Source organism: Serratia sp. CY33525 (assembly GCF_052169115.1).
In the GTDB taxonomy this organism is placed as follows: Bacteria; Pseudomonadota; Gammaproteobacteria; order Enterobacterales; family Enterobacteriaceae; genus Serratia; species Serratia sarumanii.
Window position 1 is genome coordinate 1 of sequence record NZ_JBJNLK010000014.1, and the last position, 57,671, is coordinate 57,671.

General features: G+C 62.3%; 41 protein-coding genes, 1 tRNA gene, 2 rRNA genes and 1 riboswitch (1 of these 45 running past the window's edge). Of the genes, 25 read left to right on the forward strand and 19 right to left on the reverse strand.

Annotated features, from left to right (window positions below):
• From rrf (ACJ8IM_RS23370) to aceK, 7 genes are all read left to right on the forward strand, one after another.
• Positions 1–112 (forward strand): 5S ribosomal RNA (gene rrf, locus ACJ8IM_RS23370); the annotation flags it as partial.
• A 14-nt stretch (positions 113–126) separates the two neighbouring features.
• Positions 127–202: transfer RNA gene (locus tag ACJ8IM_RS23375), tRNA-Thr, on the forward strand.
• A 45-nt stretch (positions 203–247) separates the two neighbouring features.
• Positions 248–363: ribosomal RNA gene (rrf, locus tag ACJ8IM_RS23380) — 5S ribosomal RNA — on the forward strand.
• A gap of 200 nt (positions 364–563) precedes the next feature.
• A complete protein-coding gene (metA, locus tag ACJ8IM_RS23385) occupies positions 564–1,493 on the forward strand; it encodes a homoserine O-acetyltransferase MetA (protein ID WP_033654730.1) in 930 nt (309 codons plus the stop codon).
• Positions 1,494–1,867: 374 nt separating this feature from the next.
• Positions 1,868–3,466 carry a malate synthase A gene (gene aceB, locus ACJ8IM_RS23390; RefSeq protein WP_101455697.1) on the forward strand — a complete coding sequence of 533 codons (1,599 nt, stop codon included), beginning with the start codon at positions 1,868–1,870 and terminating at the stop codon, positions 3,464–3,466.
• A 41-nt stretch (positions 3,467–3,507) separates the two neighbouring features.
• Positions 3,508–4,815, forward strand: coding sequence for an isocitrate lyase (aceA, locus tag ACJ8IM_RS23395; protein ID WP_004936630.1), 1,308 nt, complete (start codon positions 3,508–3,510; stop codon positions 4,813–4,815).
• A 69-nt stretch (positions 4,816–4,884) separates the two neighbouring features.
• Positions 4,885–6,639, forward strand: coding sequence for a bifunctional isocitrate dehydrogenase kinase/phosphatase (gene aceK / locus ACJ8IM_RS23400; RefSeq protein ID WP_033649688.1), 1,755 nt, complete (start codon positions 4,885–4,887; stop codon positions 6,637–6,639).
• 1 nt (position 6,640) lies between these two features.
• Here aceK and ACJ8IM_RS23405 read toward each other — a convergent pair whose 3' ends face one another.
• From ACJ8IM_RS23405 to iclR, 5 genes are all read right to left on the reverse strand, one after another.
• Positions 6,641–7,282, reverse strand: coding sequence for a bifunctional 4-hydroxy-2-oxoglutarate aldolase/2-dehydro-3-deoxy-phosphogluconate aldolase (locus tag ACJ8IM_RS23405; protein ID WP_033649689.1), 642 nt, complete (start codon positions 7,280–7,282; stop codon positions 6,641–6,643).
• A gap of 54 nt (positions 7,283–7,336) precedes the next feature.
• On the reverse strand, positions 7,337–9,151 hold the full coding sequence (gene edd / locus ACJ8IM_RS23410) for a phosphogluconate dehydratase (protein WP_041036924.1): 1,815 nt from the start codon (positions 9,149–9,151) through the stop codon (positions 7,337–7,339).
• 98 nt (positions 9,152–9,249) lie between these two features.
• Complete coding sequence (gene gntU, locus ACJ8IM_RS23415) at positions 9,250–10,587, reverse strand: gluconate transporter (protein ID WP_033649721.1); 1,338 nt, start codon at positions 10,585–10,587, stop codon at positions 9,250–9,252.
• Positions 10,584–11,123: a gluconokinase gene (gntK, locus tag ACJ8IM_RS23420; RefSeq protein WP_004936645.1), complete on the reverse strand. Its 540-nt coding sequence runs from the start codon at positions 11,121–11,123 to the stop codon at positions 10,584–10,586. The genes gntU and gntK overlap by 4 nt, the downstream gene beginning before the upstream one ends.
• Positions 11,124–11,376: 253 nt before the next feature.
• Positions 11,377–12,207, reverse strand: a complete 831-nt coding sequence (iclR, locus tag ACJ8IM_RS23425) for a glyoxylate bypass operon transcriptional repressor IclR (protein WP_004936648.1) — start codon at positions 12,205–12,207, stop codon at positions 11,377–11,379.
• Positions 12,208–12,403: 196 nt separating this feature from the next.
• Here iclR and metH point away from each other — a divergent pair, with 196 nt between their 5' ends.
• Positions 12,404–16,099 (forward strand): methionine synthase, encoded by a 3,696-nt coding sequence (gene metH, locus ACJ8IM_RS23430; RefSeq protein ID WP_101455696.1) that lies wholly within the window; start codon positions 12,404–12,406, stop codon positions 16,097–16,099.
• Between the two features lie 37 nt (positions 16,100–16,136).
• Here metH and ACJ8IM_RS23435 read toward each other — a convergent pair whose 3' ends face one another.
• Entirely contained in the window at positions 16,137–16,847 is a 711-nt protein-coding gene (locus ACJ8IM_RS23435; protein ID WP_060388477.1) for a UTRA domain-containing protein, read from the reverse strand.
• A gap of 193 nt (positions 16,848–17,040) precedes the next feature.
• Between ACJ8IM_RS23435 and ACJ8IM_RS23440 the strand changes: the two genes are divergently transcribed.
• From ACJ8IM_RS23440 to ACJ8IM_RS23465, 6 genes are all read left to right on the forward strand, one after another.
• Complete coding sequence (locus tag ACJ8IM_RS23440; protein ID WP_101455695.1) at positions 17,041–18,102, forward strand: ABC transporter substrate-binding protein; 1,062 nt, start codon at positions 17,041–17,043, stop codon at positions 18,100–18,102.
• Positions 18,103–18,113: 11 nt separating this feature from the next.
• Entirely contained in the window at positions 18,114–18,923 is an 810-nt protein-coding gene (locus tag ACJ8IM_RS23445) for an alkaline phosphatase family protein (protein WP_101455694.1), read from the forward strand.
• Positions 18,920–19,765 (forward strand): ABC transporter permease, encoded by an 846-nt coding sequence (locus tag ACJ8IM_RS23450; RefSeq protein ID WP_033649696.1) that lies wholly within the window; start codon positions 18,920–18,922, stop codon positions 19,763–19,765. Before ACJ8IM_RS23445 ends, ACJ8IM_RS23450 begins: the two co-directional genes overlap by 4 nt.
• 17 nt (positions 19,766–19,782) lie before the next feature.
• Complete coding sequence (locus ACJ8IM_RS23455) at positions 19,783–20,568, forward strand: ABC transporter permease (RefSeq protein WP_033636228.1); 786 nt, start codon at positions 19,783–19,785, stop codon at positions 20,566–20,568.
• 4 nt (positions 20,569–20,572) lie between these two features.
• A complete protein-coding gene (locus tag ACJ8IM_RS23460) occupies positions 20,573–21,565 on the forward strand; it encodes an ABC transporter ATP-binding protein (RefSeq protein ID WP_033649699.1) in 993 nt (330 codons plus the stop codon).
• A 240-nt stretch (positions 21,566–21,805) separates the two neighbouring features.
• Complete coding sequence (locus ACJ8IM_RS23465) at positions 21,806–23,455, forward strand: Na/Pi cotransporter family protein (protein WP_033636226.1); 1,650 nt, start codon at positions 21,806–21,808, stop codon at positions 23,453–23,455.
• 47 nt (positions 23,456–23,502) lie between these two features.
• Here the strand turns inward: ACJ8IM_RS23465 and ACJ8IM_RS23470 are convergent, their stop codons facing one another.
• The 5 genes from ACJ8IM_RS23470 to ACJ8IM_RS23490 form a co-directional block, all read right to left on the reverse strand.
• Positions 23,503–28,329 (reverse strand): hemagglutinin repeat-containing protein, encoded by a 4,827-nt coding sequence (locus tag ACJ8IM_RS23470; protein ID WP_033654725.1) that lies wholly within the window; start codon positions 28,327–28,329, stop codon positions 23,503–23,505.
• 45 nt (positions 28,330–28,374) lie between these two features.
• Positions 28,375–30,054 carry a ShlB/FhaC/HecB family hemolysin secretion/activation protein gene (locus tag ACJ8IM_RS23475; RefSeq protein WP_033654724.1) on the reverse strand — a complete coding sequence of 560 codons (1,680 nt, stop codon included), beginning with the start codon at positions 30,052–30,054 and terminating at the stop codon, positions 28,375–28,377.
• A gap of 385 nt (positions 30,055–30,439) precedes the next feature.
• Positions 30,440–31,357 (reverse strand): ketopantoate/pantoate/pantothenate transporter PanS, encoded by a 918-nt coding sequence (gene panS / locus ACJ8IM_RS23480; protein ID WP_025304471.1) that lies wholly within the window; start codon positions 31,355–31,357, stop codon positions 30,440–30,442.
• A gap of 142 nt (positions 31,358–31,499) precedes the next feature.
• On the reverse strand, positions 31,500–32,867 hold the full coding sequence (gene lysC, locus ACJ8IM_RS23485) for a lysine-sensitive aspartokinase 3 (protein WP_033649702.1): 1,368 nt from the start codon (positions 32,865–32,867) through the stop codon (positions 31,500–31,502).
• A gap of 109 nt (positions 32,868–32,976) precedes the next feature.
• A riboswitch (Lysine riboswitch) is annotated at positions 32,977–33,171 on the reverse strand.
• A gap of 52 nt (positions 33,172–33,223) precedes the next feature.
• Positions 33,224–35,032 carry a cation:proton antiporter gene (locus ACJ8IM_RS23490; RefSeq protein WP_033636220.1) on the reverse strand — a complete coding sequence of 603 codons (1,809 nt, stop codon included), beginning with the start codon at positions 35,030–35,032 and terminating at the stop codon, positions 33,224–33,226.
• Between the two features lie 228 nt (positions 35,033–35,260).
• On the opposite strand from ACJ8IM_RS23490, the gene pgi reads away from it, so the two are divergent.
• Entirely contained in the window at positions 35,261–36,907 is a 1,647-nt protein-coding gene (gene pgi, locus ACJ8IM_RS23495) for a glucose-6-phosphate isomerase (protein WP_033636219.1), read from the forward strand.
• 61 nt (positions 36,908–36,968) lie between these two features.
• Here the strand turns inward: pgi and ACJ8IM_RS23500 are convergent, their stop codons facing one another.
• Positions 36,969–38,402, reverse strand: a complete 1,434-nt coding sequence (locus tag ACJ8IM_RS23500; RefSeq protein ID WP_033654723.1) for a capsule assembly Wzi family protein — start codon at positions 38,400–38,402, stop codon at positions 36,969–36,971.
• Between the two features lie 225 nt (positions 38,403–38,627).
• Here ACJ8IM_RS23500 and psiE point away from each other — a divergent pair, with 225 nt between their 5' ends.
• The gene (psiE, locus tag ACJ8IM_RS23505; protein ID WP_033636217.1) at positions 38,628–39,035 is read left to right on the forward strand and encodes a phosphate-starvation-inducible protein PsiE; all 408 of its coding nucleotides are present in this window, start codon (positions 38,628–38,630) and stop codon (positions 39,033–39,035) included.
• Positions 39,036–39,187: 152 nt separating this feature from the next.
• Here the strand turns inward: psiE and malG are convergent, their stop codons facing one another.
• From malG to malE, 3 genes are read right to left on the reverse strand one after another with little or no spacing between them, the layout of a single operon-like run.
• The gene (gene malG / locus ACJ8IM_RS23510; RefSeq protein WP_004936696.1) at positions 39,188–40,078 is read right to left on the reverse strand and encodes a maltose ABC transporter permease MalG; all 891 of its coding nucleotides are present in this window, start codon (positions 40,076–40,078) and stop codon (positions 39,188–39,190) included.
• Between the two features lie 11 nt (positions 40,079–40,089).
• A complete protein-coding gene (malF, locus tag ACJ8IM_RS23515; protein WP_033654722.1) occupies positions 40,090–41,667 on the reverse strand; it encodes a maltose ABC transporter permease MalF in 1,578 nt (525 codons plus the stop codon).
• A 57-nt stretch (positions 41,668–41,724) separates the two neighbouring features.
• Complete coding sequence (gene malE, locus ACJ8IM_RS23520) at positions 41,725–42,918, reverse strand: maltose/maltodextrin ABC transporter substrate-binding protein MalE (RefSeq protein ID WP_033636215.1); 1,194 nt, start codon at positions 42,916–42,918, stop codon at positions 41,725–41,727.
• Positions 42,919–43,276: 358 nt separating this feature from the next.
• Here malE and ACJ8IM_RS23525 point away from each other — a divergent pair, with 358 nt between their 5' ends.
• From ACJ8IM_RS23525 to malM, 4 genes are all read left to right on the forward strand, one after another.
• Positions 43,277–44,248 carry an alpha-amylase family glycosyl hydrolase gene (locus ACJ8IM_RS23525; RefSeq protein ID WP_033638605.1) on the forward strand — a complete coding sequence of 324 codons (972 nt, stop codon included), beginning with the start codon at positions 43,277–43,279 and terminating at the stop codon, positions 44,246–44,248.
• Positions 44,241–45,350, forward strand: a complete 1,110-nt coding sequence (gene malK, locus ACJ8IM_RS23530) for a maltose/maltodextrin ABC transporter ATP-binding protein MalK (protein ID WP_033636214.1) — start codon at positions 44,241–44,243, stop codon at positions 45,348–45,350. Before ACJ8IM_RS23525 ends, malK begins: the two co-directional genes overlap by 8 nt.
• Before the next feature lie 29 nt (positions 45,351–45,379).
• Complete coding sequence (locus ACJ8IM_RS23535) at positions 45,380–46,672, forward strand: maltoporin (protein ID WP_133160409.1); 1,293 nt, start codon at positions 45,380–45,382, stop codon at positions 46,670–46,672.
• A gap of 100 nt (positions 46,673–46,772) precedes the next feature.
• The gene (gene malM, locus ACJ8IM_RS23540; RefSeq protein WP_033654720.1) at positions 46,773–47,678 is read left to right on the forward strand and encodes a maltose operon protein MalM; all 906 of its coding nucleotides are present in this window, start codon (positions 46,773–46,775) and stop codon (positions 47,676–47,678) included.
• A gap of 55 nt (positions 47,679–47,733) precedes the next feature.
• On the opposite strand, the gene ACJ8IM_RS23545 is transcribed toward malM, so the two are convergent.
• The 3 genes from ACJ8IM_RS23545 to ACJ8IM_RS23555 are packed head-to-tail and all read right to left on the reverse strand — an operon-like array spanning position 47,734 to position 51,147.
• Positions 47,734–48,717 carry a nucleoside hydrolase gene (locus ACJ8IM_RS23545; RefSeq protein ID WP_033654719.1) on the reverse strand — a complete coding sequence of 328 codons (984 nt, stop codon included), beginning with the start codon at positions 48,715–48,717 and terminating at the stop codon, positions 47,734–47,736.
• Between the two features lie 21 nt (positions 48,718–48,738).
• Positions 48,739–49,740, reverse strand: coding sequence for a LacI family DNA-binding transcriptional regulator (locus tag ACJ8IM_RS23550; RefSeq protein WP_033649706.1), 1,002 nt, complete (start codon positions 49,738–49,740; stop codon positions 48,739–48,741).
• A 24-nt stretch (positions 49,741–49,764) separates the two neighbouring features.
• Entirely contained in the window at positions 49,765–51,147 is a 1,383-nt protein-coding gene (locus ACJ8IM_RS23555; protein WP_033654718.1) for an MFS transporter, read from the reverse strand.
• 392 nt (positions 51,148–51,539) lie between these two features.
• Between ACJ8IM_RS23555 and ubiC the strand changes: the two genes are divergently transcribed.
• Positions 51,540–52,055, forward strand: coding sequence for a chorismate lyase (gene ubiC, locus ACJ8IM_RS23560; protein ID WP_033654717.1), 516 nt, complete (start codon positions 51,540–51,542; stop codon positions 52,053–52,055).
• Positions 52,056–52,072: 17 nt separating this feature from the next.
• Positions 52,073–52,945 carry a 4-hydroxybenzoate octaprenyltransferase gene (gene ubiA, locus ACJ8IM_RS23565; protein ID WP_033654716.1) on the forward strand — a complete coding sequence of 291 codons (873 nt, stop codon included), beginning with the start codon at positions 52,073–52,075 and terminating at the stop codon, positions 52,943–52,945.
• A gap of 65 nt (positions 52,946–53,010) precedes the next feature.
• Here ubiA and plsB read toward each other — a convergent pair whose 3' ends face one another.
• Positions 53,011–55,476 carry a glycerol-3-phosphate 1-O-acyltransferase PlsB gene (plsB, locus tag ACJ8IM_RS23570; protein ID WP_033649708.1) on the reverse strand — a complete coding sequence of 822 codons (2,466 nt, stop codon included), beginning with the start codon at positions 55,474–55,476 and terminating at the stop codon, positions 53,011–53,013.
• 148 nt (positions 55,477–55,624) lie between these two features.
• Here plsB and ACJ8IM_RS23575 point away from each other — a divergent pair, with 148 nt between their 5' ends.
• The 3 genes from ACJ8IM_RS23575 to dinF form a co-directional block, all read left to right on the forward strand.
• Positions 55,625–55,993 (forward strand): diacylglycerol kinase, encoded by a 369-nt coding sequence (locus tag ACJ8IM_RS23575; RefSeq protein WP_015379225.1) that lies wholly within the window; start codon positions 55,625–55,627, stop codon positions 55,991–55,993.
• Positions 55,994–56,095: 102 nt separating this feature from the next.
• Positions 56,096–56,704: a transcriptional repressor LexA gene (lexA, locus tag ACJ8IM_RS23580; RefSeq protein ID WP_004936736.1), complete on the forward strand. Its 609-nt coding sequence runs from the start codon at positions 56,096–56,098 to the stop codon at positions 56,702–56,704.
• Positions 56,705–56,805: 101 nt separating this feature from the next.
• Positions 56,806–57,671: the 5' portion of an MATE family efflux transporter DinF gene (gene dinF, locus ACJ8IM_RS23585; RefSeq protein ID WP_033636205.1), read on the forward strand. The gene runs 472 nt beyond the window's last position; 866 of the gene's 1,338 nt are visible here — the first part of the coding sequence; the start codon lies at positions 56,806–56,808; its stop codon lies off the right edge, out of view.

The following is a 57,671-nucleotide window of genomic DNA, read 5'->3' on the forward strand; positions in this document are numbered from 1 at the left end:
GCGGCAATAGCGCGGTGGTCCCACCTGACCCCATGCCGAACTCAGAAGTGAAACGCCGTAGCGCCGATGGTAGTGTGGGGTCTCCCCATGCGAGAGTAGGACACTGCCAGGCATCAAATTAAGCGTGCTGATATGGCTCAGTTGGTAGAGCGCACCCTTGGTAAGGGTGAGGTCCCCAGTTCGACTCTGGGTATCAGCACCACTTTATTTAAAGTGGGTATAGAAGTTCGGCAGAAAAAAGAATTTGCTTGGCGGCAATAGCGCGGTGGTCCCACCTGACCCCATGCCGAACTCAGAAGTGAAACGCCGTAGCGCCGATGGTAGTGTGGGGTCTCCCCATGCGAGAGTAGGACACTGCCAAGCATCAAATAAGCAAAAAGGCCATCCGAAAGGATGGCCTTTTTGCTTTTCAGTCCTTTTACTCTCTCTACTCATATCTTGGGGCAGATCGCGCAATGAAACATTTTCACCTTTCCGCTGAATGCTCGACAGCGACGGAAAAAAACGCTATCTTCGGGCATCTAGAAGTCTAAACGTATAAATGGATGTGTGAGGGTTAAGCAATGCCGATTCGTGTTCCTGATGAGTTACCTGCGGTCAATTTCTTGCGCGGTGAGAATGTCTTCGTGATGACATCCTCGCGGGCAAAAACACAGGAAATCAGGCCACTGAAAGTGCTGATCCTCAACCTGATGCCAAAGAAGATCGAAACGGAAAACCAGTTTCTGCGCCTGTTGTCCAACTCGCCGCTGCAGATTGATATCCAGTTGCTGCGTATCGACAGCCGCGAATCGAAGAACACGCCGGCCGAGCATCTGAATAACTTCTACTGCGACTTCGAGGATATCCAGAACGAGAACTTCGATGGTTTGATCGTCACCGGCGCGCCGCTGGGGCTGGTCGATTTCTGCGATGTTGCCTACTGGCCGCAGATCGAACGGGTGATCGACTGGGCCAAGCACCACGTTACCTCCACGCTGTTCGTGTGCTGGGCGGTACAGGCGGCGTTGAATATTCTGTATGGCATTCCCAAGATGACGCGCGAAGTGAAGCTCTCCGGCGTTTACCCGCACCAAACGCTACAGCAGCATGCGTTGCTGACGCGCGGCTTCGACGAAAGTTTCCTGGCGCCGCATTCACGCTATGCCGATTTCCCGACTGAGGTGATTCGCCAATATACCGACCTGGATATTCTGGCCGAATCCGAACAGGCGGGCGCCTACCTGTTCGCCAGCAGGGATAAGCGCCTGGCGTTCGTCACCGGCCATCCGGAGTATGATGCGCTGACCCTGGCGGGGGAGTATTGTCGCGACCACGAAGCTGGCCTCGATCCCGCCGTTCCGCTCAACTACTTCCCCGATGACAACCCCGCACTGACACCGAAAGCCACCTGGCGCAGCCATGGCCATCTGCTGTTTTCCAACTGGCTCAACTATTACGTCTACCAGATCACGCCGTACGATCTGCGTCATATGAATCCGACGCTCGACTGATCTTTTCTGCCTGCCGGCGGCTGAATCGAGGCCGCCGCTCCGTTGATCCTCTGCAAGATCCTCTTTTTATCCGTCACTTCTCCAGTAAATTCTTTGTTCAACAAGGCGTTAGTGCGTCTTCATCAATTTACTGGAAGCGATTTCCTTACCTGTCATTATTGTTATCTTATCTAACCAATTGATAATAAAGTGTTAATAAAATATTTAATAATAAAATGGAAATGGTTTTTGATTTTTATTTTTTGTTGAGTATTCTTAGAGCTATCGGGATGAGATCTGACCAGTTGAGGATCGTTTCATCCGCCCTGATCCACAGTGATTTCTGATGAAAATGCGCCGGTCGCGCGGGCGCAACGATGGGAAGGAGCAAGGTCATGACGCAACAGATAGCAGGCACGGAGTTAAGGTTTACGCAGGGTTTCGCCGCAGCGGAGCGCCAGGTGTTGACCGATGAAGCGGTTGAATTCCTGGCGGAACTGGTGGGGAAATTCACGCCGCGGCGCAACGAGCTGCTGGCGGCGCGTGTCCGCTGGCAGCAAAATATCGATCGCGGCGAACTGCCGGGGTTTATTTCGGAAACCACTTCCATTCGTGAAGGTGACTGGCAGATCCGCGGCATTCCGCAAGATCTGCGTGACCGCCGGGTCGAGATCACCGGGCCGGTTGAGCGCAAGATGGTGATCAATGCGCTTAATGCCAACGTAAAAGTGTTCATGGCGGACTTCGAAGACTCGCTGGCGCCAAGCTGGGACAAAGTCATCGACGGCCAAATCAACCTGCACGATGCGGTTAACGGCACCATTTCCTTCACCAATGAAGCCGGCAAGATCTACCAGCTGAAACCGAACCCGGCGGTGTTAATCGCCCGCGTGCGCGGCCTGCATTTGCCGGAAAAACACGTGCTGTGGCGTGATGAAGCCATTCCCGGCGGCCTGTTCGATTTCGCGCTGTACTTCTACCACAACTATCGTCAGCTGCTGGCCAAGGGCAGCGGCCCATATTTCTACCTGCCGAAAACCCAGTCCTGGGAAGAGGCGGCCTGGTGGAGCGATGTCTTCAGCTTTACCGAGGATCGTTTCGATCTGCCGCGCGGCACCATCAAAGCGACCGTGCTGATCGAAACCCTGCCGGCGGTGTTCCAGATGGACGAAATCCTCTACCACCTGCGCGATCACATCGTGGGTCTGAACTGCGGCCGCTGGGATTACATCTTCAGCTACATCAAAACGCTGAAGAATCACGGCGATCGCGTGCTGCCGGATCGTCAGTCGGTGACCATGGAGAAACCTTTCCTCAGCGCCTATTCGCGCCTGCTGATCAAAACCTGTCATAAGCGCGGCGCGTTCGCCATGGGCGGCATGGCGGCGTTTATCCCGAGCAAAGACGCCGAGAAAAACGCCTGGGTGCTGAACAAGGTGCGGGCGGACAAAGAGCTGGAGGCCAGCAACGGCCACGACGGCACCTGGGTGGCGCACCCGGGGCTGGCGGACACGGTGATGGAAGTGTTCGGCAAAGCGCTGGGCGATCGCCAAAACCAGCTGGAGGTGCTGCGTGAGCAAGACGCGCCGATCAGCGCCGCACAGCTGCTGGAACCGTGCGACGGCGAGCGTACCGAAGCGGGGATGCGCGCCAATATCCGCGTGGCGGTGCAGTACATCGAAGCCTGGATCTCCGGCAACGGCTGTGTGCCGATTTACGGTTTGATGGAAGATGCAGCCACGGCGGAAATCTCCCGTACGTCTATCTGGCAGTGGATCCACCACGAGAAGAGCCTGAGCGACGGGCGCCCGGTCACCAAGGCGCTGTTCCGCCAGATGCTGCAAGAAGAGATGTTGGTGGTGCGTGAAGAAGTGGGGGAAGCGCGCTTTAACGCCGGCCGGTACGAAGAGGCGGCGCGCCTGATGGAGCGCATCACCACGCAAGATGAGTTAATCGATTTCCTGACGCTGCCCGGCTATGAGCTGCTGGCCTGAATTTTCCCAATCAACCCTACATGACTGAAAGGATAAAAATTATGTCTACCTCTCGCTCTCAACAGATCCAGCAGCTGGAACAGGAATGGAAATCGGCCCGTTGGGAAGGCATCACCCGCCCTTACAGCGCCGAAGACGTGATCAACCTGCGCGGTTCGGTCAACCCGGAATGCACTCTGGCGCAAAACGGTGCCGCCAAACTGTGGGCGTTGCTGAACGGCAAGGCGCGCAAAGGCTACGTGAACTGCCTGGGCGCGCTCACCGGCGGCCAGGCGCTGCAACAGGCCAAGGCCGGCGTCGAGGCTATCTACCTGTCCGGTTGGCAGGTGGCGGCGGACGCCAACAGCGCAGCGGCCATGTACCCTGACCAGTCGCTGTATCCGGTGGACTCGGTGCCGAAGGTGGTCGAGCGCATCAACAATACCTTCCGCCGCGCCGATCAGATCCAATGGGCTAACCAGATTGAGCCGGGCAGCAAAGGCTACACCGATTATTTCCTGCCGATCGTCGCCGATGCGGAAGCCGGCTTCGGCGGCGTGCTGAACGCCTTCGAGCTGATGAAAGCGATGATCACCGCCGGTGCCGCCGGGGTGCACTTTGAAGATCAGCTGGCGGCGGTGAAGAAATGCGGCCATATGGGCGGCAAAGTGCTGGTGCCGACGCAGGAAGCGATTCAGAAGCTGGTCGCCGCGCGCCTGGCGGCCGACGTGCTCGGCGTGCCGACGCTGGTGATCGCCCGCACCGACGCCGATGCGGCCGACCTGCTGACCTCCGATTGCGATCCGTATGACAGCGCCTTCGTCACCGGCGAGCGCACGGCGGAAGGCTTCTTCCGCACCCATGCGGGCGTCGAGCAGGCGATCAGCCGCGGCCTAGCTTACGCCCCCTACGCAGATATGGTGTGGTGCGAAACCTCAACGCCGGATCTGGATGCCGCTCAGCGCTTCGCCGACGCCATCCACGCCAAATACCCGGGCAAGCTGCTGGCCTACAACTGCTCGCCGTCGTTCAACTGGAAAAAGAACCTCGACGACCAGACCATCGCCCGCTTCCAGCAGGCGCTGTCGGACATGGGCTACAAGTATCAGTTCATTACGCTGGCGGGCATCCACAGCATGTGGTTCAACATGTTCGACCTGGCGCACGCCTATGCGCAGGGCGAGGGCATGAAACACTACGTCGAGAAGGTGCAGCAGGCGGAGTTCGCCGCGGTGGATCGCGGTTACACCTTCGCGTCGCACCAGCAAGAGGTGGGCACCGGCTACTTCGACAAGGTCACCACCATTATTCAGGGCGGCGCCTCTTCGGTCACTGCGCTGACCGGTTCGACGGAAGAACAGCAGTTCTGATGCGGCAAGCTTGAAGACGTTTCATCCGGAGCCTGCATGCGCAGGCTTCTTTTTCTGGCGGGGGTAAGGATGGCGGCAAAACTGGAGTTGTTGATCGCACAGACGATCCTGCAAGGCTTCGATGCGCAGTACGGCCGCTTTCTGGAAGTGACCGCCGGCGCGCAGCAGCGCTTCGAGCAGGCGGACTGGCCGGCGGTGCAGCGGGCGATGAAAAAACGCATCCATCTGTATGACCATCACGTCGGCCTGGTGGTGGAGCAGCTCAAATGCATCACCGGGCAGAAATACTTCGACGCTGACTTCCCCAGCCGGGTCAAAGCGGTCTATATCGACCTGCTGCCGGACTACCCGCGCTTCGAGATCGCCGAAAGCTTCTTTAACTCGGTCTACTGTCGGCTGTTCAAGCACCGCGATCTGACGCCGGACAAGCTGTTCGTGTTCAGTTCGCAGCCGGAGCGGCGCTTTCGCGACATTCCGCGTCCGCTGGCGCGCGATTTCACCCCCAATGGCGATCTGCCGGCGATGCTGCGCAGCGTGCTGAGCGATCTGCCGCTGCGGCTGCCGTGGGAGGATTTGACGCGCGATATTCACTACATCACTCAGGCGCTGCAACGCGCCTTCAGCGCACAGCAGTTGGCGGGGGCAACCTTCCAGATCGCCAACGAACTGTTCTATCGCAACAAGGCCGCCTGGCTGGTCGGCAAGCTGCGTCTGGCCGACGGCGTTTATCCGTTCTTGCTGCCTATCCACCACAGCGAGTCGGGCGCGCTGTTTATCGACGCCTGCCTGACCGGTAAGGCCGAGGCCAGCATCGTCTTCGGCTTCGCCCGATCTTATTTCATGGTCTATGCGCCGCTGCCGGCGGCGATGGTGGAGTGGCTGCGCGAGATCCTGCCGGGCAAAACCACCGCCGAGCTGTACATGGCGATCGGCTGCCAGAAGCACGGCAAAACCGAATGCTATCGCGAATACCTGACCTTTATGGCGCAGTCGCAGGAGCAGTTCATTATCGCGCCGGGGGTGAAGGGCATGGTGATGCTGGTGTTCACCCTGCCATCCTTCGATCGGGTGTTTAAAGTGATTAAAGACGAATTCGCCCCGCAAAAAGAGGTGACGCAGGCGCAGGTGATGGCCTGCTATCAGCTGGTGAAAGAGCATGACCGCGTCGGGCGCATGGCGGATACCCAGGAGTACGAGAATTTCGTCGTCGACAAGGCGCGCCTCAGCCCGGCGCTGTTGGCGGAGCTGCAGCGCGAAGTGCCGGGCAAGCTGGAAGATCTCGGCGATCGCATCGTGATCAAACATCTGTATATGGAACGGCGCATGACGCCGCTGAACCTGTATCTGGAGCAGGCCAACGACCAGCAGATGCGCGATGCGATCGAAGAGTACGGCAATGCCATCAAGCAGCTGGCCGCCGCCAATATCTTCCCCGGCGACATGCTGTTCAAGAACTTCGGCGTGACGCGCCACGGGCGGGTGGTGTTCTACGACTACGACGAAATTTGCTACATGACCGAGGTCAACTTCCGCGACATTCCGCCGCCGCGCTATCCGGAGGACGAGCTGGCCAGCGAGCCGTGGTACAGCATCGCGCCCAACGACGTGTTCCCGGAGGAGTTCCGCCACTTCCTGTGCGGCGATCGGCGCATTCGGCAGGTGTTTGAAGAATTGCACAGCGATCTGTTTACCGCGGAGTATTGGCGCGGGTTACAGCAGCGCATCCGCGAGGGGCACGTGGAAGACGTGTTCGCTTACCGCAAGAAGCAGCGGTTCAGCCAGCGCAGCGGGGCGGCGCTGCCGGCCGCCACCGCTGCGATGTAAATCAGGCCTGGGCGCCCGCGACGGCGGCGCGCGCCAGTTCGGTGATGCGCGCGTAGTCGCCGCTTTCCAGCGCGTCCGCCGGCACCAGCCAGGAGCCGCCGATGCACAGCACGCTTTTCAGCGCCAGATAGCTGCGGTAGTTGTCCGGCGAGATGCCGCCGGTCGGGCAGAAGCGCACCTGCGGGAACGGGCCGCCGATCGCCTGCAGCGCTTTTACGCCGCCGTTGGCTTCCGCCGGGAAGAATTTAAACTCGCGCAGGCCGTAATCCATGCCCAGCATCAGTTCGGAAACGGTGCTGATGCCCGGAATAAGCGGAATGGACCCGGCGGTGGCCGCCTTGAGCAGCTCGTCGGTCAGCCCCGGGCTGATGGCGAACTGCGCGCCGGCCTCGGTCACTTCACGCAGCTGCTGCGGATTGATCACGGTACCGGCGCCGATGATCGCTTCCGGCACTTCTTGGGCGATGGCGCGAATGGCGTCCATGGCGCAGGCGGTGCGCAGCGTCACTTCCAACACCCGCACGCCGCCGGCGACCAGCGCTTTCGCCAACGGCACCGCATGTTCCAGCTTGTTGATCACGATCACCGGCACCACCGGCCCCGCCGTCAGGATCTGCTCGGCGCTTGTTTTCCACTTGTTCATGATGACGTTCTCCTTTGTGGCCGCCGCCAGGCGGCGATGCGGCCAGGCTATCGATTAAAATGTGATGCAGCAGGCGCCCTGCTCGGCGCCGGACAGCTGGCTGCGCAGTGCGCCGAACAGCTCGCGGCCGCAGCCGATGTGTTCTGCGCTCAGATCGGGTTGGCACGGCGTGCGCTGGGCCAGTTCGTCGGCGTCGACCAGCACCTGCAGCTCGCCGCTGCGGCCGTTGACGCGGATCGGATCGCCGTCGCGCACTTTCGCCAGCAGGCCGCCGGTATAGGCTTCCGGGGTGACGTGGATGGCGGAAGGCACCTTGCCGGAGGCGCCGGACAGGCGGCCGTCGGTAACCAGCGCCACTTTGAAGCCGCGATCCATCAGCACGCCCAGCGGCGGCATCAGTTTGTGCAGCTCCGGCATGCCGTTGGCCTGCGGCCCCTGGAAGCGCACCACCACCACGCAATCGCGATCCAGCTTGCCGGCTTCAAACGCCGGCACGATGTCGTGCTGGCTGTCGAACACCACCGCCGGCGCTTCGATGATCTGGTTGTCGGCGGGCACCGCCGAGGTTTTCATCACCGCACGGCCCAGATTGCCGGCCATCACTTTGGTGCCGCCGTGATGCTCAAACGGCTGAGCGACGCTGGCGATCACGCTGGCGTCGAGCGAGCCGGCCACGCCTTCGCGCCACACCAGCTGGCCGTTGTCCAGCCACGGTTCCTGGGTATAGCGGTGCAGGCCGAAACCGGCCACGGTGTGCACGTCTTCGTGCAGCAGCCCGTGTTGCAACAGCTCACGCACCACCAGCGGCACGCCGCCGGCGGCCTGGAACTGGTTGATGTCGGCCGGGCCGTTCGGGTAGATGCGACACAGCAGCGGCACCGCCTCCGACAGCTCCGAGAAATCGTCCCAGGTGATGATGATGCCCGCCGCCCGCGCCATCGCCACCAGATGCATGGTCAGGTTGGTGGAGCCGCCGGTGGCCAGCAGCGAGACGATGCCGTTCACCACCACTTTCTCGTCCACCAGGCGGCCGATCGGCAGGTAGTTGCCGGCGGTGTCGGTCAGTCGCGTCACCTGGCGCGCAGCGGCGTCGTTCAGCGCGTCGCGCAGCGGCGTATCCGGATGCACGAAAGAGGCGCCCGGCAGGTGCAGGCCCATCACTTCCATCACCATCTGGTTGGTGTTGGCGGTGCCGTAGAAGGTGCAGGTGCCGATGCCGTGATAGGAGGCGGCCTCGGCTTCCAGCAGCGCCAGACGATCGGCCTTGCCCTCGGCGTACAGCTGGCGCACGCGCACCTTTTCCTTGTTCGGCAGGCCGCTGCTCATCGGGCCGGCCGGCACGAACAGCGCGGGCAGGTGGCCGAAGGAGAGGGCGGCCATCACCAGCCCCGGCACGATCTTGTCGCAGATGCCGAGGAACAGCGCGCCGTCGAACATATTGTGCGACAGGCCGACGGCGGCCGACATGGCGATCACGTCGCGGCTCATCAGCGACAGCTCCATGCCGTCCTGCCCCTGCGTCACGCCGTCGCACATCGCCGGCACGCCGCCGGCCACCTGGCCCACGGCGCCCACCGCCTTCAGCGCCTGCTTCAGCCGCTGCGGGTAGTGTTCGTACGGCTGGTGGGCCGACAGCATGTCGTTGTAGGCGGTGATGATGGCGATATCGCTGCGCACCATGTTTTTCAGCGCCGTCTTGTCATCGGGCTGACAGGCGGCGAAGCCGTGGGCCAGGTTGCCGCAGGCCAGCTGCGCGCGGTGGACGGTTTGGGAACGGGCCGCCTCGATGCGCGCCAGATAGGCGGCGCGGCTGGCCTGGGAACGGTGGATGATGCGCTGCGTGACACGGGACAAGGTTGGGTTAATCATGCCTTCCTCACATTGCTGTTGTTATAGTCGCCGCCTGTGGCGGTGCCCCCGGGGATGATTTGCAGCCCTGGTGTGCAAGGCCGGGGGCGATTTAGGATTTAAAACATCGTGAATGCAATCATGCCGATAGCGCCGCCGACGCTGCCCAGAATCGTTTCCATCACCGTCCAGGTTTTCAGCGTTTGCAGTTCGTTGGCGCCGGTGAATTTGCCGAACAGCCAGAAACCGGCGTCGTTGACGTGGCTCAGCACGATGGAGCCGCCGGCGATGCAGATAGCCAGCGCGGCCAGCTGCCCGCCGTTCAGCCCGAGCTGGCTGGTGACCGGCAGCACCAGGCCGACGGTGGTCAGACAGGCGACGGTGGCCGAGCCCTGAATCACCCGCACCATGGCGGAGAGCGCAAAGGCGGCCACGGCGATCGGCAGGCCGGCGCCGATCATGGCGTCACCCAGCGCCGGCCCTACGCCGGAATCCACCAGGATCTGTTTGAACACCCCGCCGGCGCCGGTCATCAGCAGGATGATCCCGGCCGGTTGCACCGCGGCGGAGCAGATGGCCAGCGTCTGTTCGTTGCTCATGCCGCGCGGCTTCGCCAGGCCGTAAATCACGATCAGGCAGGCCAGCAGAATGGCGGTGAACGGGTGGCCGATAAACTCCAGCCACTGCTGCAGCTGCGAGCCGGGGGTGACCAGCCGCGCGCCGATGGTCTTCATGCCGACCAGCACCAGCGGGCACAGCACCAGCGCCAGGCTGAAGCCGAACGACGGCAAATTGCCCTTGGTCAACGTCGGCTCGTTCTCTTCCGGCGGCATCGGCCAGTTGACGAAGCGGCTGATAAAGCTGCCGTACAGCGGGCCGGCGATCAGCATGCCGATCACCGCCGCCACCAGGCCGATGGCGATCATCCAGCCGAAGTCGGCCTTCATCTGCGAAGCCAGCAGCATCGGCACCGGCCCCGGCAGCAGGAAGGAGGCGGCGGCGGCCACACCGGCGAACAGCGGAATGGCCAGCTTGACGATATTGCCGTCGGTGCGGCGCGCCACGGCGAACACGATGCCGATCAGCAGCACCACCGCCACGTCGAAGAACAGCGGCAGCGCGCAGATCAGGCCGGCGATGCCGAGCGCGTAGTGCGCCTTGCTTTGTCCGAATCGTTTCAGCAATTGCGCCGCAATTTGATCGAGCGCGCCGACCTCATGCAGGATCTTGCCGAACATCGCCCCGAGCGCCACCACGATCGCCAGGAAGCCCAGCGTGTCGCCCATGCCTTTTTGCATGGTGTCGGCAATATGGTCCAGCGGCATGCCGGAGAAGATGCCGGCGGCGATGGACACCAGCATCAGCGCGACGAAGGCGTGCATGCGCGCCTTCATCACCAGGAATAACAGCAGTAAAACCGAGCCGACTGCGGTACCGACCAGCGTTACGGTACTCACGCGCACACGTCCTGCGGCAGGAAGCTCTGGATATGGCGCACGGTATCGGCGATCACCGCGTCCAGCGGCTGGTTGATGTCGATCGCCATCACGTCGTTCTCGTCGGCGCCCGGCTGCTCCAGCGCGGCGAACTGGGTGACCAGCATCTGCGGTTTGAAGAAGTGGCCGTTACGCGCCGCCAGGCGGGATTCGATCACCGGGAACTCGCCGTGCAGATAGATGAACGACAGGTTGCCGTTGCCGGCGCGCAGGCGGTCGCGATACTGCTTTTTCAGCGCCGAGCAGACGATGATCGACACGTTGTTGGTGCGCTGCATGGCGAAGGCGGCGTCGTTGAGCGCGGCCAGCCACGGGGCGCGATCGTCGTCGTTCAACGCTTCGCCGGCGGCCATCTTCAGGATGTTGCTGCGCGGATGCAGGAAGTCGCCGTCGAGGAAGCCGGCGGAGAGTTGGCGGGCCGCGGCGGCGGCGACGGCGGACTTGCCGCTGCCGGAAACGCCCATAACGACGTAAATGCGATTTTGATTGTTGGTCATGGCTTGGCTCCAAAACACCGGGTGACGTTACCTTCGTTCAGCTTGTTTGTTACCGGTAACATGTTATCGGTAACATTGTCGAAGGAAGTTTGAGCGGTTGCAATGGGCTTTCGCCGTGAGGATCGTTAACTGTGATCGGCTTCAAGCTTTTTTCCCGTGCGCTACACAGGATGCCGATAGCCTGTTACATGCTGACAACAGAGCAAGGAATCAGGAGAGAGGGCGCACAGGGGCGCCCCTCGGAGGGGGTGGATCAGCGCACGCCGCCGTAGGCCAGGCTGATCTCTTTCGCCGCGTGGATCACCAGCGCCCCCAGCTCGATCACGCGATCGTCGGTGATGCGCGACACCGGGCCGGAGATGGAGATGGCGGCGAAGGCTTCGCGGTGCTCGTCGAAGATGCAGGCCGCCACGCAGCGCAGGCCGAGCGCGTGCTCTTCGTCGTCAAAGGAGAAGCCCTGTTTGCGGATCTGCGCCAGCCCCTCTTTCAGGTTGTGCGGCGTCAGGGTGTGCGGCGTGTAGGTGTGCATGCCTTTCTTGTGCAGCAGTTTGGTCACCTGATCGTCCGGCAGGGTGGCGAGGAACGCCTTGCCGGCGCCGGAGGCGTGCATCGGCAGTTTGCCGCCGATTGGCGCCGACATGCGCATCAGCGCCGTACACTGCACCTGATCGATGATGATCGCCTGGTACTCGCTGGTATCCAGCACCGCCAGGTTGACGGTTTCGCCGGACTCTTCCATCAGGCGGCGCAGCGTCGGGTGCACCATCGCCAGCAGGTTGCGGCTTTGCAGGAAGCTGCTGCCGACCACAAAGGCGTGCGAGCCGATGGTCCACAGGCCGAGATCGCCGACCTGGCGCACGAATCCCTGCTGCTGCATGGTGGTGAGCAGGCGGTGAGTGGTGGAGTTCGGCAGGCCGGCCTGCTGGGCCAGATCGGTCAGCGCCACGTTGCCCTGGGCTTCCGAAATGTACTCCAACAGCTTCAGGCCACGGGTCAATGATTGTACCTGACCGGTCGCCGCACTGGCGGCCGGGGCTGCTGCGCGGGGCTTCTTGCCGCGTTTGGCGGGAGCAGGGGTGGCCATGGGTGAGATTCCTTTTTCCGTATGATGGAATTCATTTTCGTTTTTTGTCGATGAATTGCAAGTCGCCGTCAGCTCATCGGAGGTGTTGGCGCACAACCTGAAAAACTCTCAATTGTCGTCTGCCCCTTTGTCCCTACAAGCTGTGCTAGGATGACTCGTTGGTTTTTGCGGCAGTTGAGCAATGGGCTGGATGGCAATGGAAGGGGTTACAGTGACGAATCGAGTAGAACAACTGCGCCGCCAGTTAGCGCAGCGCATTTTGGTGTTGGACGGCGGCATGGGCACCATGATCCAGAGCTATCGTCTGGATGAGCGCGATTTCCGCGGTGAGCGTTTCGCCGACTGGCGCAGCGATCTGAAAGGCAATAACGATCTGCTGGTGCTGACCAAGCCGGAAGTGATCGCCGCCATTCATTACGCCTATCTCGAGGCGGGCGCCGATATCCTTGAAACCAATACCTTCAACGCCACCTCCATCGCCATGGCCGACTACCACATGGAGTCGCTGTCCGCCGAGATTAACTATCAGGCCGCCTGCCTGGCGCGCACCTGCGCCGACGAATGGACGGCGCGCACGCCGGAAAAACCGCGCTACGTCGCCGGGGTGTTGGGGCCGACCAACCGCACCGCGTCCATCTCGCCGAACGTCAACGATCCGGCGTTCCGCAACATTTCGTTCGACGAGCTGGTGACGGCTTACCGTGAATCGACCCGTGCGCTGGTGGAGGGCGGCGTCGATCTGATCATGATCGAAACCATCTTCGACACCCTGAATGCCAAGGCCGCCGCCTTTGCGGTGGAAACCGAATTCGAAGCGCTGGGGGTGGAACTGCCGATCATGATTTCCGGCACCATCACCGACGCCTCCGGCCGCACTTTGTCCGGCCAGACCACCGAAGCGTTTTACAATTCGCTGCGCCACGTCAAGCCGCTGACCTTCGGCCTGAACTGCGCCCTGGGCCCGGATGAACTGCGTCAGTACGTCGCCGAGCTGGCGCGCATCTCGGAGACCTACGTCACCGCGCACCCGAATGCCGGTTTGCCGAACGCCTTCGGCGAGTACGATCTGGATGCGGCCGAGATGGCGCGCCAGGTCGGGGAATGGGCGCAGGCCGGCTTCCTCAATATCATCGGCGGCTGCTGCGGCACCACGCCGGAACATATCGCCGCGATGGCCAACGCGGTCGAGGGCGTGCCGCCGCGCCGGCTGCCGGAGATCCCGGTCGCCTGCCGCCTGGCGGGCCTGGAGCCGCTGACCATCGATGCCAACACCCTGTTCGTCAACGTCGGCGAGCGCACCAACGTCACCGGTTCGGCGCGATTCAAACGGCTGATCAAAGAAGAGAAATACAATGAGGCGCTCGACGTGGCGCGCCAGCAGGTCGAGAGCGGTGCGCAGATCATCGACATCAACATGGACGAGGGGATGCTCGACGCCGAAGCGGCGATGGTGCGCTTCCTTAACCTGATCGCCGGCGAGCCGGATATCGCCCGGGTGCCGATCATGATCGACTCCTCCAAGTGGTCCGTTATCGAGAAAGGCCTGAAATGCATCCAGGGCAAGGGCATCGTCAACTCGATCTCGATGAAGGAGGGCGAAGAGGCCTTTATCCACCACGCCAAACTGGTGCGCCGCTACGGCGCCGCGGTGGTGGTGATGGCGTTCGACGAAGTGGGGCAGGCTGATACCCGCGAGCGCAAGTTCGAGATCTGCCGCCGCGCCTATAACATTCTAACCGAGCGCGTCGGCTTCCCGCCGGAAGACATCATTTTCGACCCGAACATTTTCGCCGTCGCTACCGGTATCGAAGAGCACAACAACTACGCCGTCGACTTTATCGAAGCCTGCGCCGACATCAAAACCCACTTGCCGCACGCGATGATCTCCGGCGGCGTGTCCAACGTGTCGTTCTCGTTCCGCGGCAACGATCCGGTGCGTGAAGCGATCCACGCGGTGTTCCTGTATCACGCCATTCGCAACGGCATGGACATGGGCATCGTCAACGCCGGGCAATTGGCGATTTATGACGATTTAAGCGCCGAGCTGCGCGACGCGGTGGAGGACGTGATCCTCAACCGTCGCGAGGACGGCACCGAACGCCTGCTGGAGCTGGCCGAAAAATACCGTGGCAGCAAAGATAATGACGTGGCGGTGCAACAGGCCGAATGGCGCGGCTGGCCGGTGGAGAAACGGCTGGAGTATTCGCTGGTGAAGGGCATCACCGAATTTATCGAGCTGGACACCGAAGAAGCGCGGCAGCAGGCCGAACGCCCGATCGAAGTGATCGAAGGGCCGCTGATGGCGGGGATGAACGTGGTCGGCGATCTGTTCGGCGAGGGCAAGATGTTCCTGCCGCAGGTGGTGAAATCCGCCCGCGTGATGAAGCAGGCGGTGGCCTACCTGGAACCCTACATCGAGGCCAGCAAGCAGCAGGGCACCTCCGCGGGCAAAATCCTGTTGGCGACGGTGAAGGGCGACGTGCACGACATCGGCAAGAACATCGTCGGCGTGGTACTGCAGTGTAACAACTATGAAATCGTCGATCTGGGCGTGATGGTGCCGACGGAGAAAATCCTGCGCACCGCGCGCGAGGAGAACGTCGATATCATCGGCCTGTCGGGCCTGATCACGCCATCGCTGGACGAGATGGTCAACGTGGCCAAAGAGATGGAGCGCCAGGGCTTTACGTTGCCGCTGCTGATCGGCGGCGCCACCACCTCCAAGGCGCACACCGCGGTGAAAATCGAGCAGAACTACAGCGGCCCGACCACCTACGTGCAAAACGCCTCGCGCACCGTGGGCGTGGTGTCGGCGCTGCTGTCCGCCACCCAGCGCGACGAGTTTGTGGCGCGCACCCGCAAAGAGTATGAAACGGTGCGCATTCAGCATGCGCGCAAAAAGCCGCGCACGCCGCCGGTCGATTTGCAGAAGGCGCGCGCTAACGCCATGGCGCTGGACTGGGCCGATTATCAGCCGCCTGTGCCGCGGCAGCTCGGCGTGTTCCCGGTGGCGGCCGGCATCGAGACGCTGTGCCACTACATCGACTGGACGCCGTTCTTCATGACCTGGTCGCTGGCGGGCAAATACCCGCGCATCCTGGAAGACGAGGTGGTGGGGGAAGAGGCCAAGCGCCTGTTCCACGACGCCAATCAGATGCTGGATCGGCTGGCCGCCGAGCGCAGCCTCAACCCGCGCGGCGTTTACGGTCTGTTCCCGGCCAACCGCGTCGGCGATGACGTGGAGGTGTACCGCGACGAACGGCGTGACGAGGTGCTGGCGGTGAGCCGCCATCTGCGCCAGCAGACGGAAAAAACCGACTTCCCGAACTACTGCCTGGCGGACTTTGTGGCGCCGAAAAGCAGCGGCAAGGCCGACTACTTCGGCGCCTTCGCGGTGACCGGCGGGCTGGAGGAGGACGCGCTGGCGGCGGCGTACGACGCGCAGCACGACGATTACAACAAAATCATGGTCAAGGCGCTGGCGGATCGCCTGGCGGAGGCCTTCGCCGAATACCTGCATGAGCAGGTGCGCAAGCTGCACTGGGGCTATGCCGCCGACGAGAGCCTGAGCAACGAAGAGCTGATCCGCGAAAACTATCAGGGCATCCGGCCGGCGCCGGGCTACCCGGCCTGTCCGGAACACACCGAAAAAGCGATCATCTGGCAGCTGCTGGACGTCAACCGCCACACCGGCATGGAGCTGACGGAGTCCTTCGCCATGTGGCCGGGGGCGGCGGTGTCCGGCTGGTACTTCAGCCATCCTGAAAGCAAGTACTTCGCGGTGGCGCAGATCCAGCGCGATCAGGTGGAAGACTACGCGGCGCGTAAAGGGATGAGCGTGAGCGAGGTCGAACGCTGGCTGGCGCCTAACCTCGGCTACGACGCCGACTGATTTCCTCTTTAAGGGCGCAGCGATGCGCCCTTGTCATTTACTGCGCTTCCACGTCGATGTGCAGCGCATCGTAACGCCAATACTCCAGATCGCAATCGATCACCCGGTCGTGCTGATCGCGGTTCACCCGCGTAATGAACAGCGCCGGGCTGCCGTAGGTCACCTTCAGCATGGCGGCGGCCTGCTGCGGCAGCAGGGTGGGCAGCATGTCGAAACGCACCCGGCCGTAGTGAATGCCGTAGCGCGCGGCGTACAGCGCGGTCAGCGACTGGGTCAGATCTTCGTCCAGTATGCCGGGGAAGTAGGCCGGGTTGAGGTAGTGCTCGCAGTACAGCACCGCGCGCCCGTCGATGTAGCGCAGCCGGCGAATGCGATAGGCCTCGGCACCGGGGGGCAGCGCCAGGCGGCCGGCCAGCGGCGCGTCGAGCGTGACTACCGCGCTGTCGATCGCCTCGGTATAGGCGGCGCGCCCCTGTTGCTGCGCCATGGCGTGAAAATGGCTGCGCTGCAGCGGGTTGTAGATAAGACGCGGGGGCGAAATGAACCAGCCGCGCCGCACCTGGCGGTAGATGACCCCCTGCGCCTCCAGTTGGCCGAGCGCCTCCTGCAAGGTAATGCGGGTGGTGGCGAACTGTTCGCTCAGGGCGCGTTCGGAGGGCAGCTTGCCGCCCACGGCGAACTCGCCTGCGGCGATGCGCGCGTTCAGTGTTTGGCAGATGGTGGCTACGGTCGTCGGTGCTTCACTCATACAGCGGGTGTCCCGTTTCAGTGCGTTTGGCCTCCCTTAAGGTAGACCAGCGTCGCGTTTTCGCCGTTGCAATGGGTGATAAAACCGTCGCTTTTTTAAGCTGACATATAATTATCACATTCGTCCGTTAGATTGGTTTGGTCCTTGCTGGACTAGTCCAGCCCTCCCCACACTACCACCTGGAGCATCAGTTATGAAACGTTTGTGCGCTTCTGTGTTCACCAGTGCCATCGTGTTATCCAGCCACATGAGCTGGGCCGCGGATACCGATCTGGCGGCGCTGGAGCAGGCCGCGAAGAAAGAAGGTGAAGTCAACAGCGTCGGCATGCCGGACAGCTGGGCCAACTGGAAAGGCACCTGGCAAGATCTGTTGAGCAAATATGGCCTGAAGCATGTCGATACCGACATGAGCTCCGCGCAGGAGATCGCCAAATTCGATGCGGAAAAGAACAACGCCACGGCGGACATTGGTGACGTCGGCGCGGCCTTCGGCCCGGTGGCGGTGCAGAAGGGCGTAACGCAGCCGTACAAACCCTCTACCTGGGATCAGGTGCCGGAGTGGGCGAAAGACCAAGACGGCCACTGGGCGCTGGCTTACACCGGCACCATCGCCTTCATCATCAACAAACAGCAGGTGAAAGACATTCCGCACAGCTGGGCCGATCTGCTGAAGGGCAGCTATCAGGTCACCATCGGCGACGTCGGCACCGCGTCGCAGGCGGCCAGCGGCGTGCTGGCGGCCACCTACGCCATGGGCGGCAACGAGAAAAACCTCAAGCCGGGCCTGGAATTCTTCGGCAAGCTGGCTAAGGCCGGCCGCCTGAGCCTGAGTAACCCGGTGATCGCATCGCTGGAAAAAGGGGAAGTGCAGGTTGGCGTGGTGTGGGACTTCAACGGCCTGAATTACCGCGACCAGATCGACAAAACCCGTTTTGAAGTGCTGATCCCGTCGGACGGCTCGATCACCTCCGGCTACACCACCATCATCAACAAATATGCCAAGCACCCGAACGCCGCCAAGCTGGCGCGCGAATACATCTTCTCCGACGCCGGCCAGATCAACCTGGCGCGCGGCTATGCGCGCCCGATCCGCGCCGAGCATCTGACGCTGCCGGACGACGTCAAGGCCAAGCTGCTGCCGGCCGAGCAGTACAAGAACGCGCACCCGATCGCCGATCCGGCGGCCTGGGAACAGAGCGCCAAAGCGCTGCCGCGTATGTGGCAGGAAAACGTCATTATGTTTATGCAGCAGTGAGTTAACGCACCATGAAAACGATCCTCGTGCTGCTGGACGGCCTCAACTACCGGGTGGCGCACGACGCCATGGGCTATCTGCAGGCCGAATGCGCGGCGGGACGCGGACGGTTGTACCTGTTGGAGAGCGAGCTGCCCTCGCTCTCCCGGCCGCTGTATGAATGCATCCTCACCGGCGTCACGCCGGTGGAGAGCGGCGTGGTGCACAACCACGTCTCGCGCCTTTCTCATCAACAAAGCGTGTTTCATTACGCGCGCGCCGCCGGGTTGACCACCGCCGCCGCCGCGTATCATTGGTTCAGCGAATTGTATAACCGCACGCCATTCGACGCCGCGCGCGACCGCCATACCGACGCCCCCGAGCTGCCGATCCAGCACGGGCATTTCTATTACGACGACGGCTATCCCGACAGCCATCTGTTCGACGACGCCGAAAGCCTGCGCCTGCGGCATCAGCCGGATTTCCTGCTGATCCACCCGATGAACATCGACGACGCCGGGCACCGCTTCGGCCTCTCTTCGCCGCAGTACCGCAACGCGGCGCGGCGCGCCGACGGCTCGCTGTCGCGCTATCTGCCCGAGTGGCTGGCGGCCGGTTATCAGGTGCTGGTCACTGCCGACCACGGCATGAACGACGATCGCAGCCACGGCGGCGTGTTGCCGGAAGAGCGCCAGGTGCCGCTGTTCGTGTTCGGCTCGGGCTTCAGCCAGGACGATGCCAATCCGCAGCAAACCGAGCTGTGCGGCACGATCTGCGATCTGCTGCAGGCGCCGCACGACAAGCCGCGCTGCCGGGCGCTGCTGGCGCAGGATGCGCGATGAACGGCAAAACCAAATGGATCGCCGCGCTGTGCCTGTTGCCGTTTATCGTGCTGTTCGGCGCGTTTCAGATCGCCCCGCTGGTGTGGATCGCCGTTCACAGCTTTTTCAGCGAGACCGGCGGCTGGGGATGGGGCAACTATGTCGATATCCTCACCTCGCCGTTCTACCTGCAGGCCTTTCAGTTCTCGCTGGAGATCTCGCTGTGGTCGAGCGTCTACGGCTTGCTGATTGCGTTAGTGGGCAGTTACTCGCTGCGCCAGCTCGGCCAGACCCGATTTCATGACTTCGTGATGTCGTTCACCAACATGACCAGCAACTTCGCCGGGGTGCCGCTGGCGTTCGCCTTCGTCATTCTGCTGGGGCTGAACGGTTGCCTGACGCTGTTGCTGCGCAAATACGGTTTGATGGAGAGTTTCAATCTCTATTCGAAGAGCGGCCTGATCGTGCTGTATACCTATTTCCAGATCCCGCTGGGGGTGCTGTTGCTGTATCCGGCGTTCGACGCGCTGCGCGCCGACTGGCGCGAGTCGGCGGCGCTGCTCGGCGCCGGCCCCTGGCGCTACTGGCGGCATATCGGCCTGCCGGTGCTGGCGCCGGCGCTGATGGGCACCTTCGTCATTCTGTTGGCCAACGCGCTGGGCGCCTACGCCACGGTGTACGCGCTGACCACCGGCAACTTCAACGTGATCCCGATCCGCATCTCGGCATTGGTGGCAGGGGACATCTCCCTCGATCCGAACCTGGCCAGCGCGCTGGCGATGCTGCTGGTGGTGATGATGGCGTTTATCACGGTGATCCACCAATGGATGCTGCGCAGGAGCTACCTCAATGCGCGCTCATAATCGGATGGAGAATGCTCATGTCGCGTGCTGAACGCCTGTACCATCGCACGGTGACCGGCCTGCTGCTGTTGATCCTGCTGCTGCCGCTGGCGGCGACGCTGATTTACGCGCTGGCCACCCAGTGGGGCGCCACCATTTTACCGGACGGTTTTACCCTGAAGTGGCTGACGGCGCTGTGGAGCGACCCGCGCTTTTTGCAGGCGCTGTGGCACTCGCTGTTGATCTGCTTCGGCACGCTGCTGCTGTCGGTAGTGGTGATCCTGCCGGCGATGTTTGTGATCGCTTACTACTTCCCCAAACTGGACGCGGTGATGAACGTGCTGATTCTGCTGCCGTTCGCCGTGCCGCCGGTGGTGTCGGCGGTGGGGCTGATGCAGCTGTTCGCCGCCGATCCGCTGCCGCTGCTCGGCACACCCTGGATTTTGGTGGGCTGCTATTTCACCATCGCGCTGCCGTTTATCTACCGCGCCATCAGCAACAACATGCAGGCGATCAACCTGCGCGATCTGATGGACGCCGCGCACCTGCTCGGCGCCAGCACCTGGCAGGCGGCGCTGTGGGTGGTGCTGCCGAACCTGCGCAAGGGCGGAACGATCGCCGTGCTGCTGTCGTTCTCGTTCCTGATCGGCGAGTTCGTGTTCGCCAACCTACTGGTGGGCAGCCAGTATGAAACGCTGCAGGTCTACCTGTACAACATGCGCAACGGCAGCGGGCACTTCACCAGCGCGCTGGTCATCTCCTATTTCGCCGTGGTGCTGCTCGTCACCTGGCTGGCGAACCTGCTGAATAAAAACAAGGGTTAACCCGATGGCTTATCTCAACGTCACCCGCCTGAACAAACACTATGGCCAGACCCAAGTGTTTCAGGATATCGATTTCACCGCCGAAGAGGGGGAGTTCGTCACCCTGCTGGGGCCGAGCGGCTGCGGCAAATCGACGCTGCTGCGCTGTCTGGCCGGCCTGACCCCGGTCGACAGCGGGCAAATCTTGTTGCAGGGTCAGGATCTGGTGCCGCTGGCGCCGCAAAAGCGCGGCATCGGCATGGTGTTCCAAAGCTATGCGCTGTTTCCCAATATGACGGTGGAAGGCAACGTGGCCTTCGGGCTGAAAATGCAGAAGCTGGCCGCCGGGCAGATCGGCCAGCGGGTGCAGGAGGTGCTGGCGCTGGTGGAGCTGAGCGATCTGGCGAAGCGCTATCCGCATCAGCTGTCGGGCGGCCAGTGTCAGCGCGTGGCGCTGGCGCGATCGCTGGTCACTCGCCCGCGGCTGCTGCTGCTCGACGAACCGCTGTCGGCGCTGGACGCGCGCATCCGCAAACACCTGCGCGAGCAGATCCGGCGCATTCAACGCGAGCTGAACCTGACGGCGATCTTCGTCACCCACGATCAGGAAGAGGCGCTGACCTTGTCGGATCGCATCGTGCTGATGAACAAGGGGCAGATCGTGCAGAGCGGCGATGCGGAAACCCTGTATACCCAGCCGGCGGACGCCTTCGCCGCCGGGTTTATCGGCAACTATAATCTGCTGACCGCCGAACAGGCCGCCCAGCTGACCGGGCGCAGCTATGTCGGCAAGGTGGCGATCCGGCCCGAATCGATCGGCCTGTTGCCGGCCGGGCAGGGGATCGGCGGGGTGATCCTGGGCCACAGTTTGCTCGGGAATGTGGTACGCTATCGGATTCAGGTTCGCGGTGTAGAATTGCTGGTTGACGTGCTCAACCGGTCGGTGGCCGACCTGCGGCCCGACGGCGAGCAAATTGGGCTACACTTGGAACCTGTTGTATTGCGGGAAGTTGCATGACTTCGCAGCGCGGCGCCGGGGCCTTTCCGCCGCCGCATTAACCCTTCTCTTCTGCGGTCTGCCGCCCGCCCGCTGTCCTGCCAGACCTACGCCCGGCAGGCGGGACCGCGCGCTGTACCCGTCATCTTTTGGCCTACCGGCTGCGGCTAAGGCGAACAGAACCGTTCCGTCTTTCCGCACCGCCTGACAGGCATCGGGTACCAGCCTCCTTTGGCCGGGCGTTAATGGAGCGTATCTTCCGTGCTGACCCTTCTTCACCTGCTTTCCTCCGTGGCGCTGTTGGTGTGGGGCACCCACATCGTGCGCACCGGGATCATGCGGGTTTACGGCGCCAATCTGCGGCGCGTGTTGAGCGACAGCGTTGAGAAAAAGCCGCTGGCGTTCGTTTCCGGCATCGGCGTGACCGCGCTGGTACAGAGCAGCAACGCCACGGCGCTGCTGGTGACCTCTTTCGTTGCGCAGGGGCTGGTGGGGCTGGCGCCTGCGCTGGTGATCATGCTCGGCGCCGACGTCGGCACCGCGCTGATGGCGCGCGTGCTGACCTTCGATCTTTCCTGGCTGTCGCCGCTGCTGATCCTGATCGGCGTCTTCCTGTTCCTCAGCCGCAAGCAGATGCGGATCGGCCAGATCGGGCGCGTCCTGATCGGCCTTGGGCTGATCGTGCTGGCGCTGGAGCTGATCGTGGCCGCCGCCACGCCGATCACCCAGGCGGCCGGGGTGAAAGTGCTGTTCTCGTCGCTGACCGGCGACGTGATGCTGGACGCCCTGACCGGCGCGCTGTTCGCCATCGTCAGCTATTCCAGCCTGGCGGCGGTGCTGCTGACCGCCACCCTGACCGCATCCGGCGTGATTTCGCTGAAGGTGGCGCTTTGCCTGGTGATCGGCGCCAACCTCGGCAGCGGCCTGTTGGCGATGATCAACGCCAGCGGCCAGAACGCCGCCGGGCGGCGCGTGGCGCTCGGCAGCCTGCTGTTCAAGCTGGTGGGCTGTGTGCTGGTGCTGCCGTTCGTTTCCTATCTGGCGGATGTGATGGCTCAGCTGCCGGGCGGCAGCGAAGAGCTGGTGATCTACTTCCACGTGTTCTACAACCTGATCCGTTGTCTGGTGATGATCCCGCTGGCCGGGCCGATGGCGACGCTGTGCGAGCGGCTGATCGTCGACGTGGCGGCCGACGATCCGCGCATGCGTCCGCGCCATCTGGACGCCAGCGCGCTGGACACGCCGACGCTGGCGTTGGCCAATGCGGCGCGCGAAACGTTGCGCATGGGCGACGTGGTGGAACACATGATGATCCTGCAGCGCGAAGTGCTGCACGGCAAGCAAGGCGTGGATAAAGAAGTGCGGCGCCTCGACGATGACGTCGACGTGCTGTACACCGCCATCAAGCTGTATCTGGCGCAGATCCAGAAGGAAGATCTGGGCGAGGAAGACTCGCGCCGCTGGGCGGAGATCATCGAAATGGCGCTTAACCTGGAACAGGCGGGCGACATCATCGAGCGCATGGCCGGCGACGTGGGCGCCAAGTCGCACGCCGCGCGCCGCGCCTTCTCGGCGGAAGGATTGGCGGAACTGGATGGGCTGCACGAGCGGCTGATCGGCAACCTGCGCCTGGGGCTGTCGGTGTTCCTGTCCGGCGACGTCACCAGCGCCAAGCGCCTGCGCCGTTCCAAGCATCGCTTCCGCATTCTGGATCGCCGCTACGCGCACGCGCACGTCGATCGCTTGCATCAGCAAAACGTGCAGAGCATCGAGACCAGTTCGTTGCATTTGGGATTGTTGGGGGACATGAAGCGCCTGAACTCGCTGTTCTGCGCCGTGGCTTACAACGTGTTGGACCAGGATGCCAAGGATGACGATCGCGACTGGGAAGACACCCCGAGCACGCTGTAAAAAAACGCCCCCGGTTTTCATCGGGGGCGTTGTGCAGGAGAGGTGCGTTATTTGCCGCTGAACACGCCGGCTTTGGCGTCCGCCTGCTGAGTCGAAGCATGGCCGCTGACGAACGGCACGTTGCCGTCGACGCTTTGCTTCGCCGCGCCGCCTAACAGCCCGCCTACCGTGGCCGCCGCATCGACGCGGCCGCCGCCCTGATAGCGTTGGCCGCTGACGTCCTGCTGGCTGACCTTGCTGCCGCCCAGTTCCACCTTGCCCTGCTGGCTGCGGATCTCGCCGCCGGTCAGTTGGGTTTGGCCGCCGACCTGCAGCGCCACGCCGTGCTTACCGGTAATCGCCGACTGCTCGCCGACCGCGTTGTTGTTCACCACGTCGGCATTGACCTTGAGCTGCCCCTGGCGACCCGCCGGCCCGGTGATGCTGTCTTTCACCGCGCCGCCGACGGTGCGTGCACCGCGATCCCACAGCGGGCCCTGCGGTTTCTCGCCGGCCGGCGTTGCCGGCAGCGTCACTTTGCCGTCGGCCTTGCTGAAGCTGACCGCGCCGGTGGTGTCCTGCTGCGGATCGAGGCGACGCGCCACGCTGTTGTACTTGTCGGTGGTGGCGTCGGCCACTTTATTCACCCCGGCGTCCAGTTTCTCTTTCACTTTCCCGGCGTAGCGCGGCGTGCCCACCTTCGACAGCTTGGAGGTGATGCTGCTGCCCGGATCGTTGCTGTGGCTCAGCCCGGCATCCACCTCCACCTTCACGCCTTTCTCGACGTCCTTGCGGCTTTCAACGCGCAGATCGCCGCCCACCTTGCCCTGTACGCTGTCGGCATCGACGCGCGCCCCGGCGAGGCGGGTGTCCTTGCCGCTGTTGAGCGCCACGTCGCCCGCGGTGATGCCGGTGTTGGCGTGGGTGGTTTTATCCTGCTGTTCCACGCCGACCTTCAGACCGGCGCCCAGCGTATGGGTGTCTTTGCCGGTGTTCGGATCGACCTTGCCGTTGGCGTCCTTGTTGAACGTTTGGCCGCCTTTGGCGTTGGCTTTGATGCCCAGGCTCCAGTTGTCCTTGTGCTGCTCGTTCTTGGCGGACTCCAGCAGGATGCCGCCGTTTTTCGCCTCGAGCGCGGCGCTGCCGCCGCTGACCCTGGCGCCCTGCAGATGCAGCGCGTCATCGCCTTTGCCGTTGGCGGAAAGGGTGACCTTGCCGTCTGAGGCGAGAGTGGCGCCCTGGCGTTCGGTCGCGGACTCATTCACCTTGGCGATGTCGAAGGCGCCGCCGGCGGAGAGGCTGCCGCCGGTTTTTTCCTTGCTGTCGCTGCTGCCGGCGCCCAGATCGAGATTGCCGGACAGCTGGTTCTCCTTACGCGTTTGGGTCGATTCCGCCGCCTGCAGCGCAACCTTGTTGCCCGCGCTCAGGGTGACGTCGCCCTGGCTCTTGACGTTGGTGCCCTGCAGCGTCAGATCGCGGCCCGCCTTCAGCTCCACGCCCTGTTGGCCGCTGACGTTGCCGACCTGCGCGGTGCTGCTGTTGCTTTCGCCGTTGTTGGTGCCGCCGCCGAAGCCGGCGCCGAAGTTTTTGCTGTCGGCGGTGAAACCGCCCTTGGCGGAGGCTTTGACGTTGAAACCGCTGTGGTTTTCGCTCTGCTTATCGCTGGCCTGATCGAAGCGGATATCGCCGCCGGCGTTGACGGCGGTTTTACCGCTGCCGCCGTTCAGCGCGGTGCCCTGATAGACCGCATCTTGTTTCACGTTGACGTTGATGCCGTTGGCCGCGTCGATCGTGCCGGTCACCGCCTGGCTGGCGTTGCTGCTGCTGCGCTGGGTGCCGCCTTCGCCCTTGGCGTCTACGGTCAGATCGCTGCCGGTGGAGGTGTAGACGCGCACGCCGGCGCTGCCGCGGGTATCGCGGTTCTGCTCTTCCTGGCGGTTCGTCGCGGCTTCGCTGCGGTGGCTGTCCGCCGTCAGCGTGACCGCGCCTTTGCTCGCCTGATACTGCGTGCCCTGATCGCGCACTTCGCCTTTGGCGTTGATGTCGATGCTGCCGGCTTTCACCGAGCTGACCACCGCCTGCGAGCTGCTGCTGCGTTTTTCGCTGCTGCCGCCCTGCGCGCCGATATCCAGGCCGACGTTAGGCGCGCCGATGCCGCCGATGTCGTTGATGACGCCGGTGGCGTCCAGCTTGGCCGCCTTGCCGACCGCGCGCTCGACCGGGCGGGTCACGGCGCTGTAATCGACGTTGGCGCCGATGTTCACACCAACGTCGGTTTTGGTGGTGGTGCTGCTGGCGGTGTCGGCGGCGGCCAAATGATCGACGCCCGCGGCGTTTTCTTGATAGGCACCGCCGACGCTGTGCTGCGCGCCTTGCTGGGTCAGCTTGTCACGGGCGTTGACAGTCAGGTTGCCTTTGACGTCGCTGCCGGAGGTGACCGCCTTGCTGCTCTGCGCCTGCGTTTTGCTGTTCTCGTAGCCGGCTTCCACGCCGCTGCCGAGCTTGTCGATGCCGCCGGTGTAATAGAAACCACCGCCGATCTTGGTCTGCTCGGTGTTCGAGGTGGTTTTATCGTCGGCCGCCAGGAACGAAACCTTGTTGCCGCTGACGCTGGCGTCGCCTTTGTCGGCGACCAGTTTGGAGCCGCTGAAGGTCACGTCCTTCTCCGCCTCGAGCTTCACGCTGCCGCCGCTGAGGGTCGAGGCGCGGTTTTCGGTGCGGGTGGTTTTCTCGCTGTCGCGGGTGTGTTCGATGCGCAAACCGGCGCGGTATTGCTTGTCGCCGGCTTCTTTGGCGTAGCCGTTGACGGTAAGCGCGGTCTTCTGCTCATCGATTTTTTGCTGCTGTTCGGCGGCCTTGACGTTGATGTTGCCGGTCTGCGACGTCACGCTCAGCTCGCCGCCGCTGGCGACCTGGCTGCCGATCACATCGGTATCCTTACGGCTGACCAGCTTCAGGTTGGTGTCAGACTTCAGCTCGCTGGCGGTGCTGCTCTGGTAGCGGTTGTCGGCCTTGTGCGAACTGCTGGTGATGTTGAAGGCGGTGCCGGTGCGCGCATCGATTTTGTCTACGGTGGTGCTCAGCGCGTTGTCGATGCGCAGGCCGCCCTGGGTGGCGGTGACCAGGCCGCCTTCCTTGCCGCGCGCCTTGCTGCCGGTGATGGTGACGCCCTGCTGGCCGTTCAGGCGCAGGGTGCCGTCGCTGGTCAGCTCGGAGGCGTGGCTGATCTCGCGGCGGTTGCTGTTGTTTTTGTTGTCGCCGCCGCCGATGCCGCCCCAGGAGGTTTTGTCATCGCGTACCGCTTTGGCGTTGGCGGTTTTCTGCACCCCGACCTGGATCTGGTTGTCTGCGTCGATCGTCAGATCGCGCTGGGCGTGGACCTTGGCGCCCTGGGTAGTGACATTGCGACCGGCTTTCAAGGTCAGTTCGCCCTGGCTACGCAGTTCGCTGGCCTTCAGGCTCTCGCTTTCGTCGCTGCTGCTCCAACTGCCGGTGCGCAGGCTGGAGGTGTGGTTGCGCTGATAGCCGCGCTCGGTGGACTTATCCTTCTCCACCAGCCCGGCGAGGTGCACGTCGCGCGCCGCTTTGACGCTCAGCGCCCGATCGGCGCTGACGTTGGCGCCCAACAGGTTCACGTCTTCCCGGGTACTGACGAGTGTGGCGTTGCCGCCGGCGGCAACGGTGCTGCCCGCCTGTTGTTGTTGCTCATGCTCGCGGGTGACGTCGTATTGCCAGGAATAGAACCAGCGGTCGTCGGTGTGACCCTGAGTCTGTTTCAACTGCTGGCCGTCGAGCGTCAGCTTGCCGCCCTGGAGGGTGATGTCTTCGCCGCGAATATCGGTGGCGGTGAGGTGCGCGTGGTTATCCGCCACCAGGCTGATGTTCTTGCCTTTCAGCTCGGTGCGGGTCAGCTTCTGACTGCTGCTGCGATCGTTGACGTAGATGCCGCCGCGGTAGTTCTGGTAGTTGTCGCCGCCGTTGCGGTTGCTGCTGGCGTCGTCAACGCGGCTTTCGCTGCGAATATCGTAGGCTTTCACCTTGAGCTCGTCGCCGGCGGCCAGCGTGCCGGCCAGCTTCACGCCGCTGCCCTGCGCGGTGTTGATGATGTTGATGCGCCCGGCCTGCATGCTGCCGAGGTAGTAGCTGTCCAGCGCCGTGGTCGGCTGTACGCTGGCCAGCACCTTGCCGTCGCGCGCCACCCGGTTATGGCCGCTGATGGCGTTGATCGCCGCCGGCGTCACGCTGCCGTTGCGATGGGTGAAGTCTTGCACGATCACGTCGCCGCGGCTGTCTATCTTCGGCGCGATCAGATCCAGCACGCCGCCGGCGTTCAGGACGCCGTTGAGGCTCAGGGTATTGCGGTTGTCCAGGGTGCTGTAGCCCTGCAGCAGGCCGTTCTCCACCAGCGGGTTGCCGACCACCAGCGAGGAGCGGCTGGTGTTGATGAACCCGCAGCCCTGGCAGCTGATGCCGTTCGGGTTGGCCAGCACGTAGTCGGCCGCCATGCCGAAGATCTCTTGCTGGCCATGCAGCAGCGACGGGTTGCGGCCGATCACTTCATTGAGGATCACGCTGGCTTCGCGCCCGCCCAGATTGGGGTTGGCGCCCAGTTGGCCGGCCAGCTGCGACAGCCCCGCTTCGCGAGAGTTGTTCAGCACGGCGCCGGGCTGGTTGACGTTAAAGTCCTGGTATTGGTTGTGCGACAGCCCGTTGCCGTTCGGCGCGACGATGTCGACCACCTGCGCGCCGGTCGCGGCGGTGGAAACGCCGGGGCCGTTGGCGCCGTTGGCCGCCACGATCTCCGCGGCGTAGGCGCCGGCGGAAGCGGCGAGAATAATCGCCAGCGCGGCGGCCAGTTTGCCCGCTGCTGAAAGCCTGAAGTTATTATTTTTCATCCATGTTTCTCCGTATATTGCCGTGGGGTCCTGCAAAACTGCTGATTAAAAGGTGTAAGAAAAGCGCGCCAGTACCTGAACGGGATCTTCCGGCGTGGCGTGATTCGACAAGATCCAGCCGCGGCTGACCTCGAGATCGACCAGCGCCTGCCGATAGCGCAACGTGGCGCCGCTGCTCAGGCCGGCGCTGCTGCGCCACCCCGAGCTGTCCTGGCGCGGCAAAATACGGCCGACGTCGGCGCCGAGGCGCGGCGTCAGCGTGGTGGCACCCAGATTGAAGCTGCGCGACAGCGTGTTCTGCAGATACCAGCCGTTGTCGCCTGACTGGGTGCTGCGGCTGAAGCCGCGCACGGCGCTGCGATCGGTAAGGCTCAGCCACTCCACGCCGGGCAGCGGGTCGCGGCTGTACTGGCCGTAGAACAGGTTGTTGAGCTGATAGGTGGCGTCACCCAGGTGAAGGCGCTGGCTGAGGTTGGCGAACAGCTTGCCTTTGGTGAACTGGCTGTCGAGATGCACCGAGCTTGGGTGGCGACCGGCCCCCAGCCACGGCAGGCCCTGTTCGACGCTGAGGTTGGCGCTGAACACCCCGTTGGGCAGAATTTGCAGGTGGCTGGCGCTCAGTTCGGCCAGGGTCAGGGTGGGGCTGCTGACCTCGAGGCGCACGCTTTCGAAGTAGTTGTCGATGCGCTTGTAGGTCAACTGGCCGCTCAGGCTGTCTATCTGATCGCGATCGCGGTAAAACACGTAGTCGCTGCGCAGACCATACTGCTGGGTCTGGCCGTGCAGTTTGACCAGGTTGTGCGGCAGCTGCTGGTGGTTCTCATAGGAGGAGAAGCTGGCGAACCCGCTGAAGGTGAACGCGCCGTACGGCAGCGAATAGAGCAGGGTATAGGCGCGGTTATAGCGATGAGCCGGGTTTTCCAGCGTGCTGTTGGCGTTCAGGCTGACGAAGTCCGACAGGCCGAACGGGCTGTCCAGCGTGGCGGTGGCGCGCGCCAGCCACTGACCGGTGCTTTTTTGGCCGTAATTATCCGTGCCGACGGTCATCAGCCAGGGCTTGGCATGCTGATTGCGCAAACGAATGACCGAACCGCCAACCTGGCGGCCGGGCAATATATCCAGCTTGGTGGTATTCGATTGCAAACGGTTGGCCTGATCCAATCCCTGGTCGAGCTCGGTTAATTTCAACGGCTTGCCTTCCAGCCCTGGAAATAATAAACGGCTGTTGACCCAGCGATCGCCGCCTTCTATTTTCTCGATAAATCCTTCGGTGACGCTTAATCCCAATTCTCCCTGTGAATTAGGGCGAACAATTTGCACGCGCGCGGTGATATAGCCTTTTTGCACATAAAGGCGTGTTAATTCACGGGTCAGGCGATTGATATCGTTGCTGCTGATGCAGTTTTCCGGCAGCGCGCTCAGGGCGGATAAATCGGCCGGCGAGAGCAGGGTGACGCCCTGCAGATAAACGCCGGCGATCGGCAGGCACTGCGCGGACTGCGGCAGGGCGGGCGCGGCCGGTTCCGGCTCCGCCAGCAAGCGTTGCTGCTTCAGCTGCTGGTAGCGGCGTTGCTCAATCAACTGGTTGACTTCACGCGTGCTGTCTTGCAGCGCGCGGCGCGACTCCCCCATCGACATATCCCGCATCATGTGGGCGTCCGGCAGGGTTTCGGCGGAAAGGGCCGTGCTGACCAACAGCGTCAAAGCGGTGATTTTTTTTATCATTGTAATCCATTATGAGAGGCCGCCGGGGCAGCCAGCCCAATCCATGAGGTTAACCACGGGCGGCCGACGGCCGGCCCGAAATAATGAGCGACATGCACATTGCGAGGTATCTTGATTTGCCGCGGCAAATAAGACGGTGGGTATATATCTAAATAATAATTAGGCTGCTTCTTTTGTGGCGGGCAACCCTGGCGACTTAATTAATTAAAAAAAGTAGAACGTCTCTTCCTCTTGCCAACATTATCGGCATGGCTAGGAAGAATCTGAATTTTTATTTTTCACGGATGATAGGGGATGAGGGGAATTATGACAATCCGACCAGTGGGAAATACGAAATTTCTCAGGAAAGAAAAGGGACGCAATTGTTTGCGTCCCTACAGGCGGTTTATTTTTTCTTGATGGGGCGGCCGGACCAATAGCCCGCCAGCAGCGAACCGGAAAGGTTGTGCCAGACCGAGAACAGCGCACCCGGCAGCGCGGCCAGCGGCGAGAAGTAGATTTTGCCCAGCGTGGCCGCTAGCCCGGAGTTCTGCATGCCGACTTCGATCGCCAGCGTGCGGCAGGTGGATTCGTCGAAGCCGAACAGCTTGCCGCCCCAATAGCCGCTCAACAGACCGATGCCGTTGTGCAGGATCACCGCGACGATCACCACCAGACCGACCGAGGCGATATGGCTTTGGCTGCCCGCCACCACCGCGCTGATGATCGCCAGGATGCACACCATCGACAGCGCCGGCAGCAGCGGCTCGATGCGTTTCACCGTTTTGGTCAGGGTATGGTGGACGATCAGGCCCAGGCCGATCGGGATCACCACGATCTGCAGAATGCTCAGCAGCATGCCCATGATATCGACGCTGATTTCGGCGTCGACGTACAAACGGGTCAGCAGCGGCGTGGCGAACACGCCCACCAGCGTCGAGACCGCCGAGATGGTCACCGACAGCGCCACGTCGCCCTTGGCCAGGTAGATCATCACGTTGGAGGCGGTGCCGCTGGCCACGCTGCCCACCAGCACCATGCCGGCGGACAGATCCGGCGGCATGCGGAACAGCATCGCCAGGATCCAGGCCGCCAGCGGCATGATCAGATAGTGCAGGAAGATGCCGGCCGCCACCGGGCCGGGGCGCGCCAGCACGCGTTTGAAGTCGTCCAGCCGCAGCGTGACGCCCATGGCGAACATGATCAGCATCAGCAGCGGGCTGACGTAGGGGCCGATGCCGGTAAAGGTGGTCGGCGTGTAATAGGCGGCGACGGACAGCAGTATCGCCCACAGGGGGAATAAACGCGTGAGTAATGCCAACATGCAGGTTTTCCTTAGCCAGATTGAGAACGGTGGGTGTGGTCGTGTTTTTTGCGGGTTCAACATGCTGAACCCCTGCCGGTTTTGAACGGATTTTTTAGACGCAGGGGCGCAGCGTGCTGCGCCCGCAATCGGGGATAATGACTTATTCGAACAGGTTGTGATGCAGGGTGCGCACCACCTGTTCGGCTTCTTCGCCCGGCACCAGGAAGCACAGGTTATAGCTGCTGGCGCCGTAGCAGATCAGGCGGATATTGAACGGATCGAGCACGCCGAACACCTCTTTGCCTACGCCGCAGGCGCGCGATAGCTGGTTGCCGATGATCGCCACCAGCGCCAGGTTTTCTTCCACTTCCACCCGGCACAGCGACGACAGCTCGGTCAGCAGCGAGGTGGTCAGCAGGCTGCCGCCAACGGAGGTGGCGCCGGTGGTGTCCATGGTCAGCGCAATGCTGACCTCCGAGGTGGTGATCAGATCGACGGAGACGTTGTGGCGCGCCAGAATGTTGAACACCTCCGCCAGGAAGCCGCGCGCGTGCAGCATGTTCAGGCTGTGCAGCGTCAGCAGCGTTTGCTTGCGGCGCAGCGCCAGCGCGCGGAACAGCGGCGGATTCTCGGTGGTGTTGCACACCAGCGTGCCGCCGGCCGCCGGATCCTTGCTGGAGCCGACGAACACCGGAATGTCGCTGCGCACCGCCGGCAACAGGGTGGCCGGATGCAGCACCTTGGCGCCGAAGGTGGCCATTTCCGCCGCCTCTTCGAAACCGATTTTGTCGATGCGCTTGGCCGCCGGCACCACGCGCGGATCGGTGGTGTAGATGCCCGGCACGTCGGTCCAGATATCCACCCGGCCAACGCCGAGCGCCTCGCCGAGCAGCGCGGCGGTATAGTCGCTGCCGCCGCGGCCGAGCGTGGTGGTGCGGCCTTTCGGCTCGCTGCCGATAAAGCCCTGGGTGACCACCAGCGCTTCCTGCAGGCGCGGCTGCAACTGCGCCCGGGCCAGTTCGCTGAGCGCGGCGCTGTCAGGCACGGCGCGGCCGAAGTGATCGTCGGTGCGCATCACTTTGCGCACGTCGAACCATTCGGCCTGCACGTTGCGGGCGCGCAGGATTTCAACGAACAGCAGGGTGGACATCAGCTCCCCATGGCTGACCAGTTCGTCGGTCAACGCCGTCGAGGTGGCCAGCGACGCGGCTTCCGACAGCATGGCGATGTTTTCCAGCAGGCGGTCGATCTCTTCGCGGATCACCGCCGGCGCCGTGAGGCGATCGAGGATGGCGTACTGGATGCGGCGGATCTCATCAAGCCGGTAGTTGCGCTTGTCGGCCTCGCAACCCTCGGCCAGGGCGACCAACAGGTTGGTGACGCCCGCCGAGGCGGACAACACCACCAGGCGGACCTGCGGGTTGGCCAGCACGACGTCGGCGCTGCGGTTCATGGCTTCAAAGTCGGCGACGCTGGTGCCGCCGAATTTGGCTACCACGGTGGAATTCTGGGGTGCTGCTTGGTTCATCTAGAAACCTCGTGTCAGGGATGCCCGTTTGGGGGCACTGTAATTCCATAGCCTTGGCACAAGGGGGAGAGCGGTAAACAGGGGGCAGGCGTAGAGGTCAGGCTACGATACACCCAGAAGCGCCCCACCTTGTCGATCGCCCTGCGGGCGATCCCCTGGTGACAACCCAGGGGATTCAGCCCCTGTAGTCGATAGGATAATGGCCGGCCATTACCCTACCTCGGCGTCGCTCCCCCTCGGGTGCCGTCAACGGAGAAACGGCTCCTCTGACACTCTACCTGGGCGACGCGCCTCTTCTGGCTTGCGCACCGGGTGCGCAAGTAGGCTGTTAGGAATAGCCGGTTATCGCCATTCTGTCAACGTACAGACGGTGAGGGATTTTCATCTTGCACCAGCGCGATAAGCGTACAGGGCATCGCGGGCGTGGAACCGGCGCCAATCGGTTGCAGAGAACCGTCTTCCTTTTGGCTGAATAACGGAATAACGCCCTGATGTTTCTCCAAATACTCCAGCCAACCGAAATTTTCGTTCAATTTGGTCGCTTTGATGGTGGCTCCCCTGGCGAGCAGGCTGCTCAGGCGGCCGTAGGTGGCTTCCTGATTAAATAAAATTTCATGCCGGCGGAAACGCGAGCTTTCCGCGCTGGCGCCGCGCCCTTTCAGCGGCGCACCCGAACGGATGGCAAACACGTGATCCTCGCCGAAGAGATGACCGAAGTGGTAGACCGCCAGCGCGTTCTGGTGGCGGTTGGGCGACAGCGCCAGCACCTGGGCGATATTGCTCAGATCGAGATAGTTCTCGGCGTGTTCGGAGTAGGCGTGGCCATAGTAGGCCGGGATGCCTTCCATGCGCGCCTGGCGGTAGTATTCCCAGCTGCTGTCGGTGACGATTACCGGCACGTTCAGCTTGATCAGCGCCTGCGCCAGCATGCGCGCCACGCTGTTGGCGCCGACGATCAGCACGCCGCGCGGCTTTTGCTGCTGCACCCGCAGCCAGCGCGCCATCATCCCGCTGGTCAGGCTTTGCAGCACCACGGTGCCGATGATGATGGCGAACACCACGGTCACCAGCCGGTCGGCGCCCTGGTAGCCGCTGCGCTGCAGCGTCAGCGCGAACAGCGAGCTGACCGCCGCGGCGACGATGCCGCGCGGGGCGATCCAGCACAGCAGCAGCCGATCGCGCCAGTGCAGGGAAGAGCGCCAGGTCGACACCGCGATGCACAGCGGCCGGGCGATGAACTGCACCACCAGCAGCAGCAGGAGCAGCGGCCAGCCCATGTTCCACAGCGCCTGGATATCGAGCCGCGCCGCCAGAATGATGAACAGCGCCGAGATCAGGATCGCCGACAGCTCCTCTTTGAACGCCAGAATATCGCTGGTGTCCACGTCGCGCATGTTGGCCAGCCAGATGCCCATCACCGTGACGGTCAGCAGGCCGGATTCGTCGGCGATGGCGTTGGAAACGCCGAAGGCGGTCAGCATGATCGCCAGCACCGCCAGGTTCTGCAGGTAGCGCGGCAGCCAGACGCGGCGCAGCGCCAGGCCGAGCAGGTAGCCGAACAGTGCGCCGGCGATCAGGCCGACGGCTGCGGTCATGCCCAGCGTCCAAAACAGATGGGTATAGGACTCCGCATTCTGTTTCAGCACGATGAATTCGAACACCAGCAGGGTGAAGATGGCGCCGACCGGATCGATGACGATCCCTTCCCAGCGCAGCACCTGGTTAATGTTGGCGTTCGGCCGCACCACGCGCATCAGCGGGGCGATCACTGTCGGCCCGGTCACCACCGTCACCGCGCCGATCAGCGCCGCCAGCTCCGGCGGGAAATCCAGCAGCCACCAGCTGGCGAGGCTGATGACCAGAAAGGTGACCAGCATGCCGACGGTGACCAGATTGCGCACCACGCCGCCGAGGCCGCGTATCTCCTCGAAACGCAGCGTCAGCGCCCCTTCGAACAGGATGATCGCCACTGACAGCGACACCAGCGGAAACAGCAGATCGCCGAACAGCAGATCCGGCTGCACCAGATGCACCGTCGGGCCGAGCACGATGCCGAACAGCAACAGCGGCAAAATGGCCGGCAGGCGCAGCAGCCAGGCCAGCCACTGCGCCAGCAGCGACGCTAGGCCGATAAGCACCAACATGAGCGGGGCAGATAATTCCATAAGCGAGATCCCTTTCAAATGACGAAATAAGCAACGATGACACAGCCTGATGACAATTCGGCAACCCCGATAACAGGCCGTTAGCCAAAAGTATAGAGTGAAAGCTGAAACGAGGCGGCACTGCGTTGACAGTTAGCGCCTATCGCAAGAAAAGAGATCATAATCACAGTCGAACAGGCTACAATCGGACAACGCGTCATTTTTATTCTCAAGCCTAAGAGTGTTGCTATGAAAAATATCAATCCTAGTCAAACCGCTGCTTGGCAAGCCCTGCAGCAACATTATGCACAGATGAAAGACGTACGGATCGCCGACTTGTTCGCCCAGGACAGCGATCGTTTCTCCAGGTTCTCCGCGACCTTCAACGACCAAATGTTGGTGGACTATTCCAAGAACCGTATCACGCAGGAAACCCTGGAGAAGCTGCAGGCGCTGGCGAAAGAAACCGATCTGCAAGGCGCCATCAAATCGATGTTCGCCGGTGAGAAAATCAACCGCACCGAAGATCGCGCGGTGCTGCACATTGCCCTGCGCAACCGCAGCAACAGCCCGATCCTGGTCGACGGCAAAGACGTGATGCCGGAAGTGAACGCGGTGCTGGCCAAGATCAAACAGTTCTGCGCGCGCGTCATCGGCGGCGAGTGGAAAGGCTACACCGGCAAACCGATCACCGACGTGGTGAACATCGGCATCGGCGGTTCGGATCTCGGCCCTTACATGGTGACCGAAGCGCTGCGCCCGTATAAAAACCACCTGAACATGCACTTCGTCTCCAACGTCGACGGCACCCATATCGCCGAAACGCTGCAGCCGCTGAACCCGGAAACCACGCTGTTCCTGGTGGCCTCCAAAACCTTCACCACTCAGGAAACCATGACCAACGCCCACAGCGCGCGCGACTGGTTCCTGAGCAGCGCCGCCGATCAACAACACGTGGCCAAGCACTTCGCCGCGCTGTCCACCAACGGCAAAGCGGTGGCCGAGTTCGGCATCGATACCGACAACATGTTCGAGTTCTGGGACTGGGTAGGGGGCCGTTACTCCCTGTGGTCGGCGATCGGCCTGTCGATCGCGCTGTCCATCGGTTATGACAACTTCGAGCAGCTGCTGAGCGGCGCGCACGCCATGGACAAGCACTTCGCTGAAACGCCGGCGGAGAAGAACCTGCCGGTGCTGCTGGCGCTGATCGGTATCTGGTACAACAACTTCTTCGGCGCCGAAACCGAAGCCATTCTGCCGTACGATCAGTACATGCACCGTTTTGCCGCTTACTTCCAGCAGGGCAACATGGAATCCAACGGCAAGTACGTCGATCGCAACGGCAATCCGGTGGATTATCAGACCGGCCCTATCATCTGGGGCGAGCCGGGCACCAACGGCCAGCATGCGTTCTACCAGCTGATCCATCAGGGCACCAAGCTGGTGCCTTGCGACTTCATCGCGCCGGCCATCAGCCATAATCCGCTGGGCGATCATCACGCCAAACTGCTGTCCAACTTCTTCGCTCAGACCGAAGCGCTGGCGTTCGGCAAGTCGCTGGACGTGGTGGAGGCCGAGTTCGCGGCGCAGGGTAAAACCCCTGAGCAGGTCAAGCACGTGGCGCCGTTCAAAGTGTTTGAAGGCAACCGCCCGACCAACTCGATCCTGCTGCGCGAAATCACCCCGTTCAGCCTGGGCAGCCTGATCGCGCTGTACGAGCACAAGATCTTCACCCAGGGCGCGATCCTGAACATCTTCACCTTCGATCAGTGGGGCGTGGAGCTGGGCAAACAGCTGGCTAACCGCATCCTGCCGGAGCTGGCGGGCAGCGAGAAAATCAGCAGCCACGACAGCTCGACCAATGCGCTGATCAACCGCTTCAAGGAATGGCGCTAAGCGCCTGAGCTGAAGCCAATAAAAAACCCGCCGCGGCGGGTTTTTTTACGTCTGCAAAAAATTACAGGTTGATCGGCACTTCGAAGCTGACGCCGGCGCCCACGTCGTCGGCGGTGCTGTGATCGCTGTTGGTGTACCACAGGCTGGTATCGAATTTAACCTGAGAATCGAAGCTGTAACCCCAGCCGAGCTGAATGCCTTTCAGCGTATCGGAACGCGGGAACGCCCGGTTGATGGTTTGGTTGTTCGGATTCACCTTGGCGTACACCAGGCGGGTGCTCCAACGCTGGCCGTCGTCCAGCACCATTTCCACGCGGCCGGACAGCATCTGACCGTCGCCGCCCATCGCATGGCCCAGCGGGTAACCTTGCTGGTAGTAACCGCCCCGATAGATGTAATGATTGTACATCACGTTGTTGGCGTTGCCGTTAGAGCGGGTATCAGTACCTTCGATATGCCAGTTGATCGTGGTCGGGCCCCATTCCGGATGGCCTTCAAGCCCCAGCATGTAGGCGTTATGCGAAGGCAACATGCCTGCTTCATCTTCACCGGTGATCTGGCCATACAGGCTGACCGGCATGCCGATGAGCGGCTGCAGCTTGAGTTTGAAGTCAAAACCGCCCAACTGGTTGCCCGGATCGTTTTTCGGATCGCCGGTATTGTCGTTGCCGGTGACGCCATCCCAGAAGGAACTCCAGGAGTGCGGACGGCCATCACCACCCCACATCATGACGCGTGAAGCGCCCAACTCCAGGAAGTCGGTCGGCATCATGGTCAGGCGGCCACCGATCAGCTTGGTGTCCGGCACGGTAGCGTACTGCGACAGCTGGCCGGCGGACAACTGGTATTGCCAGCGGCCGATCCACGACAGCCACGGGGTTTCAAACGGCGATTGGTCGGCGCGCTGCAGCATAAAGCCAGCCACCGGGCGCGCGGCGTCGGAACGGATCAGGCTGCCGTCGTAGCCAGGGCCCCACCACTGGGAAACCTCGCCGAAGGAGAGCCATTGGTTCCAGATTTTCACCGCGCCGTAGGAGCCGTTCATGTTGAATTTGGAGCCGTCGCTGACGCGCTGATCGCCTTCCACCGAGCCCTGCAGACGCACGTCCCAGAACTCGCCGTTGGCGCCGGCGCCGATGGTCAGGCGATCGTCGGCGTATTCGTTTTGGCCGAAGCCCTGCGGGGTGCCGGGTTTATCGGTCGAGGCGTAACCGCTGACGCGAATGTTGGCTTTCAGGGCATCGACGCGGCGTTGTACGCGGTCGATAACGTTTTTCTCGGTGTTGGTCACCGGCTTGGCCTGCGCGATAACGGAGCTGATCTCTTCCTGGCTCAGCGGCCAGGTGGACAGGCTGACGTTGATGACGCCGCGGTCAGACAGCCAGGCGAGATCGTTACGCAGATCGTTGTCAGGGGCTACCAGGCCGGCGGCGTGGCCGGACAATGCACAGGTAAACAGGCCCGCAGCGACCAGTCCGTTAAGTTTAGCGCGCATAAAGAATTCCCTTGTTAATTCGAGGTTATTGGTTTTATGTAAAGATCTCTGTGTCCCATGATAGTTGACATTTCGATTTGCTACAAATCTATAGGTCAGAAACATCTTATTATAACGTGATGAATTAAATGGGGTTTAAAGTGCTTTCGCGAGGGGCGGAATTTTTAGGACAATGCCTATATTGGCACGGTTGAATCATATACGCGGTATTCAGAGAGAGGTTTTATGGCAAAAACGTCGCGTTCGATAATGATAGCGAAGGGGCTGCAGCGGGTGCTGAACGTGGGCTTGCTGCTGCTGGCGGCCATTCTGGTGGTGTTTCTGGTCAAGGAAACCCTCCATCTGGCGAAGGTGTTATTTATCAACAGCGAAGAGTCGTCCTCTTACCTGTTGATTGAAGGCATTGTGATTTATTTCCTGTACTTTGAATTTATCGCCTTGATCGTCAAGTATTTTGAGTCGGGTTATCATTTCCCGCTGCGCTATTTTATTTACATTGGCATTACCGCGATTATTCGTTTGATTATCGTGGATCACAAAAATCCTATCGATACCCTGATCTACGCCGCGGCGATATTGGTGCTGGTGGTGACGCTTTATCTGGCTAATACCGACCGGCTGAAACGAGAGTAGCGATAAAAATGGCGGCCCAAGGCCGCCGAAGACACAGGATATCATTACCCGACGTCTTTCAAGCTACAGCGTTGTTGACTGCACTCGCTGTAACTTGAAATCCATAGGGTAAAAGATAAGAAAAGACATCAAACGCACTGCAGTGGCACAAATTACCCCTTCACGCCGCCGGCCGTCAGGCCGCCCACCAGCCAGCGCTGCGCCAGCAGGAACACGGCGGTAATCGGTATCGCCGACAGCACCGCGGCGGCGGCGAAGTCGCCCCACAGGTAGTTCTGCGGGTTGAGATATTGCTGCATTCCCACCGCCAGCGTGTAGCTGTTCACATCGCGCAGCAGCAGCGATGCCACCGGCACTTCGGTGATGGCGGCGATAAACGACAGAATAAACACCACCGCCAGAATCGGCACCGACAGCGGCAGCAACACCAGACGGAACGCCTGCCACGGCGTGGCGCCGTCCAGCGCCGCCGCCTCTTCCAGCGAGTTGTCGATGGTTTCGAAATAGCCCTTGATGGTCCAGACGTGCAGCGCGATGCCGCCCATGTAGGCGAAGATCACGCCGCCGTGGGTATTCAGGCCGATAAACGGAATGTACTGGCCCAGGCGATCAAACAGGGCGTACAGCGCCACCAGCGACAGCACCGCCGGGAACATCTGGAAGATCAGCATGCTTTTCAGCAACGTGCTCTTGCCGCGAAAGCGCATGCGGGCAAAGGCGTAGGCGCAGGTGGTAGACAGCGTCACGATGCCGATGGCGGTGATCGCCGCGATCTTGATGGAGTTCCACAGCCACAGCAGCACCGGGAACGGCGGCGGCGTCACGCTGCCGTCGGCGTGGGTGACGCTAAAGCCGAGCGCCAGCCGCCAGTGATCCCAGGAGAGGGTTTCCGGTATCAGGCTGCCGGTGGCGAAGTTGCCGGAGCGCAGCGAGATGGCGACCACCATCAGCAGCGGGAACATGATCAGGGCGATAAAGCACAGCATCAAAATATGGGTGATCCACAGGCGCAGGCGCTGGGATTTGGGTTGAACCATGGCCATCGTCATTCTCCCTAATCGAAGTTCATCTTGCTGGCTTTCAAATTCAGGATCGCCAGCGCGCCCACCAACAGGAAGATCAGCGTGGCGATGGCGGCCGCCAGCCCGAAGTCTTGCCCGCCGCCGCCTTCGAAGGCGATGCGGTAGGTGTAGCTGACCAGCAGATCGGTATAGCCGGCCGGCGTCGTGGTGCCGATCATGTCCGGGCCGCCGTTGGTCAGCAGCTGGATCAGCACGAAGTTGTTAAAGTTGAAGGCGAAGCTGGCGATCATCAGCGGCGTCAGCGGCTTGATCAGCAGCGGTAAGGTGATGCGGAAGAAGTTTTGCCACGGGTTGGCGCCGTCCATCGCCGAGGCCTCGTACAGATCGTCCGGGATCGCCTTCAGCAGCCCCATGCACAGGATCATCATGTACGGGTAGCCGAGCCAGGTGTTGACGATCAGGATCATGCTCTTGGCGGTGAGCGGATCGCTGAACCAGGCCGGTTTGATGCCGAACAGATGGCTGAGCATCATGTTGATCTCGCCGAAGCTCTGGTTGAACAAACCTTTGAAGATCAGGATCGAGATGAATGACGGCACCGCATAGGGCAGGATCAGCAGCACACGGTAGATCGCCTTGCCTTTCAGCGCCTCCCACTGCACCACGCAGGCCAACACCATGCCGACCGCCACGGTGAGGATCACCGTCATCACCGAGAACACGATGGTCCAGATGAAGATCGACACGAACGGCTTTTTGATGCCCTCGTCTTGTAGCACCCGCAGGAAGTTTTTCCAGCCGGTGGTGACGGTATAGCCCGGGCTCAGGGTTTCCTGCGCCCAGCCGCCGTCGGCGTTGATCGCCTGATAGAAGCCGGTGTCGCCGTTCGGCCGGTAGCGCACCTGGGTCTGGTTATTGGTCAGCGTGCTGCCGTCTTGGTCCAGCGCATACAGCGGGCGGGTGCCGGAGAACTGGCGCAGGGAGCTCATGCGCAATTCACCGCCGTCGGGCAGCTGCGCCACCAGCTGGCTCAGCGCCTGCCGGTTCTGGGTGATCACCCGCAGCGTGGCGCGCTCGCCCTGCGGCGCGGCGCTCTGCGCCGTCAGTTTCAGGGTTTGCGGCGCGGCGGCGTCGAGGCGGAAAGGCTCGGAGATCAGCGGTGCTTCGCCGTCCGGCGGCGTCAGCTGCAGGCGCCACTGCTGGTTTTCCGCCGGGTAGAGGCCGAAGGTAAAGGTTTTGCCGCTCTGGAACTGGCGCTGCATCAGCACCGATTGCGCGCGCTCGAAGGTCAGCTGGTTGGTGCTGCTGTAGTTGGTGAAGGCGATGGCGATGGTGCAAATCAGCGGGAACAGGACGAACAGCCCCATGCCGGCGACGCCGGGATACACATAGCGCCAGGCGTAGGCGCGGCGGTTGGCGAAGACGTAAAGCCCGGCGCTGACCAGGATCAGCGTCAGGATAGCGAACAGGTATTCACCCTGTGCATACATCAACACAATCAGGTAGCAGGTCACCAGGCTGAACAGGCTGACTACCAGCCATTTCAGCGCGTCGCTTTGCCACCACTTCGATTTTTTACGCGCAGGCGTCCCGGCGTGAGCGAATTGCATAGGGCGTTCCTTTCTGTGAAGCAACGGCGGGGCACCGTGGCACCCCGCACGACGTCGTTACTTGGTGATGCGGGTCTGCACGTCGTCCAGCGCGGCTTTCACCGTCTGACGGCCGCTGACGGCGTTGATCACCGCGCTGCGTTCGGCGTACCAGAAGGCGCTCATCTGCGGGATGTTCGGCATGATTTCCCCGTTTTGCGAGTTCTGCATGGTGGCGGCGATCTTCGGATCTTTGGCCAGCGTTTCCTGGTAGGACTTCAGTGCCACCGCGCCCAGCGGCTTGTCTTTGTTGACGTCCGCCAGCCCTTCGTTGGTCAGCAGGTAGTTCTCGAGGAACTCGGTCGCCAGCTCTTTATTCGGGCTGGCGGCGTTGATGCCGGCGGTCAGCACGCCGACGAACGGCTTGGACGGTTTGCCTTTGAAGGTCGGCAGCAGCGTCACGCCGTAGTTGATTTTGCTCTGCTCGATGTTGTTCCAGGCCCACGGCCCGTTGATGGTCATCGCGGTCTGGCCTTTGTTGAACGCGGCTTCGGCGATCGAGTAATCGGTATCGGCGTTGATGTGCTTGTTTTTCACCAGATCGACGATGAACTGCAGACCGGCCTGCGAACCGGCGTTGGCGACGCCGACATCCTTGATGTTGTATTTACCGTTTTCATACTTGAAGGCATAACCGCCGTCGGCGGCGATGATAGGCCAGGTGAAGTAGGGTTCCTGCAGGTTCCACATGATGGCGCTCTTGCCGTTGGCGCGCAGCTGCTTGTCCAGCGCCGGGATCTCTTCCCAGGTCTTCGGCGGCTGTTTGACCAGGTCTTTGTTGTAAATCAGCGACAGCGCCTCGACGGCGATCGGGTAGCCGATCAGCTTGCCGTCATAACGCACGGCGTCCCAGGTGAACGGAAACAGCTTGTCCTGGAAGGCTTTGGACGGGTGGATTTCGGCCAGCAGGCCGGACTGCGCATAGCCGCCGAAGCGGTCGTGGGCCCAGAAAATGATGTCAGGGCCGTCGCCGGTGGCGGCCACCTGCGGGTATTTTTCTTCCAGCTTGTCCGGGTGTTCGACGGTAACCTTGATGCCGGTGTCTTTTTCGAATTTCTTGCCGACTTCGGCCAGGCCGTTATAGCCCTTGTCGCCGTTGATCCAGATAACCAGTTTGCCTTCCTCGATCTTGGCGAAGGCGGAAGAAGAGAGCACCAGGGTGGCCAGTGCCGAGAGCGCCAGCGTGCGGGCGAGGGTAATGCTGCGAGTCATAATCCAGTCCTTCTTTTTGTGGGCACATAAATCAAGGAGTGACGTTTCGCGGTAATAGTGGGTCACAACGCGACATATTCTCATCCTCCCCCCCTCTACGCCCCTGAGATGAGGAGTGTGATCCAGTTAACGTTGCGCTCTATTCTGTGGCGTCAGGCACAAAATAGGGGGGCGATTTTTGCCAGACGGATCACAGATTTGCCTTAAGCGCGGAACTTCTCATCGCCGCGGTCGTTCTCTCATCCTCCCGCCTCCTCCCCCATGAAAAATCCTGTTACGGATGATTACCCTTTCCGGCGACTCCCGCACTATCGGCCCATTGATTTTTAACGCCACGCGCAGCAGGGATACCGGATTTATGTCGTCAATGCCTATCGCCACTCAGCCCACCCTGTACCGGATCCATCCGGCCAGTTTCCGTGACGGAAACGGGGACGGCGTGGGCGACGCGCACGGCATGCTGGCGGCGCTGCCGTACCTGAAAGCGCTGTCGATCGACGGCCTGTTGCTGCCGCAGACGCTGGCGCCGGAGGCCGAGGCGACGGTGACGGCCGAAGGGCTGACGCTGTGGTATGGCGATGAAGCCAACCGCGTTCGCAATGCCGTTGCGCCACAGCGGTTCGTCCACGGCGCGCTGGCGCTGGACGTGATGCCGTTCAGCGCGGAGAAGCTGGTGGCGGTGCTGCACGCCCGCCGCGCCACGTTGGCGGACAGCCTGTGGAGCACCGGCGACGCCGATCAGCCAAGAGTGGTCAGCCGCTGGGGGCAGGGCGACCTGCGTTCCGCCGCCGCCTTTTTGACGCTGTTGGCGATGTTGCCGGCGCCGATCTGCCTGTACCAGGGCGAGGAGCTGGGGCTGCCGCATGCCGCCGGGCTGCAGGATCCGCGCGGCGCGCAAACGCCGATGCCGTGGCATGAAGCCCCCGAACAGGTCACCGCCGGCGAAATCAGCTGGTATCAACAGGTGGCGATCGAACACCGCGCATTGGCCATCAGCCGCCAACAGCACGACAGCCACTCCACCTTACGTTACTGCCAGGCGCTGTTGGCCCTGCGCCGTTCGCCGCTCATCCAGCGCGGCGAATTGAACGCGATCAGCCAGCGGGACGGCGTGGTGCGCTTACTTATTACCCATCAGGATCAATGCCTTGAAGCGCTGATAAACCTGCAGCCTTATACTCAGGCGGCCGCGCCGTCTGAGGCGACCTTGCCGTTGGCATGGCAGCACGGCGCGCAGCAAGAGGGTCATCAATGGGTTTTGGCGGGCTTTGCCTCCGCCATTTTCACACGACATGTTAACTGCGAAAGCAGGGGAGTAACGCATGGCTAGCGTGACACTGCGCAGCGTTTATAAGGCCTTCGGTGAGGCCGTGATTTCCAAAGACGTCAATCTGACCATCGAAGACGGCGAGTTTGTGGTGTTTGTCGGGCCGTCGGGCTGCGGTAAATCGACGCTGCTGCGCATGATCGCCGGGCTGGAGGACATCACCTCCGGCGACCTGCTGATCGGCGAGAAACGTATGAATGAGGTACCGCCTTCCGAGCGCGGCATCGGCATGGTGTTCCAGTCCTACGCGCTGTATCCGCACCTGTCGGTGGCGGACAACATGTCGTTCGGCCTGAAGCTGGCCGGCGCCAGGAAAGCGGAAATCAATCAACGGGTGAATCAGGTTTCCGAGGTGCTGCAGCTGGCGCACCTGCTCGATCGGCGGCCGAAGGCGCTGTCCGGCGGGCAGCGTCAGCGCGTGGCGATCGGCCGCACGCTGGTGGCCGAGCCGGACGTGTTCCTGCTCGACGAACCGCTGTCCAACCTCGACGCCGCGCTGCGGGTGCAGATGCGCATCGAGATTTCCCGTCTGCACAAGCGCCTGCAGCGCACCATGATTTACGTCACCCACGATCAGGTCGAAGCGATGACGCTGGCCGACAAGATCGTGGTGCTCGACGCCGGTCGCGTGGCGCAGGTCGGCAAGCCGCTGGAGCTGTATCACTACCCGGCCAACCGCTTCGTCGCCGGGTTTATCGGCTCGCCGAAGATGAACTTCCTGCCGGTCAAGGTGACCGCGGCGCAGCCGCAACAGGTGCAGGTCGAACTGCCCAACCGCCAGCTGGTCTGGCTGCCGGTGGAAGGCGAGGGCGTTCAGCCCGGCGCCAACCTGTCACTGGGCATTCGCCCTGAACATCTGCTGCCCGGCGAAGCCTCAGAAGTGCGGCTTACCGGCGACGTACAGGTGGTGGAGCAGCTCGGCAACGAGACGCAAATCCACATCCAAATCCCGGCCATCCGTCAAAACCTGGTGTACCGCCAGAATGACGTGGTGCTGGTAGAAGAAGGTGCCACATTCGCCATCGGCCTGCCGCCTCATCGTTGCCACCTGTTCCGTGAAGACGGTACGGCATGTAAACGGCTGCACCAGGAGCCGGGCGTTTAAAGCATCAAAGTCGGTATAACAGGAGAATAATGATGACTACTCTGCGCAAACTTCCTCTGGCACTGGCTGTCGCCGCCGGTGTTCTCTCTACCCAGGCGCTGGCCGTGGATTTTCACGGTTACGCCCGTTCCGGCATCGGCTGGACCGGCAGCGGCGGTGAGCAACAGTGCTTCAAGGCCACCGGTGCCGCGAGCAAATACCGTCTCGGCAACGAATGCGAAACCTACGCCGAACTGAAACTGGGGCAGGAAGTGTGGAAAGAAGGCGACAAGAGCTTCTATTTCGACACCAACCTGGCCTATTCGGTCTCGCAACGTTCCGACTGGGAAGACGTGACCCCGGGCTTCCGCGAAGTCAACGTGCAGGGTAAAAACCTGATCGACTGGCTGCCGGGCTCCACGCTGTGGGCCGGTAAGCGCTTCTATCAGCGTCATGACGTTCACATGATCGACTTCTACTACTGGGATATCTCCGGCCCGGGCGCCGGTCTGGAAAACATCGATCTGGGCTTCGGCAAGCTGTCCGCCGCCGTGACCCGCAACTCCGAATCCGGCGGCTCTTACGGCTACCTGGATAACGAATGGAAACAGCGCCCAACCGTCAACGACACCTTCGACCTGCGTCTGGCCGGCCTGGAGCTGAACCCGGGCGGCACCCTGGAGCTGGGCGTGGACTACGGCCGCGCCAATGCGCAGGATAACTATCGCCTGGCCGACGGCGCCAGCAAAGACGGCTGGATGTTCACCGCGGAACACACGCAGAGCATCCTGAGCGGCTACAACAAATTCGTGCTGCAGTACGCCACCGACTCGATGACCTCGCAGAACAACGGCCGCAACGAAGGCGCCACCATCGATAACAACGGCAAGATGATCCGCGTGCTGGATCACGGCGCCATCGACTTCAACGATCAATGGGCGCTGATGTACGTCGCCATGTTCCAGGACATCGACCGCGATAACAACAACGGCACCACCTGGTACACCGTGGGCGTGCGCCCGATGTACAAATGGACGCCGATCATGAGCACCCTGCTGGAAGCCGGCTATGACAACGTCAAATCCCAGCGCACCGGCGATCGCAACGGCCAGTATAAAGTGACCCTGGCGCAGCAGTGGCAGGCGGGCAACAGCATCTGGTCGCGTCCGGCCATCCGCCTGTTCGCCACCTACGCCAAGTGGGATGAGAAGTGGGGCTACGCCACCGGTGACGACACCGGGTATAATACCGGCACCGCTTACAACGACACCAGCATGCATACCTTCAGCCGCGGCAAGGATGACGAAGTCACCTTCGGCGCCCAGATGGAAATTTGGTGGTAACGACGACAGGGCGGGGAGGGCCATCGGCTCTCCCCCAACCGCATTCGCCGCGGCCGGATCTCTTGCCTGATCCGCCGCGGCGCTGAAAGAGGATATAACGATGAAAAAGAATCTGCTGTCACTCTGCCTGTCGCTGGCGCTGACCGTCGGCGCGCCTTTGGCGGCCAACGCCGACACGCCGGCCAACGTTTCCGTCGCGCCGGCCATCAGCGCCGCCACGCTGCAAAGCCTGCCGTGGCAGCCGCTGCAGCCGCCGGTGTCGCAAGAGGTGAAGCTCGACGCCGTCAGCCCGCAGCTCAATCAGGGCGAGATTCAGGGAGCGATCGCCGCCTATACGCTGCCGGCCGATCGCGGTTCGCTGGAAGTGACGCTGAGCAGCCTCGCCAAAAACAATTCGCTGTATGCGCCGAGCGTGCTGGTACTGGATGAGCATCTGCGCCCGGCGGCGTATTACCCGAGCAGCTATTTCCCGTATCAGCCGCCGGGGGCGATGTCCTCCGATCGCCTCGAAGGCACGCTGAAACTGACGCCGGCGCTCGGTCAAAAACAGATTTACCTGCTGGTGTACACCACCCGTCAGGACTTGGCGAAAACCACGCAGCTGACCAACCCGGCCAAGGCCTATGCGCAGGGCGTGGGCAACGCGGTGCCGGATATCCCGGATCCGATCGCCGGCCACGCGACGACCGGCACGCTGAAGCTTAAGGTGACCGCGGAACAGGGCACCGGCAACGTGATGATCGGCATGCTGCAGCCTGCGCCGACCGTGGCGCCGGTGGTGGTGGGCTCGACCGCCCCTGCTGCCGTGGCGGCGCCTGCGCCAGCGCCGGAGAAACCGGCGGAGCCGATGCTCAACGATACCGAAAGCTACTTCAATAACGGCATCAAGCAGGCGGTGAAGGCGGGCGATATCGACAAGGCGCTGAAGCTGATGAATGAGGCCGAGAAACTGGGCTCGAGCACCGCGCGTAAAACGTTTATCAGCAGCGTTAAAGGCAAGGGGTAACACCCGGCGCTGCCGATGCTGGCTCGATGATTGGTGCGCTTTGGCGCACCTTTTTTCATCCGCGGGCCAGCGTTGCGCCGATCAACGCCAGCAGACGGGCGTTGTCCACCTGTTGCATGACGCGCACCGGCTTGCCCTGCGGCGCCGGCATGCCGACCGTCAGGCGCAGGCTGTCCGGCCGCCAGCGGCGTGAGCTGCCGCGCGTCAACGCCCCTTCCAGCGCCACATCCACATGAAACATCTCGGTGGTGACCAGCTGCGGCGCCAGCAGCCAGGCTATCACCAGCGCATCATGGATCCAGCAGCCCGGCAGGCGCCGCGTATGGCGCGAATAGTCGATCCACGGCTGCGTCGTGGCGCGCAAATAGCGGCACAGCGGGGTATCCGGCTGGGTCAACGCGGCCAGATCCGCCTGGGTCAGCATGGTCTGAGTGGTGACATCCAGCGGCGCCAGCGTGATAGCGGCGCCGCTGTTCAACACCAGCCGCGCCGCTTCCGGATCCAGGCCGAAATTGGTGTCTTTGATATATCCCTCAACGTTGAACACGCCGCCCATAATCACGATCTCTTTCACCGCCTGCGCCATCTGCGGGTAAAGCTGCATGGCGTGCGCAACGTTGGTCAGCGGGCCGATAGCCGCCAGCGTGATCTCGCCGGGATGCCGGCAGATCAGTTCGCCGATGGCGATGGCGGCGTCCGGCGCGGGCGCGTTGGCCAGCGAGGGCGCGGGCAGGTCACGCCACAGCGCCGCCAGCTTAGGATCGGCGATCGGGCGGTCCAGGTGTGCGCGCCACGGCTCCGGCGGTTCGCTCAGGGCGCGCGCCGCGCCGAGGGCGACCGGCACCTGATAACCGCTCTGCGCCAGCAGATCGCTGGCGACGGCGAAGCCCACTTCACGCGGGGTGTTGCCGGCCACGATGCTGATCAACTCCAGCTGCAGCTGCGGTTTGGCCGCCAGCGCCAGGGCCAGCGCCAGGCCGTCGTCGACGTTGGCGCCGGGAACGCCGTTGCCGGGATCGCAATCAATGATTAAACGCATATAAGGTGTCCTGAAAAACCGCTAACAGCCGCACGAACGGCGGATGCGCAGTTGAAAAGCGAACTCATGCAGCTCGGCGGGCGCGGCGCCGGCGGCCAGCATGGCGATGGCCCGCTTGGCCATGGCGTCGATCGGCTGCTCGACCGCGCTGAGCGGCGGCACGCTGAATTCGGATTGTTGCGTGCCGTTAAAACAGATCAGCGCCAGATCGTCCGGCGCGCGCAGCCCATGCTCCGCCAGCGCCGACAGGCAGCCGAGCGCCTGCTGCTCGTTGGAGGTGAAAACGGCGCGCGGGCGCGGGCCTTGCACCAGGCGCTGGGTGGCCTGGTAACCGCCCTGGCGGGTGTAAGGCGCTTCGAAAATCCACGCGTCGCGTGGCGCGATGCCCGCCTCCAGCAGCGCATCGCGCCAGCCGTTCAGGCGATCCTGCGCGTTGAGCATGGTCAGCGGACCGATAAAAATGCCGATGTCGCGATAGCCGTGCTGCAGCAGATGGCGGGTCGCCTGGCAAGCGGCGTCGCGCTCGTCGACGCGGATGGCGCAAACGCCGGCCTGGCTATCGATGGTGTCTATCATCACGCAGGGGGTGCCGGAAGCGCGGATCAGATCGAACCACGGGTGGCGATCGACGCTGGTGTACAGCAGGCCATCGACCTGGCGGCGCAGCAGGTTGTTGATAAGCTCATACTCGCGCTGACGATCGTCGCCGGCATCGCCCAGCAGCAGCACGCGGCCGCGGCTGAAGGCTTCCTGCTGCAGCGCCCGCGCCAGAGTGGCGAAGAACGGGTTGGAAATATCCGGCACCACCAGCCCGTAGGTTTGCGTGCTGCCGGAGGCCAGCGCCCGCGCGATGTCGTTCGGCCGGTAGCCGGTCTGCTCGATCGCCGCCAGCACGCGCAGCCGGGTGGCTTCCGCCACCGGGCGCGGGCCGTTGTTGATCACGTAGCTGACCACGGCGACGGAGGTGCCCGCTACGCGGGCCACGTCGGCGCGGGTAACGCGTCGCGCGGAGTGATTATCCAAATTGAGATCCTGTTCGCCTTCTCGCTACGCGGCATCCTGCGGCAGGTTGAGATCGCGGCCGCGGGTTTCGGGAGCAAAGAAGGTGGTGATTAAGCCGATGCCCGCCATTACAACAAAATAGGCGGCGACAGGCCACCAGTGACCGAAGCCGGAGAGCAGCGCGGTGGCGATCAGCGGCGCGGTGCCGCCGGAGAGGATCGAGCCGAGCTCCTTGGCGAACGCCATCTTGGAGTAGCGGTTCTTCACGCCGAACAGTTCGACGCCGTAGGCCGCCTGCACGCCGAAAATCCCCAGCGATGCGATGCACATGCCGACCACGATCACCGAGATGACGATCGCCGGTTCACGGCTGTCGAGCAGCCAGAACGCCGGGAAGGCGTACAGCACCAGCAGCAGGCAGAACCAGCGGTAGGTGACGCGGCGGCCGAAGCGATCGGACAGCCAGCCGGCCAGCGGGATCACCAGAAAACCGCACAGCGAGGCGATCAGCACCGCCAGCGCCGGCACCGATTTATCGACCATCAGCACCTTGGCGACGTAGCCGACGATAAAGCCCTGGCACAGATAGGAGGGGCCGTTTTCGCCGATGCGCAGGCCGAGCATCACCCAGAACGCTTTGGTGCGCTGCAGGTAGCTGCGTGAGTCCGGCGCGGCCTGAGCGGCGTCCAGCATGCGCTGGTGGTTTTGTTGCAGCTCGCGCTCGAACACCGGCGTTTCGCGCACGTGACGGCGCAGGTACAGCGCCACCCCGGCGATCAGAATGCTGGCGAGGAACGGAATGCGCCAACCCCAGCTCATCAGATCTTCCTTGTCGAGTTGCAGCACCAGCAGCCATACCAGCGACGCCAGCAGGGTGCCGCTGTTGGAGCCGATGGCGATGATCGAGGCCACCAGCCCGCGCCGCTTGGCCGGCGCGTATTCCGCCAGCATCACCGCGCCGCCGGACAGCTCCGCGCCGGCGCCGAATCCCTGCGCGAAGCGCAGGATCACCAGGCAGGTGGGCGCCCAGACGCCGATTTGCGCATAGGAGGGGATCAGGCCGATCAGCGTGGTGGAAATGCCCATCAGCGCCACGGTGGTGATCAGCACCACGCGGCGGCCTTTGCGATCGCCGATCCAGCCGAACACCAGCGCGCCGATCGGCCGCGCGACGAAACCGACGGAGTAGGTGGCGAAGCTGGCCAGCAGGGCGACCAGCGGCGTGGCCTCGGGGAAGAACACATCGCCGAACACCATGCCGGCCGCTAGGCCGTACAGCGCGAAGTCGACGTATTCCATGGCGGTGCCGAGCCAGCAGGAGAAGGTGGCGCGCCAAAATTGGCTGCGCCCCTCTTTGGTTGCCAGGCGTTCATCGGCCGCCAGCGCGGCGTCGGCGGTCTGTGGAGTGGCAAGCGTTGTTTCGCTCATGACGGTGCTATCCTCTTTTGTTCTGCGCCTGGAGGGGCGCGGTTAAAGATGGTTTCCCTGGTGCCGGCAACAAAGGTGTGCCGACAAATGATGTCGGACGCATGGCGATTCAACGCTGCGGTGTCAGAGTATCTACGCGCGTAGATAAAACAACGCGACAAAGATGAAACTTTGCAGGCGATCACAGAATCGTCATCGTGCCGGGGAACGAAGATAGAGAATACGGATGGCAAAAAGATGACAGAACCCCGGTTTTTCCGGCCGATAGGCCTGCCGTTTTCGCCACGAATCAGCCTGCCGCTTTCGCATTTCTGCGCTACAATGGGGGCCTGTTAACAGTTTGTATCGTCTGGCGCGCCTTACCGGCTGCGGTTCAGGCGAGGAGTAAAGCAATGTCTGGCATCAGGGATTCCATCCTGCCGCCGCTGGAGTGGTTGTCCGAACAGGATCCTCCGGCGCCCGCCACCGTCAGCGACTGGCTGATGGAGTTAGGCTCCATGACCCGCCGATTTGAACGCCATTGCGCCCAGGTGCGCGTCGAACCGCAGCGCGAATGCTTCGTCACGCGCGAGGCGCTGGGCGACGAGGCGAAGCACCTGCCCGACAGCCCGCGCTACTGGCTGCGCGAAGTGGTGCTGCTGGGCGATGACCAGCCCTGGCTGCTGGGGCGCACGGTGATCCCGGAAAATACGCTGACCGGCCCCGACCAGGCGCTGGTGGATCTGGGCACGCTGCCGCTGGGGCGCTACCTGTTCAGCAGCGGCGAGCTGACCCGCGACTATATCCATATCGGCCGACAGGACGCGCTGTGGGCGCGCCGTTCACGGCTGCGGCTGGCGGGCAAACCGCTGTTGCTGACCGAACTGTTTTTACCGGCTTCGCCGCTGTATTCAGCGGTTCCTGCATAAGAGAGGAGAGCAAGACCTTGGAGGGAAGCGTGACTCAAAGTAAATGGCGGGCTTACAGCCATTTGATGCGCATTGATAAACCGATCGGCACGCTGTTGCTGCTGTGGCCGACGCTGTGGGCGCTGTGGCTGGCCGGGAAAGGCGTGCCACCGCTGTCGATTTTGCTGGTGTTCGTGCTCGGCGTGTTCCTGATGCGCGCCGCCGGCTGCGTGGTGAATGATTACGCCGATCGCGCGGTGGACGGCTACGTGAAACGCACCGCCGGGCGGCCGATGCCGAGCGGCCGGGTGAGCGCGAAAGAGGCCAAGGTGCTGTTCGTGGTGCTGGTGCTGGTCTCGTTCTGCCTGGTGTTGACGCTGAATGCTATGACCATCTGGCTGTCGCTGGCGGCGCTGGCGCTGGCCTGGGCGTACCCGTTTATGAAGCGGGTGACCAACCTGCCGCAGTTCGTGCTGGGCGCCGCGTTCGGCTGGGGCATTCCGATGGGCTATGCGGCGGTCAGCGAATCGCTGCCGCTCAGCTGCTGGCTGCTGCTGCTGGCCAACATCTGCTGGACGGTGGCCTACGATACGCTGTATGCGATGGTCGACCGCGACGATGACCTGAAGATCGGCATCAAATCCACCGCTATCCTGTTCGGCCGTTATGACAAGCTGATCGTCGGGCTGCTGCAGTTCGCGACGCTGCTGCTGCTGGTGTGGGTCGGTTATCTGGCGCAGCTCGGCGGGGCGTTTTACTGGTCACTGCTGCTGGCGGGCGCGCTGTTCATTCACCAGCAGAAACAGATCGCCGGCCGCGAGCGCGAGGCCTGCTTCAAGGCCTTCCTGCAGAACAACTATGTGGGGCTGGTGGTGTTCATCGGTATCGCGCTGAGCTATCTGCCGACGTAACGCTTCCCTTCCGCAAGAAAAAAGGCACCCCTAGGGTGCCTTTTGTGTTTCCGCGCCGGGCGAAATCACTCGTCTTTCTCTTCTTCCGCATCGGATTGCGGCAGGGCGTTGGTTTCTTCCGGCATGTTGACGCTTTCGATGGTCAGCTTGATCTCCGGCGTGATCAGATCGCTCAGCATGTTGTACACCTCGAGGGTGTGCTCGCGGATCGCATCGCCGCTGTCGTTGATATAGCCTTCTTCGCGCAGCGTTGCCACCAGGGTGGAGAACACCGCCTTGTCGAAGAATTCCGGCGCGTTGATGCCGTGCAGCACCGACAGACGCTGCGCCATGATGCGGCTCTCTTTCTCCAGCGCGCCGCGGTTGATGCTCGGGTTGGCGCTGAGGATCGACATGGTGATGGCGTAGCGTTGCAGGGTTTCGCGCACCCCGGCGGCCAGCAGCTGCAGCGGGCGAATGCGCGCCGGGTTCAGCACCAGCTCGTCGCCTTTGTCGCAGATCAGCTGTTGACGGATCAGCTCGTCGATCACCGGCCGCAGCACCTCCGGCAGCTGTTCCTTGTCGTTATGCAGGAACAGCTCGGCTTTCAGCATCGGATAGATCATGCCGATTTGGCGCAGCAGCTCGGCGCGCGATACCCGTCGGTGATGCATCACGATGCTGGCGATCAGCGACGGCAGCACCAGCAGGTGGTGGATGTTGTTGCGGTAATAGGTCATCAGCACCGCCTGCTCGCGCGGCAGGATGATGATGTCGCCGATGCTGTCCTTCTCCACCTCGAACTTGTTCATGTTCAGCGCGTGATCCAGCAGCTCGTCCGGCGTTTGCGTCGGCACGGTGACGTCACGCGCGTAAGGCGCGTTGCGCATCAGCTGCAGGTAGCACTCGAGCTGTTCTATCAGCTGCTCGCGGGTCAGCGAACGCTGACGCGAGGCCAGCAGCGCGGTGGAACACAGGTTCATGGCGTTGGCCGCGGCGGCGTTGTTGATGCGCACCATGATCTGGCCGGCCAGATCGTTGACCGTCGGCGTCAGCCAGCTTGGGCGCTGGGCTTCGATCGGATCGATCGACTCACGCCACTGCGGCACGTTCTGGTTGAGGTAAGCCGTCAACGGCAGCGGTTCGCCGAAGTTGACGTAACCCTGGCCCAGGTTGCGCAGCTTACGCAGGCCGCGCAGCATCTGCGGCAGGCTCTCTTTTTCCTTGGTGGCGCCGCGCAGCTCTTTGGCATAGGTACCCACTTCCATCACGTGCTCGTAACCGATGTAAATCGGCACCAGCGTGATCGGACGGGTGCCGCCGCGCAGCATCGCCTGGATGGTCATCGACAGGGTGCCGGTCTTCGGCTCCAGCAGGCGCCCGGTGCGGGAACGGCCGCCTTCCACGAAGTATTCCACCGAGTAACCGCGGGTGAACAGCTCGCCGAGGTATTCGCGGAACACCGTCGAGTACAGCTTGTTGCCCTTGAAGGTGCGGCGGATGAAGAACGCGCCCAGGCGACGGAAGATCGGGCCGGCCGGCCAGAAGTTGAGGTTGATGCCGGCGGCGATGTGTGGCGGCACCAGGCCCTGGTGATACAGCACGTAGGACAGCAGCAGATAGTCCATGTGGCTGCGGTGGCAGGGCACGTAGACGATCTCGTGGCCGTCCTGCGCCAGCTGGCGCACGCGCTCGGCGTTGGTGACGTTGATGCCCTGATACAGCCGGTTCCAGGTCCAGCTCAGCACGCGGTCGGACAGGCGCACGGTTTCATAGGAGAAATCGGCGGCGATCTCTTCCATCAGCGCGATGGCGTTTTGCTGGGCCTTCTCGTGTGAGATCTTCTTGCTGCGCGCTTCGTCCTCGACCGCTTTTTCGATCGCTTTGGACGCCAACAGCTTGTTGAACAGATCCTGACGGGCCGGCAGGCTCGGGCCCACGGCGGCCAGGCGCTGACGCGAGAAGTGCATGCGCGCCACGCGCGCCAGTTTCTGCGCGATGGTTTTATCCGTTCCGTGTTCGGTGGCCATGCGGCGCAGCGAAACGGTGTTGGAGAAACGCACGAAGCTGTCGCGGCCGAGCCACAGCACGGCGAAGAATTTCTGCACGCCGTTCAACAGACGCAGGTGCGGCGTACCGTGGCCTTCGCGGCCCGGCGAGCGGCCGAACATCACCGAAACCGGCAGCATCTGAATGTCGAGATCCGGATTGCTGCGATGCAGATCCAGATAGTCGTGGAACAGCTTTACCGACTCTTCTTTCGGGGTGTAATAGCGGAACACGCGCGGGCCGTCGTGAATGAACACGTAGCTCGGCAGCACGGTGCCGTCGATCTCCAGCGAGTTGAGCGGATCGGGCAGATCCTGCGCCAGGCACTGGGTGCGCAGCGTCAGCAAATCCGCCTTGGAATTGTAAGGTAAAACATACAAAATCGGCCGTGAGGGATCCAACCCTAGCTCGGTAACCGGATCTGAAGGGATGACCTTACTTCTTACCAACAATTTAAGTGGTAAATTCAATATTTTATAATAAATTTTACGCCAACCTGACATAACAACGTGAAGCCTCTTGTTAGCAATGCGCCGCAAGCATACCAGAAACCGGGTAGCAGATCTGTGGTGTTCGAAAACCGAGAGCCGTCAGCGCGGACTGTTCTAGACTCTTTTTATTATGACCGACCTCTGAGAAAGGCACGAAAACATGGCAAACCAAGCAACCGGCCTGACCCGCATCATCAAGGCCGCCGGCTATTCCTATAAAGGGCTTTCCGCCGCCTGGCAGCACGAAGCGGCGTTCCGCCAGGAACTGGTGGTCACCCTCCTGGCTATCATACTGGCTGTCTGGCTGGATGTGGGTGCGATAGCGCGCATTTTATTGATCGGATCGGTAGCGCTGGTGATGATCGTCGAGATCCTGAACAGCGCGATCGAGGCGGTGGTGGATCGCATCGGCAGCGAACATCACGAGCTGTCCGGCCGGGCCAAGGACATGGGATCGGCGGCGGTGTCGCTGGCGATCGTGCTGGCGCTGTTCGTTTGGGGCACGGTCTTATGGCAGCACTTCGGCTGACGAAAAGCGCCTACTGACTGATTTTTATTTAATCTTCGGTTCCCAATCCGCGCTTACCTGTATATACTCACAGCAAGACTGTATAAACAAACAGGGGGCGGAATGAAAGCACTAACTACCAGACAGCAAGAGGTCTACGACCTGATTCGCGAGCACATTTCGCAAACGGGCATGCCGCCAACGCGTGCCGAGATCGCGATGCGTCTGGGGTTCCGTTCGCCTAACGCCGCCGAAGAACACCTGAAGGCGCTGGCACGCAAAGGCGTGATCGAAATCGTCTCCGGTGCTTCGCGCGGTATCCGCCTGCTGATGGAAGAAGAAGAGGGACTGCCGCTGATCGGCCGCGTCGCCGCCGGCGAGCCGCTGCTGGCGCAGCAGCACATCGAAGGGCACTACCAGGTGGATCCTTCCCTGTTTAAACCGAGCGCCGATTTCCTGCTGCGGGTGAACGGCATGTCGATGCGCGACATCGGCATTCTGGATGGCGATCTGCTGGCGGTGCACAAAACGCAAGACGTGCGCAATGGCCAGGTCGTGGTGGCGCGCATCGAAGACGAAGTGACGGTCAAGCGCCTGAAAAAGCACGGCAACGTGGTTGAACTGCTGCCAGAGAACAACGAATTCCAACCGATCGTGGTCGATCTGCGTCAGCAGAATTTCACTATCGAAGGGCTGGCGGTCGGCGTGATCCGCAACGGCGACTGGATTTAATCGTCGCACCCTCAGTGCCGCCTCCTGTATCAATCGCCCCTGTTCTGGGGCGTTTTTGTTTCTGACCTTGCCATTCGCCACCGCTACGGGAACGTCTCATCATGCGCTTGATTTCCGCCTTTACCAGCGACACCGATAAAGCTCTGTGGCGCCTGGCCCTGCCGATGATTTTCTCCAATATTACCGTGCCGCTGCTCGGGCTGGTGGACACCGCGGTGATCGGCCACCTCGACAGCCCGATCTATCTGGGGGGCGTCGCGATCGGCGCGGTGGCGACCAGCTTCCTGTTCATGCTGCTGTTGTTCCTGCGCATGAGCACCACCGGCCTGGCGGCGCAGGCGCTGGGGGCACAGAACCCGCAGGCGCTGGCGCGCGCCTTTATGCAACCGCTGCTGTTGGCGCTGCTGGCCGGAGCGGCGATCGTCCTGCTGCGTTATCCGCTGATCGAACTGGCGCTGCGGATCGTCGGTGGCGATGGCGAAGTGCTGGAACAGGCGCGGCGTTTTCTTGAGATCCGCTGGCTCAGCGCCCCGGCGGCGCTGGCCAATCTGGTGCTGCTGGGCTGGCTGCTCGGCGTGCAGTACGTGCGGGCGCCGGTGATCCTGCTGATCGTCGGCAACCTGCTGAATATCGTACTGGATATCTGGCTGGTGATGGGCCTGGGCTGGAACGTGCGAGGGGCGGCGGCGGCCACCGCCATCGCCGAATACGCCACGCTGTTGCTCGGCCTGTGGCTGGCGTGGCGGGTGATGCGCCTGCGCGGTATTACCCTGCCGATGCTGCGCCAGGCTTGGCGCGGCGATCTGCGTCGCCTGCTGGCGCTCAACCGCGACATCATGCTGCGTTCACTGTTGCTGCAACTGTGCTTTGCGTCGCTGACCATTTTCGGCGCTCGCCTGGGGAGCGAGGTGGTGGCGGTCAATGCGGTATTGATGAATCTGCTGACGTTCACCGCCTATGCACTCGA

Coding starts and splice junctions, on each gene's coding strand:
- ACJ8IM_RS23545 (WP_033654719.1), bottom strand. CDS start 48,717: ATGCGTTTAATCATTGATTGCGATCCCGGCAACGGCGTTCCCGGCGCC.
- malG (WP_004936696.1), bottom strand. CDS start 40,078: ATGGCCATGGTTCAACCCAAATCCCAGCGCCTGCGCCTGTGGATCACC.
- psiE (WP_033636217.1), top strand. CDS start 38,628: ATGGCAAAAACGTCGCGTTCGATAATGATAGCGAAGGGGCTGCAGCGG.
- ACJ8IM_RS23475 (WP_033654724.1), bottom strand. CDS start 30,054: ATGATAAAAAAAATCACCGCTTTGACGCTGTTGGTCAGCACGGCCCTT.
- ACJ8IM_RS23555 (WP_033654718.1), bottom strand. CDS start 51,147: ATGAGCGAAACAACGCTTGCCACTCCACAGACCGCCGACGCCGCGCTG.
- aceA (WP_004936630.1), top strand. CDS start 3,508: ATGTCTACCTCTCGCTCTCAACAGATCCAGCAGCTGGAACAGGAATGG.
- ACJ8IM_RS23500 (WP_033654723.1), bottom strand. CDS start 38,402: ATGCGCGCTAAACTTAACGGACTGGTCGCTGCGGGCCTGTTTACCTGT.
- ubiC (WP_033654717.1), top strand. CDS start 51,540: ATGTCTGGCATCAGGGATTCCATCCTGCCGCCGCTGGAGTGGTTGTCC.
- plsB (WP_033649708.1), bottom strand. CDS start 55,476: ATGTCAGGTTGGCGTAAAATTTATTATAAAATATTGAATTTACCACTT.
- ACJ8IM_RS23490 (WP_033636220.1), bottom strand. CDS start 35,032: ATGGAATTATCTGCCCCGCTCATGTTGGTGCTTATCGGCCTAGCGTCG.
- pgi (WP_033636219.1), top strand. CDS start 35,261: ATGAAAAATATCAATCCTAGTCAAACCGCTGCTTGGCAAGCCCTGCAG.
- ACJ8IM_RS23525 (WP_033638605.1), top strand. CDS start 43,277: ATGTCGTCAATGCCTATCGCCACTCAGCCCACCCTGTACCGGATCCAT.
- ACJ8IM_RS23450 (WP_033649696.1), top strand. CDS start 18,920: ATGAACGGCAAAACCAAATGGATCGCCGCGCTGTGCCTGTTGCCGTTT.
- ACJ8IM_RS23470 (WP_033654725.1), bottom strand. CDS start 28,329: ATGAAAAATAATAACTTCAGGCTTTCAGCAGCGGGCAAACTGGCCGCC.
- ACJ8IM_RS23575 (WP_015379225.1), top strand. CDS start 55,625: ATGGCAAACCAAGCAACCGGCCTGACCCGCATCATCAAGGCCGCCGGC.
- lysC (WP_033649702.1), bottom strand. CDS start 32,867: ATGAACCAAGCAGCACCCCAGAATTCCACCGTGGTAGCCAAATTCGGC.
- malK (WP_033636214.1), top strand. CDS start 44,241: ATGGCTAGCGTGACACTGCGCAGCGTTTATAAGGCCTTCGGTGAGGCC.
- edd (WP_041036924.1), bottom strand. CDS start 9,151: ATGATTAACCCAACCTTGTCCCGTGTCACGCAGCGCATCATCCACCGT.
- aceK (WP_033649688.1), top strand. CDS start 4,885: ATGGCGGCAAAACTGGAGTTGTTGATCGCACAGACGATCCTGCAAGGC.
- ACJ8IM_RS23435 (WP_060388477.1), bottom strand. CDS start 16,847: ATGAGTGAAGCACCGACGACCGTAGCCACCATCTGCCAAACACTGAAC.
- ACJ8IM_RS23455 (WP_033636228.1), top strand. CDS start 19,783: ATGTCGCGTGCTGAACGCCTGTACCATCGCACGGTGACCGGCCTGCTG.
- metH (WP_101455696.1), top strand. CDS start 12,404: ATGGAAGGGGTTACAGTGACGAATCGAGTAGAACAACTGCGCCGCCAG.
- ACJ8IM_RS23405 (WP_033649689.1), bottom strand. CDS start 7,282: ATGAACAAGTGGAAAACAAGCGCCGAGCAGATCCTGACGGCGGGGCCG.
- panS (WP_025304471.1), bottom strand. CDS start 31,357: ATGTTGGCATTACTCACGCGTTTATTCCCCCTGTGGGCGATACTGCTG.
- aceB (WP_101455697.1), top strand. CDS start 1,868: ATGACGCAACAGATAGCAGGCACGGAGTTAAGGTTTACGCAGGGTTTC.
- iclR (WP_004936648.1), bottom strand. CDS start 12,207: ATGGCCACCCCTGCTCCCGCCAAACGCGGCAAGAAGCCCCGCGCAGCA.
- malF (WP_033654722.1), bottom strand. CDS start 41,667: ATGCAATTCGCTCACGCCGGGACGCCTGCGCGTAAAAAATCGAAGTGG.
- metA (WP_033654730.1), top strand. CDS start 564: ATGCCGATTCGTGTTCCTGATGAGTTACCTGCGGTCAATTTCTTGCGC.
- malM (WP_033654720.1), top strand. CDS start 46,773: ATGAAAAAGAATCTGCTGTCACTCTGCCTGTCGCTGGCGCTGACCGTC.
- ACJ8IM_RS23445 (WP_101455694.1), top strand. CDS start 18,114: ATGAAAACGATCCTCGTGCTGCTGGACGGCCTCAACTACCGGGTGGCG.
- ACJ8IM_RS23440 (WP_101455695.1), top strand. CDS start 17,041: ATGAAACGTTTGTGCGCTTCTGTGTTCACCAGTGCCATCGTGTTATCC.
- malE (WP_033636215.1), bottom strand. CDS start 42,918: ATGACTCGCAGCATTACCCTCGCCCGCACGCTGGCGCTCTCGGCACTG.
- ACJ8IM_RS23460 (WP_033649699.1), top strand. CDS start 20,573: ATGGCTTATCTCAACGTCACCCGCCTGAACAAACACTATGGCCAGACC.
- gntK (WP_004936645.1), bottom strand. CDS start 11,123: ATGACCAACAATCAAAATCGCATTTACGTCGTTATGGGCGTTTCCGGC.
- lexA (WP_004936736.1), top strand. CDS start 56,096: ATGAAAGCACTAACTACCAGACAGCAAGAGGTCTACGACCTGATTCGC.
- ACJ8IM_RS23535 (WP_133160409.1), top strand. CDS start 45,380: ATGATGACTACTCTGCGCAAACTTCCTCTGGCACTGGCTGTCGCCGCC.